The sequence below is a fragment of the Paenibacillus terrigena DSM 21567 genome (assembly GCF_000374845.1).
In the GTDB taxonomy this organism is placed as follows: Bacteria; Bacillota; Bacilli; order Paenibacillales; family Paenibacillaceae; genus Paenibacillus_K; species Paenibacillus_K terrigena.
Map to the genome: position 1 here is coordinate 288358 of NZ_KB895414.1, position 57671 is coordinate 346028.

Consider the following 57671-nt stretch of genomic DNA (forward strand, 5'->3'; position numbering starts at 1 on the left):
ACAACAAGTAAGCTGCTCCTGCGTATTTCACCACGGCAAATGCAATAGCGGATTGGTAAATGATCGCCGTGATGCCAACGGTTGACGCCGTAATATGAACGATAAGACCTGTGCAAAGTCCAAGTGACGTGGATATCCCTGCTTTTTTGCCCTTCGATACTTTGAGCCAAAATAAACAAAATGTCGGGTTCCGGGAAAAGTCCCCTGAAAATTTCTTCTAAAACGGCGCTAATCGGTTTCATGGGTGGATTCATGGCCATCGGCATGTTGGCTTTCTTAACGAACCAGACATCTGCGACATGGCTTATGGCGCCATTCGGAGCGAGTTGTGTCTTAGCCTTCGGCGTGTGGGACGCTCCGCTATCACAACCTCGAAATATTATTGGAGGACATATGGTATCCACTGCGGTTGGTTTGCTGCTCTTTCATCTCTTCGGCAACGCATTTTGGGTGATAGCACTCGGCGTAGGGCTAGCCATTGCTTTGATGCACTTCACACGAACAACCCACCCGCCCGCAGGGGCCAATCCTATTGTTGTCATTATGGCAGGCAATCCATGGACGTTCTTGATCAATCCCGTTCTCATCGGGTCTGTAGTCATTGTTCTTATCGCACTGGTGGTTAATAATCTTGACGATCAACGTCGGTATCCGAAATTTTGGGTATAGATGGATCAAAGATACAGGGACTGCCCCCGATCGAATTTCGGGAAGCAGTCCCTGCTTAGTCTTGTATCACACTGACGCATTTCATGAACCAACAGCGCCTACTTTTTGGCCATAAAGGCATCAATTTGCCGCTGCAATTCCTGCTGAATTCGCTTCAGTGAAGGTCCCGCTTCCGCTTCGAATTTCTTCAGTGTCTCCTCTGGATCCAGGACACCATTGAACAGTGCAGGATAATACTTCGCCTCGACCGTGTTGTATTGGCTAAAATCATTCTGTACAGCAGACGAATCAAATTCAAATCCGGTCAGAACATCCTTCGTGAAATTATCCGCATCACGCAGCACAGCGTCAAATTCATCATATTTCTTGTCGCGATTAGCATCTGAGCGTTCATCAATTGGATTCCATACCCACACATAGCCAAATGCCGAATATCCCTTCGTATCAAGCTGTTTATATTCCATGTCGCCAACCGGCTCCCAATGCTTCCCTGGTATGCCGTAGGACAACAGGTCGTAGTTCTCCTTCACATTAGCCCAGTCCATGAACATCACTGCACGTTCCTTATTTTTACTTACCTTCGGAACCGCAAGGAAATTCCACTGCTTGAAGTTCGATATGTTAGCCCCTTTCGTTCCATCGAAGAATGTAACGGTTTCCAGATCGCCGCCTGGCACATTGCTCTTGAACTGTTGATCGAAGGAGAGTCCTGTACCGAACGATCCTTTCGTAACGACGGCTACTTTGCCGCTTAAGAAAGGCTGGAAGAAGTCCTTCGCTGTTAAGATATCCTTATAGACAAGCCCATCCTTATACATCTGTCTAGCATCCTTCAACCACGACATCACCGGCTCTCTATCCTCAAGCAGATTGTATACCTTGCCATCGTTATTTTTGTAGTACAGCATCAGACTGCTTCCAAGCGCATGCGTAAAACGCACATGCGTATCATAATCAAACTGGCTGCGCTGACCCACAATGGAATACGTCTGCTGCCCGGAAGTCCCCGCTGCCATGAACGGAGCAATGCCCGGTACTTGTTCTTTAACCTTGTAGGCAAAATCAATTAATTCCTTATTGGTCTTGATCGGTGGAATACCTAGCTTCTCCCGAAGGTCTTTGCGCACAACATAGGAGTTGCCCGTCCCATAGACGAGCCCGAGCGGCACCGCCATAATTTTACCGTTATACTTATTCGCATCCCACATTTGCTGCGGGCGCTTCTCCAGAACATTTTTGCCGTATTGTGCAAGCAAGTCGTCCAAAGGCTCATAGAAGCCGTCTGCAATCATTTGATTAATATGAAGCCACGGCGCATCGAAGATCAGATCGATATTTTCCCCCGAAGCAAGCGTCACTTGTGTCTTCTGACTCAAGTCTGCCCATGGCACGAACACGATGTCTAATTTGACATTGATCGTGTCCTTCATCCGCCGCTCCGCTTCTGCGATGACTAGATCCATATCTGGCGGACGATCCCCCGGAATCATTATTTTTAGTGTAACCGGTTCCAATTTGGTGCCTGCTGCCTGGTCTCCTTTTGGCGATTCTGATGCTGTTGCTGGCGCTGTCTTCTCATCCGATGTTTTCGAGCAGCCTACCGCTATAGATAGGATCAACAACAATACAAGCGAAAATGAAATCCAACGTTTCATTCGCATTTTTCGTTCCTCCTCATATTTAATCTAACGTTATCCCTTAACTGAACCGAGCGTCATGCCCTTAATAAAATACTTCTGCACGAAAGGATACACGAATACAATCGGCCCAATCGTAATACACACAATGGCAAGCTGCATGCCATAGGTCGGAATCATAATGTTATAGTCCGTTTGGCTTCCACCCACGTATGACATGGCATTCAAGTTGGACATCAGCTGCCTGATCATCATTTGCAAGGGGTGCAGCTTGTAATTATCGATAAACAGCAGCGATAAGTACCAATCATTCCAATATTGCAGCGCATAGAACAGGGCAACCGTAGCAATAGCAGGCAACGATATCGGCCATATGACACGGAAGAAGATATGAATGTCATTCGCCCCATCCACGGTAGCTGCTTCGTTCAATTCATAGGGCAAGGAGCGGTAATAGGATACAAGGATGAACGCGTAGAAAGGATTCAGCAAGTACGGGAGGATAAGCGCCCATAAGGAGTCCTTGAGCCCGAGCCAGTTCGCAATCAGCATATAAAATCCAACAAGCCCTGCACCGAACAGCATCGTAAAGAAGGTCAAGAAGGAAAGAACATGTCGATACTTCACTTTCGGATGGCTGAGAACATAGGCGAAGGACGCCGTAAGAAGAACACCTAGCACCGTTCCTGTCGTCGTAACGAACAACGTGACGCCATAGCTTCGGAATACTTGATTTCCCGACAAGAGCATGGCGTATGCATCCAAGCTGAATGACGTCGGAAACAACTGATATCCAGAGGTTTGAATAACTGTTTCATTGGCAAACGAGTTAATCAGTACAATCCAAAATGGGATGAAGCAAATTAGTGCAAAGAAGGTCAAAAGCACGTACACAAAACCAAGGAAAAAACGTTCTCTCATTTCGATCACACCTTAGAACAATCTAGAATCTGGATCTATCTTGCGTGCAAGCCAATTGAAGAAAATTACAGCGATAAGCCCCATAAAGGACTGGTAGAGAATGATGGCGGAGGACATGCTGAAGTTGCCCATCTGCCGAAGCGCGCGATACGCGTACGTATCGATAACATCTGTCGTCGGAAACAATACTCCAACATCCCCGATAATCGCGTAAATCATGCCGAAGTCTCCATAGAATATCCGACCGATGCCAAGCAGAGTCATAATAATGATGATTGGACGCAATAGCGGAAGCGTAATGTAGATGATTTGCTGAAAGCGGCTAGCTCCTTCCATTTTGGCACTTTCATAATACTCCGAAGAAATGCCCGTGATCGAGGCCAGAAAGATGATCGAATTGTAGCCAGCGACTTTCCATACGTATACGAACGTCAAAATATAGGGCCATACACTCGGCGTCAGATACCAGTCCACCCCTTCCGATCCAAGGGCAGTTAATGCCTGATTCATCATGCCTTCTGTTGAGCTGAACATCGTCTGCACCATCATGCTGACGACCAGCCATGAAATGAAATACGGCAAGAATACAAAAGACTGTGCCGTCTTCTTGAACCACTTGCCCGTGACTTCATTGAGCAGCACAGCGAGCACGACTGCAGTTCCTAGACCGAACACCAGAAACAGCCCGTTCAAGAACACCGTGTTCCATGTCACACGCAGCCAATCTTTACTTCCAAAGAAAAACTCAAAATTTTTAAATCCTACCCATTCGCTGCCGAACAGCCCGTCAGAAAGCCGATAGTTCTGAAAGGCCAGCAGATGCCCGAGCATCGGCATATACGCGAATATGAGCAGGAACAGGATGCCTGGCAGTGCCAGCAAATACAAGTACCGGTTCTTCACGATCTCGTAGATGAAACCGCTTCGCACTCCTTTAATGCTCCTCAATGACTACCCTCCTTTATATCCATAAGATGATCGTCTGACGGAGTTATCGTAACAGCCGCCAAGCAGCCATGGATAGTTCTCAATGTCCGAATGAGGTACTCATGCGGCTGCTGCGCGGGTTATCAATAGACTGATCAGGTTCTGTATCCGTTCGTGAACGCTGCCTACACCTTTAGCCGCTCACCTCGTTGGCTTCCGGCTGCTGATATCGATACTGCGCCGGCGTCATGCCGGTTGCTTTTTTGAAAGCCGTAAAGAAATGACTCTTTGTCAAAAATCCTGCCTGCTGCGAAATTTCAGCAACACTCCTATCCGAATGTTGAAGCAATTCCTTCACCTTCTCAATCCGCATATTCAGAATGTAATTGGATAAAGACATACCATACTGATCAAGAAACAACTGGCGCACGTACTTGGCAGACAATGCAATATGATCGGCAATGTCATCCACAGACAGCCTTGGATCGTGAATGTGACACTGAATATATTCAATCACTTCCTCGACGTTTTTCCCTTTGCGATTCAAGCTTTTCTGGTCGCCTAGCTGGGAGATCATTCGAACAACTTCATCTTTCATCCATATATGTATCTCTTCGAGCTTCGTGAATTTCTTCAACGTATTTTCAATGCCTTCAATACTGTGCAGGGTAGTCCGTTTGCTAAAAGCTTTGATGAAGGAGAAGAACAGCAATCTGAGTTGGAATTGGCATTCGGCGAATTTCATCGTCTGCAGCCGGGCAAACAATTGTTCCAGCAAGTTAAGGGATTGCTCCTGCTTGCCGCTGCGTATGGACTGAATGAGGAGATCTAGTATGGTGTCATCCGGTTGAATCTGTAAATCTGCGTATCGCTCGTATTCTTGCTCGGTGTATATTTTGTCATCGCCACTCACGAATTTGAACAGCGTCCATTCGCATAATTCATCGTAAATCGAACGCAAATCATCTCGAACATGTCTTGATGTACTGCATGCTACAATGATATTAAGATGAACGTATTGCTTGACCCGACGGCGCAGCTCTTGTAGTTCCTCCATCATGTCATCTGCCTGATCGACAACACCAATAAGGATCAACAAATGATCGCTTCCGAAATCCACGACCTCGATGGAACGATCCTTACAGCTGAGCATCTCTTCCGCAATGTTGCCAATGGCGTATTTCAACAGTCTCCGGGAGGCGAAATCGTATCGTTCCGAGATCTCGTAGTAAGCATCGATTTTGACAACGGCCAGCCTTATCCATGTATGGTCGAGTATCTTGGATTCACGAGCCAGAGCCTCTCTTGCCTGGTCGCCCAGTCTGCCCTGCAATACCCATTGTCGCAAATATTCTGTCTTTATCAGTGTGTAGTGATCGCGTAATAACATGACGCTTTGCTGAATTGCATCATAGTCGCTTTTGGCGCGGATACGCAGCTTGCCATGGATTTGATTCGCCAGTATCCGGAGCGGCTTAAAGAAGCTGTGCGAGTTCCAGAATGCGGCCAGCAGCAGCAGGATGAGCAGCAGAATCGAAGACAGCATAATCGCCTGTCGGAAAGCCGTTGCCTGCTTACGGAACTGCTCCATACCAGACAGCGAATAGAGGGTCCAATCCTGGGAATCTAAATCGGCATAATTCACGTAAGCCTGTTCCCCGTCTACCTTCAACTGGAAGGAGCCTTGACTGGCCGCTGTCCTCGAATTCATGACGTTCTTCATCACCGCTTCATTCATCTTCCCTAGAATGACCTGTCCCGACCGATCCATCAGTGTCACTTGATTATCTGTGCCGCCTCCTCCCGAGATGAGGTACTGCTGCATTGCCTGTTTATTTAATCGTACAACCAAATATCCATATTGTTCTTTCTTGACATAAGAAGGCGGAAGCAGCAAGGTCAGATACGATTTACTTCCTGCTTCATGGTACGCATACTGCAGTAAGGACGGATCCTGCTGCTTCACCCGTTCCAACATGGTCTTATCCGAAAACTCTTCAAACGGAAGAAGACCCACATCGAAATCGATCATTTTCTCCCTGCGCATATTAAATAAGTAAGCGCCTTCAAAAAAGGATTCCTTGGATAAGTATTTGGACAACGTTTGAAGCGCTGCTGCATCCAGCAATGGATCATCCTTCTCTGAATACATCCAGTTCTGAATCGTCTGATCCTCATACATATTCAAGCTGTACCATTTCAGCTTAGCCAGGATGAATTCCGTACGATCCAATGTTTCTTCAATTCGATCTCGGTTGATCGATCCAATCTGAGAGGAGGCATAACCTTCGAATCGCTGGATCAGAAAGAATGAAAATGGGATGATAATGAGGATGATAAAGATACCGCTCCACACAAAAATGCGCAAATACGTGGATTTGAACATAAGCCGATCGCTCCCCCAACCTTTACAAGGATCATGGTACTGAGCAGTATTATAGCCCAGCCCCATTGTCTTGCCCAGTTCTCGTTCGCCTGTCAAGTTCTCAATTGGTACCTGCAAAAAAATAAACGACCGCTCCCCGATCAAGTGTCGGGAAACGGCCGCTTTATCGTACTATTTCACTTCCATCATTCATCCTATCTCACCGTGATGACGACATTCCCCTTCTTGTGCCCTTTCTCAACATAGCGATGGGCCTCAGAAATCTGCTCAAATGGATAGATTCGATCGATGACTGATTGGAGTTTCCCTTCCTCCGTAAGCACTTTGAGGTAAATTAAATCTTCCTTAAGCACCTTCGCCATGCCCTGCCCAACCACGGTAATGAATGTGCCGTTCGGCTTTAATGCCTTCTTACAGCTTGCTTTGGAGCTCTTCCCAACGGCATCGAAGATCACATCATAACGTTCTTCTCTCTGCGCAAAATCCTCTTTCGTATAATCGATAACATGATCAGCTCCCAGAGACTTCACAAATTCATAATTTGCCGAGCTGCATACCGCCGTAACGTCGGTTCCAATAATCTTCGCAATCTGCACCGCGGAGGTCCCTACCGATCCCGATGCGCCATAGATCAGAACTTTTTGACCCGTCTTTACTTTTGCTTTTCTGAAAAAATGCAATGCAGTAGTGCCCCCGAAAGGAATGGCTGCCGCTTCTTCGTAGGTCACATTCGTCGGTTTTAAGGCGATGCTGCTCTCCTCAGGCATACAAATATATTCCGCATGCGCACCAAATCGCATCCCATTTAAAGCATACACCTGATCGCCTTTCTTGAATCGTTTAACATGTTTCCCGACCGCTTCAACCTCCCCAGCAAACTCTACCCCTAGAATCAAATTTCTCGCTTTCTTAGCCCCTAAGATTAATCGCATCAGAAGCCGTAGGAACGGGTTTGTGAAGCCTCGTACCCGGCAGTCCCCTGACGTTACAGTTGTTGCATGAACTTTCACCAATACTTCATTGTCTTTCGGCGTTGGTTTCTCGACCTCTCTGAGCTCCAGAACATCTGGTGATCCGTATTTGGTACATACTATCGCTTTCATGGATTTCCTCCATACCTCAATTTGCAATAAGTATACCGAGCACAAGGTATTATCATATAGCTACTAAAGTATGGTTTTACAACAAACCCAACTTGCGCGCACGTGCTACCGCTTCGGTACGTCGCTTGACCTGCAATTTGTCAAAAATAATCCGGTTATGCCCCTTGACCGTCGTAAGTGCGATGAATAGCCGCTCGCTGATCTCGCGATTCGATAGCCCTTGAGCGATATGGCGCAATACTTCGAGTTCCCTTGCACTCAGCGGCTCGATGAGCTGTTGGGGCGGTATCGTTCGATGCTGCAACTTCACGATCTCAATCTGAGACTCCTCTGGCTCAAATGCAGCCAGCAGCTTACTGACATAGTCCAGCATCATCCCTCGCTCAGCCACTTCGCACAACAACGGATACATCGGCATGCCTTCGTCGACAAAGGCACGAATGAATCCACCGGGCTCGGCCATCGTCAGCGCGTCTACAAGTTGCTGCACAGCTGTTACTTTATCGCCAAGTGCATGCAGAGTAATGGCCCGCAAAATCATGACCTTGAGCCGTTCATCTGCAAGGCCTTTGGCTACCGCCTGCTCGTGCAATAGCTCTAGTATGCCCAGTGCTGCGCGGGGATCTCCTTGTGCTAGGGATACCCTAGCCTGACAGATGTGAAGCTCGAGCTGCTGCGCTTGATGAGCGGCTGCGGCCAAGTTGCCTTGTTGAAGCTGCGCGCGCACGTAGAGGTCAGCGATTTGAGGCAGCATATTCTCGAAATGTTGTTGGCGGGTGATATGTTCCGCCTTCGCTAACATAGCAGCTGCGCTGCCCACCTCTCCCTGTGCTAGCTTCACGCTTGCCAGAAACACTTCACCAGCGATGGCTCTGTCTGTCTGTTCGAACTGCTTCGCCAGTTGAACACTCAGCCTACCATGCTGCATCGCGGCTTGGAGGTCATTCCATGCATAACAAATCCGGGCAAAGCCAAGATGTGCTTCGCAAGCTACCGGCATTGGCGGATCACCAGCCAGCTTCAGCACACGTTGGTACGTCTCAGCCGCTGCAGCGAGTTGGTTCTCAGCCTCCTGAATCATCCCAAGTCCAAGTGTCGACATCATCGTGATCATGACATGCCCAATCATTTGGCTATTCGCTAACGCTTCGGCATAGGCGTTGCTCGCTGCACTACGGTCCCCCTGAAGCTGATAGGCATAACCCAGCGCCCAGGTCGTCGCTGTACGGACAGGCAGGTTAGTCGGGTGCAGATATTTAAGAGCTCGAAGCGACTCCGCCATAATCATGTCGGCCTCGTGCTTGCTGACAGCTAACGTGGCACGGATTGAGGCGATATGCCCGATCAGATCTAGGGTCTTCTCATCCTGTACAATCCCTTGCAGTGCTTGCTCCGCAGCTTGCAGCTTCTGTTCAACGCCTAATGTCTGACCCACTAAGAGTAAGGAAGCAGCATACATGACCCATAGGGATGGGATGGCATCCAATGTCGCACGCGGCAAACCGCTAAGCCAATGCAAGACAGGCGCCACCGCCCCACGGAAGATCAGAGGCATGCCTCCTCCCTCTAACAGATGAGCGGCAAGCCGCGTATCTCCAGCTGCCGTTGCATGGTGAAATGCTTCAATCGCAAACCCCTGATCTTCATACCACCTGCTAGCACGTCTATGATATACTGCCACGCCTCGATCAGGATCCCCTTCTTCCGAGGCACTGCTCTGCGCCACCAACCGTCTCCGCAACAAATCTGCAAAGAGATGATGGTAACGATACCACTTCCGTTCGTTGTCCAGCGGCACAATAAATAGATTGGCGCGCTCGAGATATGCTAAGGTTTCTTGTCCTGATTCTGCGATGATCTGTTGTTCCTGAACACCTCTATCCAGCACGGCATCACACAAGGTCCCGCACATTCGGTCAAGAATCGAAGTATGCAGCAAGAAATGCTGAATCCTTTCGGGCTGCTTCTGCAGCACTTCTTCAATCAAGTAGTCGAGTACGAAAGGATGGCCGCCGCTGAAGGAATGGATGATGCTGTCGGGATTTCCCTGCCCTTGCATGCACAATGCAGCTAATTGCAAGCCGGCAGCCCAGCCTTCTGTCCGGGAGAGGAGGAGGGCAACATGGTCCGATGAAAGGTGTAACTCCATCACCTGGCTTAGGAATTCAGCGGCTTCGGAGGACGTGAAACGCAAATCAGACGCACGTACTTCTATTAACTGGTTCCTGACACGCAGCCGTGACAAAGGTAAATGGGGATCCTCACGCGTGGTCAGGACCAAATGCAACTGTGGTGGCGTATGTTCCAGTAAGAAGGCGACCGAATCTTTAACTTGATCTGATGTGATTACGTGATAATCATCAAGAACGAGAACGAAAGAATCCGATATTACCATCATTTCATTGATCAAAGCCGTTATCATCGCTTCAGGTGGCGGCAGCTGAGGCGATTGCAGCCATCCTACTACGCCTTCTCCTATATTCGGCGCTACCTCTCGCAAGGCAACAATAAGATAATTCAGAAACCGCGCAAGGTCATTATCCCCCTCATCAAGCGAGAGCCATGCCGTTGGTTGTGGATATGCAGCCAGCCATTCGCTGACTAGCGTTGTTTTACCATAGCCGGCGGCAGCAGAGATCAGCGTCAGCTTGCGCTTAGCGCCTTCGTTCAATCGCTCAATCAGCCTTGGCCGAGTGACAAGGCTAGTGCGGAGCGGAGGGATATAGAGTTTGGTTGAAATGATAGGTATCGACATCAGAGCCTCCGTTCTACGCCCTCTAATCCAGCGGTGTGATCTATTTTATGATTATGTTCGACGGTATCACGGTATTTCCTTTTCGAATGGGATGAAGCATCGTATAGAAAAAAACCACCCAAAGGTGGCTTTCGTCGTCATTAGCGCATGGAATCTATTCCTCGAACTCCCATGCCGGATTCCAAACAATTTCCCATAGGTGACCATCTGGATCTTGGAAATGGCCTGAGTATCCTCCCCAGAAGGCAACATGTGCAGGGTCCGTGATGACCGCACCTGCCCGCCCGGCAAGTTCCATGATTCGATCCACTTCTTCTTTACTGCCAACATTATGACCGATTGTCAATTCGGTCGAGCTAGGCGTTGATAAGGGAACCTTCGTCTCGTGCGCGAGATCTCTGCGATCCCAGATCGCAAGCTTCAACCCCGCCTGCAAGTCGAAAAATGCGACCGCTCCATGTTCGAACTCTCTCCCGATAATCCCTTCTGTCGGGAACCCTAATCCGTCCCGGTAGAAAGTCAATGATCTTTCCAAATCATCTACGCCTAAGGTGAGTACGGTAATGCGTGGTTTCATCATTTGTTGTTACCTCCATGAACTATGATTATGGTGAATCACTGCACATCGCTGTTCCTCCGTGTTGGAATATGTATCCAGCATAACGTAATTGACAACGGGTTAACAATTGGAGGAGGGTGTGAGGTAGACAGCAGCCGTTAACTGGCTCGTCACGTACGAAATCGACGTAAATAAGTGCTATAAAGCAGTTATTTTGCTCTCCACGTACGAAAGCAGCGCAATTAACTGCTAAAAAGCATTTATTTCGCTCTACTCGCTCGAAATTTGCTCAAATAACTACCAAAAAGCAGTTATTCCGCTCTACTCGCTCGAAATCTGCTCAAATAACTACCAAAAAGCATTTATTTCGCTCTACTTGCTCGAAATCTGCTCAAATAACTGCCAAAAAGCATTTATTTCTCTCAACTCACTCAAAATCAGCGCAATTAACTACCAAAAGCAGTTATTTCGCCCAACTCACTCAAAATCTGCTCGATTAACTTCCAAAATGCAGTTATATACTCAAAAAAAACAGCCTTGGCGGCTGCTTTTTATTGCATTTATGTCCGGCGCATATAGGCACGTACCGTGATAGGCGCGAAGATCGCTACAATGACAGCAGCTCCGATGAGAGATATCACGAGATCCCAACCCACGGTACCCGCGTTAGTAAGGTCCCGGACTGCCGAGACAAGATGCGAAATCGGATTGATATTCACAAACCACTGGAGCCAGCCAGGCATGGTATTAACCGGAACAAACGCATTGGATAGAAACGTAAGCGGGAACAGCACAATCATCGATATCCCTTGCACGCTGGAGGCTGTACGGGCAATAACGCCGAAGAACGCGAAAATCCAGCTAATCGCCCAGGAGCAGAAAATCACAAGCAGCGCGGCGATGGCGACGTTGCCAAGCCCTCCAGCTGGATGATAACCCATAAGATATCCCATTGTAAAGGTGAGTACTGTCGCAATCGTATAGCGGATTGTATCTGCCAAGAGGGCTCCAGCTAGCGGTGCAATCCGTGCAATAGGCAGTGACTTAAATCGATCGAACACGCCTTTATCCATGTCCTCACGCAGCTGTACACCTGTAACGATAGAGGTCGTAATCACGGTCTGAACGAGAATGCCGGGAATGATGACTGGCAAATAGCTCACGACGTCACCGGAGATGGCTCCGCCAAAGATATAGGTAAACATCAGCGTAAAGATAATAGGTTGCAGCGTAACATCGAACAATTGCTCCGGCGTGCGCTTCAGCTTAAGCAGACCTCGATAGGCCATCGTTAACGAGTGGCGTACAGACTGACCAAAGCTCGTGTAGTTTTTAAGTTGCCGATTTACACCTGGCTTAATTGACGAGCTACTCATGCTCTTGCCACCTCCACTTTGTTCGATTCCTTAGATGCCTGTGGTGCCTCTTCCTTCGCACCATGACCCGTGATCGTTAGAAATACCTCGTCAAGGGTCGGTTTCTGTACACTCATCTCGGCCAAGTGAATCCCTTCCGAACGGAGTGCGATAAGCAGATCCGTAACCAGATCGGCGTTCGCCATCGGTGCCGTAATCTTGCCCGCTTCGGACGACACATTAGACTGGACTTTCAGCACCTGTTCAACGGTCCGACGGGCGTCATCGATATCCTGTGGATTCTGGACTCTCAAATGTAATGACGAGGTACCGACGGACGCTTTCAGTTCATCCGCTGTACCCTCGGCGACGACTCGGCCATAATCGATCACCGCGATTCGGTCAGCTAGTTGATCCGCCTCTTCAAGGTACTGCGTTGTGAGCAAGACGGTAGAACCCGTATTCACCAACCGGCGAATCGTATCCCACATCTGTGAACGCGTACGTGGGTCAAGCCCCGTAGTCGGTTCATCCAAGAAAATGAGTGGTGGCTGTGCAATGAGGCTCGCCGCCAGATCTAACCTCCTACGCATACCGCCGGAGAAATTTTTGAGCGGCCGCCTCGCAGCCTCCGTCAATCCGAACTCCTCCAGCAGCTTCGCTGCTTTACGCTTGGCCTCTGAGCGCCCGAGCCCGAGCAATCGAGAGAAGATGATCAGGTTCTCAGTCGCGCTAAGCGACTCGTCAACGGAGGCGTATTGCCCTGTGACGCCGATCAATTGACGGACGATCTGCGATTCCTTCTGCACATCGTATCCGAAGATGCGTGCCGATCCCGCATCCGGTCGAAGCAGCGTCGCCAGCATGCGAATGGTCGTCGTCTTCCCTGCTCCATTCGGCCCAAGTACGCCGTATATCGATCCGGCTCGTACATTCATGTTGACACCATCTACCGCGCGATTATCGCCGAACGTTTTGACGAGTCCACGTGCTTCAACGGCCCAATCGCCGTTATTTGGCTCTATTTTTCTATAATCCATTCTAATTCCTCCCATACAACTGATGATGTAGTGATGTTAACACCTCTTTTTAAACAGAATATAAACGGAGTTTAGAGCTGAAAAGCAAAATACCGCCAAGCTTGATCAGCCCCAGCGGTTTTCGCATCCGTATCTATTGAATTATGCTTCCTATCCCTTAATCGCACCATCGGCCATGCCCTTAATCCACAGTACAGATCCATCGTTTACCACAAGTTTATTGAGGGCTACGACTTCGCCAGTCTCGTTATCTAAATAATAATTCACGCTACCAACCATAACAACGAAACTCATCGAAAGCACGATCGCGATGAGGATGATTCGACAGATGCCCTTCAGTTGATCTCGATCGCGTTTCACCAAACGCTGTGCCCAAAATCCGACCGCAGCCCCCATGGAGTTAATCAGGATATCGTCGATATCGAAGGCTCCTAACTGTGTAAGCATTTGAATAATTTCAAGAATCGTAATAGACAGCACGAATAAAGTAATGAACCGAATAAAATGACAACGGTACAGAAGTGGGATGACAGCCCCAAAAGGGATAAATGCTACAAAGTTCCCCAATTCAAAAAACCAACCATCAAAGCTTCTCCCCATTGGAAAGTGCAGCGGAATTCCTTTAGGGACTAGATCATACCGCAAGCCAGGAACATGATCAAAAGCAATTCTGTTAAAACCTATATACAAGAAATAGAGCGTCAACAGGGTATATAAGACTAACAGGACAATGGTGATTTTACGTAACTTTCCTTGATACATGATTACATCCTTTCTTCCTGCAGAGCGCGGCACTAATGTCTTTGAACCCATTTTAGAGACGAAAGCTTAAGGGTTTGATACGCATCTCTAAATTTTTTATTAAGATCATGCCGAATCTCACTGGCCGAACACACAAAACAGGAAGTACAGAGAAGAGAACAACAAAAAAACGGCATTCCTGCCGTTTGTGTACGCATGTATTTTAGCTAACTAGCTTTAAACCAACGACAGCAAAGATAATTCCAAGAATGCTGCCGATCCGAAGCCAGCTTTTGGATTCTTTGAAAAAAATCATCCCCACAATCGCAGCCCCAACCGCTCCAATCCCTGTCCACACTGCATAAGCCGTTGCGAGCGGGATGGTCTCCATGGCACGAACAAGCAGCTGAAAGCTAATGATGAATCCTCCGATGAGGATGAGGTTATTGGTCCAGTTGTTATTTTTCGCAACCCGTTTAATCCCGATAACCCCGACAATCTCCATCAAACCCGCCGAAATGAGCAACAACCAATCCATCAAGCTTCACTCCCTTTGCTCGACAATTTCAAGGAAACAATGCATGCCAATAACAATAAGACGAATAAGATCCGCAGTAGACTGACACCGCCAGATAGTATAATTTCTACAATCGTCGTTCCTAGCGTTCCAATTCCAGTGAATACAGCATAGACCGTGCCGACAGGCAATATTTTAGTGGCGCGAATGATTAAATCGAAGCTTGCAAGCAGGGATACAAGCACGACAACACTTGGAATGGCCTCGTATTTGAACCCGCTTGCCCACAAAATCTCCAATAGTCCTCCTATGAAAACATACGTCCATGCTCTGCCATTTTGCTTAGCTGTTGTGGCTGTCATTTGTCTCCCTCCTCCAAGTGCTCTAGATAATAATTAACAATTCGATCGATATGATCCATGACTTCAGTATCCATGCCGTACACCTTTGTTTCCATACCTTCTTCAGGACGGATAAGGGACCAATACTTCGCAATGAGCTGTTCATCCTGTTGGAACCATTCCATAGAAACTTCTATGATTTGTTCCGAAAGCTTCTGAGATATGATAGAGGAAGGAGGCTCGTGCAGATGCTCCTTCACATTCCGAATCAGCTTCGCCCACGCCATGCTTCGTGGATCATTTAAGCTGAGGTCTGGCAAATTTTTAATAATCTTCATTTCATGTTCTGAGAAATACCGGGCAAGAAATGTATCTCTAATCTCTGAGGGAGACTGAAGCGCCTTGATGAATAGAAAGATATCTTCTGCTTCAATCTCCCCTTTCATTTCAATGGCAAACCTTGCCGTCTGCAACAGCTTCTCCATCTCATCCAGACGTTTCTTCTCTTCCTGAACCGTTGCCAATTCAAAATCCAGGTATTCTCTCCAACGTTGCTCATGCGAATTCTTATCCGTAATCAACATTTCTTTGATGGATGCCAGCGTAAATCCCAGCTCTTTCAAGGCTGTAATATGCTGGAGCACATTAATCTCCTCGTCGGAATAGTACCGGTAGCCCGAATCGGCTACCTTCGCAGGCTTCAATAACCCGATCTCGTCATAGTATCTTAGCGTTCTTATAGATATATTTGTATTTTTGGACAGCTGTCCAATGCTGTACATCATTTCATCACCTCTTCCTACTCGAGTATACACTCTCCAGTTAACGTGAGAGTCAAGCTTTTTTTACGCAAAAAAATACCACGTCAATTGACGTGGTTGGTGTTGACTGCTTCTTATGGACCCAGAAGCGATAATCAGTCCTGCGGCTCCGACGAGTTGGCTCATTCTTGACAATCGGTAAACATTATGACTCTTGCGCAGTAAGTGCATGATCCGGCGCTTTTTGGTTCATGATCGGCACCATGGATAGTGCGCCAATAAGGAATAATAACCCAGCTCCGCTATAGATCGTACCCAGCGAAAAGGCGTCCTTCAAAGCGCCTGCGAAAGACATGGATATGACCATCATGCCAACGAACATTGGATTCAGAACCCCATTTACTCGGCCAACAATGGATGAATCTGACCATTTCAGAATCATTGTGCTGATCCCGATATGAATACAAGGGAAAACAAGCCCATTCAGAAATTGAACGGTCAGCGTGATCGGAATGCTCGTCGAATACCCCACAATGACGGTGCAGACCGCGCCTGCCAGCATGCCTATGGCAAGAAGCAACTGCGGCGGAACCCGTTTCGCAAAGGTGGCTACAATCCCGCCACCGATCAGCATGGCTACGCCATTCACCATCAGTAAGTATTGCAAGAACTCCTTACTCTTGCCTAGCCGTTCCGTTACGATAAACAGGTTGAGCGCTTGCGCTACGCCAACAGCGAGTCCTGCGAGTATAAACGCGAGTCCGAGCATTCGCAGCACTTGGCTTTGCCAAACATACCGGAAGCCTTCAATAAAATCTTTACGGAACTGCCCTTTGACAGCGACCGTTTGAGATTCCATATTATCCTCAGGCAAGCGAATAAGGACGAGAGCGGAAAGAAGGAAGACTACTCCCATGATCGCGATCGATGTTTCAAGGCCAAATGTGCTGTAAACAAAGGTGCCAAGCATAGGGCCAAGCACCATGAAGATAGCCATCAGAGATTGGAATAGTGCCATCCCTTGCTGAAGCTGTTCTTCAGGCACATGATACTTAAACAATCGCATGCTTGAAGGCTGCGAGAACTGCGAAAGAATAGCTGAGATGAATGCGACAAGGTAGACGGAGTGCCACGAACCGAAATGTATGGTCAGTAGTACTGCGAATACCGATACCGCAGATAATAAATCGCACCAGATCATCGTTCGCTTTGGCCGCCAGCGGTCGGCAAATGTACCTCCGATGAACGAAAAAACAAATATTGGTGCGAATTCTGCCACGCTGATGAGCGAAATGGCGTATGGATCATTGTTAGTTCTTTCGGCAACGTACAGAAGGATAGCGAAATTACGTACCCAAATGCCGATCTGCAGGAGCACGTTGGATAATAATATCGTCTGCAGAAACCGATTGCTAAGAAGGCTTGGTGCTTTCGTGCTTTTTTCGTGCCTATTCAATCTTTTCAACCTCCATTTTGTCTATAAAGATGCCCAACTTGAGTAATGTATGGCTCTCCTTTAAATTCCTAATTAATCGGATCTCATCATCGTTCACCTCCTACTAAAGACTGAAATTACGGAGTCCCAAAACTAATTGTTTCCTGTAGCTTCTTCGGGGCTCTGGCCTCGATCCATTATCTTTCATAGAATTCCTTGCGAATTCCTTGCACCCAATTCAGTTCGTTCTGATAGAAGGATATCAGGTTCTCAGAAATCTTATCCCACAAAAATGCTTCACGCTCGTTTCTATGGGGTGAAAGAACTCCACGCTTGATTTTTTCCTGCTGGAACACAAGCTGCATGTTGATCCTGCTCTCATATTGGAGCAATAGTTCATTTAATTCCTCATCGCTTAGCTGGTCTGCCCACGCTAATTGAACGAGAAAAGTATTCTTGAACTCCGGAAATTCCGGTTCAGAAAGAACCCATTCCCTCAATCTGGCAAGTCCTGCATCCGTAATATGATATATCTTCTTGGATGGAGAACTCTCCTGATGTTGAATTTCGTTGGTCACATAACCTTCGTCCAAGAGCTGTACGAGAGATTTATAGATTTGATTATTGTTACCGGACCAATACATCGTTGAAGATTCTTCAATAATCTTTTTTAATTCATATCCTGTAGCAGGTCTCCAGCTAAGAAGACCAAGGATTGCAAATTGAATGGACATTTTCTCACCTCGATATGTTACTTGTAACATAGGTTAATAATATCTTATGTTATTTGTAATGTAAATATGTAGCAGCAAAAAAAGATGACTTTGACGAATCAGAAGTCATCTTTGAACGGTTTAATCACGGCGTTTTTCAATGATACTCACCTTACCTAGACCTGGCAAGGCGAAAGCCGAGATCATCAATTCGAAACGTTGGGTGACTGCGCCGGCGACACGTCGCCCCACATCCCCGCTCCTCTTCCGCCCAGCTGCCACCGCGGAAAATTCTATAGGAATCGTATACCTTCGCATCGTATATATCAAAGCACCACTCCCACACATTTCCTAACATATCATAGAGGCCCCACGCATTCGGCAGCTTTTTACCTACTTCATGGACCTTGCCCTCAGCGTTTTGATGATACCAAGCAATTTCAGCAACCTCGCCGTACCTATATCCCCCCGTACCTGCTTTACACGCATACTGCCATTCCGCTTCTGTTGGAAGACGATAACCATCGGCCTCCCAATTGCAAACAACATGCGCTCCATCCTCACTTATCGAATAACATTCTTGTAGACCCGAGTGCTGAGAAAGCAAATTACAAAATGAAATTGCATCATGCCATGACACATCTACCACAGGAAGCTCAGTTTCGTCGTAAGATTCAACTGTTCTTTGCATGATCGAGAAATATAACCCCTTCGTAACAGGAACCGGAGCAAGTAAAAAAGAATTCACCTGAACTGTCCATGTCCTCTTTATTCGATCGTCCCTTAAATCAATTTCACCTGCAGGGATTTCCACCATGGGATAATCAACCTGACTGCGCCGTTCGTGTGACACCCTATCTTCCTCCCGTTTCATCTAGCTCTCCTGGTTCGCTAATCCTCGTCATCCATTGGTAAACTTTCTCACGTAATCCTCGCAAATGTAGCGATTATCTTCGCCATGATGGGGCGAAATGTTCGCAACTCTAAAGAAGCTTAGACCCACTACCATCGCTAGCAGCCCATATGCGGCGCTTTGGGAATCTTCTACTGACATCTGCCCCGTCCGATTCCCATAATCAAAAATCTTTGCTATCCCTTGGAGATCAGCCATATAGCTCTCGGATACGACTTCCTGCAACTTGCGATCCAATACGGCTTTGGAGAAAAACTGTAGAAAGAGCTTTGCTTGAGCTTCATGCGGGATAAACATCTTTTCAATCCCGTCCAGCCGCGAAACATTGATTCTCTTCTCCGTGTCATCACGATAAGGCGGTAGTATATGTTGCAACGTAACGTCAATCATTTCCCCGGCTGTCATTGTATTTTCAATTTCTGACTCGATCTTTAGACCATAATAGGCCAAGAAAGACTTAAAGGCTTCAATCGTCAGGTTATCCTTATTTTTAAAATAATAACTGACAACTCCCTTCGAACAGTCAGCATACTCAGCAACCTTATCCAGTGTCATGCCATCAATCCCGTGAATGCTAATGCAGGTTAACGTGGCGTTTATGACATCTGCTCGGCGCTTTGGTTCCATTCCTAATTTGGGCATCATTTCACCTGATCCATTTATTTATTCTGAACAGTCAGAATAAATAAAGTCTACACAATGATTGAGCATGTTGTCAATTGGTCTGGCTCCACTAGCAAGAGTGAATAGCTTGGTCAAGCAGTTGTTGCCATATTGGGCGTTTGTCATCACGGTTAATTTTGAGCATCCATTTCACCTCTAGCTGTATTGGTTTTAAAAAACAAAACACCGGGAAAACCCGGTGCAGTAAGGTATTTTTTTGGTCGAGCCAGGGGGCTATCTGCTCGTTCAACTCGCTATCCCCTTCAAAGGGATGTCCCATTCCTGATTTAACCTTAATTAATTATACATTTTCACTTGACGTACTCTTCCAATTAGAGCCAGCACGAACAGAATAATTGTAGCTAGCAGATAATACCTATAAAATCCACGGTCCAGAGATTGCTGTGAGACTCCCATAAAATCCATAACATCTAGTTTGTTTAAGGGGCCCACATACCACATTAACATATATACCACTTGAAAAAGCTTGCCATTTCCCGACCATATGCCTAATGCTACAGCTAGCGTTGGAATAAATAAGCCGCCTATTGCCATGGCCTTTAAGCTTTCCCATTCACCTGCGGCAAGTAAATGAATCATAGCCCCACTGCCTGTCAAATAGGCAACAATGATACCAGCCAGCCACATTACAATAAATTGATTCCGAACCGGATGTAGAGCAATAAACATCAATTGATGGGTACGGTAATACTTTTCATTGGTACCCATTGCCGACCAAATTAGAACAGGCCAGACCCAGGTAAAGGGTAATACAAACTCTTGTACGGACTCTACTGGCAAAAATAAACCAAGCACGATCATGACCAAAGCTACCAAGTACCACCAAAGACGCAACCCTTTGAGCATGAGACGAAGTTCCAGGGCTAATGTTTTCACGTAGTTGGATTGCTCTTGTACATGCGTATAAGGAGTTAATTTGATTTCAATGTCATTCTTATGTTCAGGCTTATTGTCCGCCTCCGCTGTTCCTGATTCGTTCGATTTACTTTTTTTATTACTTTTGGTTGAACGTGTTAGATCAAACCGATGAAAGAAAATGGAAGCTACTGCTGCAATCACTATTGCCACAGCTAACCAAATATAACGTTCTAAAAACATAGGTATAGTCCACTGTACACCTGTCCAAACGTAGGTTACTATTTCCCCCTTAAATGGACTGATATCCGTGACATGGCCCACATCGTTGTGAGGGACCCTAGCATTCGCCTCGATCGATAACCTGGTTAAGATCGGTGAAGTCCCGAACATATCCTGGCTAGAACTCATGGCAGACGTAGAAAGTTTAAGTGAAAAGATCCACAAAACAAAATAAATGACATTCCCCAATCCCTTACGCAACAAAGGCACGGATTCAAAAAAGATTGCAATTGAAGCCACCATCGCCATCGTTGGCAATGTAGAATAAATAAATGGAAGTAAAAGTCTTACCACATCAACTGTATAATCTTCCCCTCTAATAAGTTGCATAGCAAGAGCAGTTACAACTAATACAACAACAATAGACATCAAGAGAACGAAATTACTCCACATTTTCCCCATAGTGTATAGCCACCGGGTAATCGGGGTCGTTGCTATAATTTGTCCCACCCCGGTCTGCACATCTCGCTCAATTGCATTTTTTACGAGAAAGAACGCTGGAAGACTTAGTAACATGGATGCTATTATGGCAATTGTGCTGCCTACCCATGCGGAGTTATAAATACCGCGTACGCCGTTTAGGGATAAAGTTAAATAATTATCGTGACTTGAAGGTATGTACTTAAACACGATAAAAATCGATACTAACACTGTAATCAAAAAACTGTATCTTCGGATTCTTTCTAAATAATCAGCTTTCATCATGTGGAATAGAATACGAAGCGATGTCATGAAGTTGTCTCCTGCTTATTTGCCGACATGTAATACAAATACGCATCCTCCAAAGTCGGAGTCACCAAATGGCTTTCTGCTGAAGGCTGAATATCGGCAATAACTCTCACACGCACCCCTTCACTACTTTGAATTGTGCTGCTGACTACCAATTGTTTACGTACTTCCATCCATGTATCGCTCGGCAGCAACCACTCCCACACTTTTCCTACAGACGCAGCCAGTATTTTGCTCTGATCTGCCTGCACCACGAGTCGCCCATTATTGACAATCGCGATGTCTGTTGCGGAAGCTTCGATATCGGATACGATATGGGTTGATAATATAACAATACGATCGCCTGACAATTCGGATAGAAGATTACGAAAACGAATACGTTCTTCGGGGTCAAGACCAACCGTTGGCTCGTCAACGATTAATAGCTTGGGATCGTTCAATAACGCCTGTGCGATACCTACACGTTGTTTCATCCCGCCTGAAAGACTATTCAATGGTTTTTTGCGAACCTCATGAAGATTAAGCAAATATAGTAACTCGTCAATTCTTTTTCTTGCGATTCTATGATCCAACCCTCTGATCGCCGCTAAATATTCCAAAAACTCAACCGCATTTAAATGAGGGTATACGCCAAAATCTTGTGGCAAATAACCTAATATGCCCCGCACAGCATTAGGATTTTCAGTGATATCGATTCCATTCCAACTCACCTTACCAGCTGTAGGTTGGATAATTGTCGATAAGATTCGCATCAATGTTGATTTTCCGGCACCATTCGGCCCTAACAATCCCAATACGCCTGTTTGAATAGTTAGAGATAAGTCACGAAGCCCGTAAAAATCACCTTTATATTTCTTGCTTACACTATCAACAATTAATTCCATATATTCCCCCTATATTACTTTGTTTTCTCATTACATTATGTTACATTATCCCATAAATTTCCTCAATGTGTTTTTATTGCTATAACTTGACAGATACATTGAAGCCTTTCACGATGAGCCATACCGCTAGAATCATTTCATAAGAGGCTACTGGAATCGCCAACACGACTCCCCATGTTGAAAGTTGAAGAATGATACCGAACATTTCTAGCACGGCTGCAAGAAGAATGAGTGTTGCTCCAGCAAGACCCATGACTGCGATAGGCCGGGGAACAAGTTTGGATTGATAGAGTAGATAACTGCATATCAGCGTATTTATGCCTAGCATGAAATTGGGGCCAAGCAAAAAGGTCCAGTCATGTACGGCTTTTAATAATGTGCCTGCAGTTTGAAAAGAGGTTGCATGCGGAGCTACTGCTTCTACAAATTCTTGACTTAGGGTCAATAGAGACAAGACGCTGACTATACCAACAGTAATGATAACGGCTTCAAGAAGCCTGAAACAAACATACCCAAGAGCTAAGCTTTCACTGTGCTTTTTGAAGAATGGGAACAGCATAATCGAGGTACCGACAGCGGAACAGACCAGAACTAACTCACACAGCGCGCCTAGTATCACCTGATTTTTATGTTCAAAACCTGTAATCAGGTAATTGGGATCTTTTAGAATCGGATCGTATAAAAGAACACCAATGATCGACGAAACCGTCGCAAGTATAAATAGGACTCCCACAATTTTTGTTGCCTTCTTGCTATGATTCATTGGTTTCTCACCCTAATCACGACGTTCCCTTTCTTATGTCCGTTTTCGACATACGTATGAGCCTCAGCGATCTGTTCCAACGAATAACAGCGATCGATGACCGATTTTACCTTTCCTTCCTCAATTAAACGTGTGAGCGAATACAGATCTTCCATCTTAAGCTTAATCGCGGATTTAACGGAAAGATACCTCCCCTTGTTCTTAAGGGCGCTTTTACTGCGTGAAGACGAAATTTTCCCTACCGCATCGAAAATAAGGTCATACGTCTGGCCGCTTTGAGTAAAATCCCCCTTTGTATAATCCAGGACTTTATCGGCTCCCAGCGCTTTCACCATTTCCACGTTCGCGGTGCTGCAAACAGCAGTGACCTCCGCCCCAAATGATTTGGCAAGCTGAACCGCAAAAGTGCCGACGCTTCCGGATGCCCCGTAAATAAGCACTTTCTGTCCGCGCTCAATCCCTCCTTTTCTAAGAAAACACAGCGCTGTAAGTCCCCCGACAGGAACGGCGGCTGCTTCCTCGAAGGTCATATGGGCAGGTTTCATGGCCACAAACCCTTCATTGGCCTTCGCCCCTTCTTCTGGCAGGCAAATGTACTCAGCATAAGCGCCAAATCCAAGGCCGGTGTATGCGAAAACAGGGTCGCCCTTCTTAAAACGTGTCACGTCCTTGCCGACGGCTTCAACCTCTCCTGCTAGCTCAAACCCCAAAATGGTTGCCTTCTTCGGCCTAAAAAGTCCGTTGAAAAGTCTTGCCGCAACGGGATCGGCCTTTCTCATGCGCCAATCCGCTGCCGATACGGTCGTCATATGGATCTTGATTAATAGTTCATGATCCTTGGGCGTCGGCTTTTGCACCTCTTTCATTTCAAGCACATGCGGTGGTCCATATTGTTCGTAGACGATGGCTCTCATGTCGCTCCTCCTCATAAATTAATTATTGAACTGGATCTTCCTCGTAAGCGAAGACGTCCTCCAGAGGCATCTGGAACACGCGTGCGATGCGAAAAGCTAATTCCAACGAAGGCGAATATTTTCCCTTCTCAATCGCTACGATCGTCTGCCGTGTCACCCCTACTTGGTCAGCGAGCTGCTGCTGGGTCATTTCGTTATGGTTGAATCGCAAGCTGCGAATGTGATTGCTAATGTGACTTTGGCCCATCTTATACTCCTTTCCGATAGTGATAAAGCCGCGTAACGCTGCTGGCAACATCGGATATGAATCCTGAGAAAATCAAAATGACGAACATAACGGAAGGCGTCATTCGCAGGACTAATGAAACCATCGCGAGCAGAAATCCGAGAACGAAGACGAAATAAGACATTCTCATGGCCTTCAATTCGATTAGCTTGTCGAGCTCGTCAGCGAAGGAAGGTTCCACTTCTTTCGTCGCAATCCGGTTAATGATGATGAATATGATCTCAATGATGACTTTGGCCACGATCGTTACCGGAATGAGAATTAGGATAACGGCACCCCAGAAACGGAAAAGCTCCGCCCCCGCTAGATTCGCATCATTGTACCTGACGTACACAGCCCCACAGTAGGATCCAAAAATCAAAATCGTGCTGATTAGCGATACAATATTTTTCTTCTCTTGATAGGACATGGAATATCTCCTCTGCTAACCCGTCTGTTTATTGGTAAAGTTTTCCGTATACAATGTAACATTAAGGATACACCATGTCAAATATTTTTTACATTCAAATCTCCAATTTTCTGCGAGATCTGCTTTTCTAGGAAGCAGAATTAACCTTCATTAGCACGAAGGTTATTCCCTACTGTGAATTACAAGAGGAATCCGCTGAAAATCATAAGGACATTAATCCATGTATGCCAGATCACGACTGGAATGATACTTTTGGATTTGATCGTAATGCCTCCGAAATACAACCCTCCCAGCGCATAGGCGATGCACACGCCCCAAGAGAATCCAAGGGAATAATGCTGTAAACCAAACCCTGCGCTGGTCACAATTACTGCCCACTTATCACCCAATTGTTCTGAGAACCGACTAAGAAGCATCCCTCGCCAGATGATCTCCTCCAACACATTTATGATGGAAAAAGCGATCGCGAATAACCAAATCTCTTGCACGTTACTCCATCCGTTTCGAATAACAAATGGCATAAAAGTAAAAGAAATCGCTCCAATTGCGATGAGTAAGAAATAGTTAACTTTTGATTGACGGAAGCCTGACCAAATAAATGGTATACCTATCTTCTCGTTCCAATGCGGTTTTTTCGCATACAGCATGAAGGGTAATTTTTGAATAAACGCTAAGATAAACAAGGGAATGATTATACAAATCAGTGACAATCTGTTTAGAAGGATATGCCATTCATTTGGCTTCAAATCGAGAACCCAACTTGAGTTTATGAATAGATATAGAGCAAATCCGACACCCAAACCTATCGTTGTCAGTAGAAATGATCGCATTGGCTTGTAAATGAAGAGCAATCCGGTACAACTTCCCCACAAACACATCAATAAGTAGTTTTGCGTTTGAAGAGAGGTAAAAAGTAACCCAACTAAGAACAGACAAGCTAAATTCCTAAGTAATGTGAAATTCATTTTATCCTCCTTATGGATTTAGACAATCGTGGAATTACGCTGGAGGGTACTCATTTGTCCATATTATCGAGGTACTCCATACATATACTGCATTATTGTGAGAGGATGTGAGAATTGACTTGGATATGAAGAAAATGGGCTTTGCAGATCGCGTAATCTTTATTCTCGGACTAACCTTAGCCGGTGTACTGACATTTGTCCTTGTGATCGGAGTCATTGTTGCAGTATTAAAATTTTACATGGACAGCAAGGAACGAACAATACAAGTTCAGCCAGATCCACTGCTAAAGGATGATCCGAGGTCACCTTCGGGCAGCGTCTCGACGAGTAAGCATTTATCTGAAGACGAAGATTGGCAAGTCAATGATGCGCAAGAAAGGCCACCGAATTAGGTGATTTTAGAAAGGAGATGACGCAATTGGCAACGAAAAATCAAGGGATGTCGAAGTTCTTTAGTGATGCGAAGAAAGGATTTCTAAATTTCGCCAATAACTATTCCATAGCGGTGAACAGTGGCGCGAAAGAGGCAGGGAAGCAAATTTTTGAAGGTATGGAGGGATTGAATCAACCATCCGATATTCCTGCTGGAAAGCTGTTCACAGCCGTTAAAATTGGCGTACAACATGCCAGTGAACATATGGTGAATTCAAGTATGGAATTCGTTGAACAAATGAAAAATAATCAAAAAAGCAAATAGGAAGTTTGACTCTCAGTTCCGTGTTTTCTCCTCTTGGTTGATGAACTTACGTTATTGACCAGAGGTTTTTTTGAGTTGAAATCCGAATACATACATAGACTAAACGGTTTGGATTATAGAAAAAACGTAGGACCACTTCCTTTAACGAAAATAAGGAAGCAGTCCCTATTTCATTTTCATGTATTTATTACTCTTTATTTTCCTTATCTTTTTCTTTTTTTTCTTTTTCTTTTTCCTTTTTTTCTTTTTCTTGCTGCTGTTTCTCAATCTTTTTTTGTTCTTTTTCTTTCTTTTTCGCTTTCTTTTTTTCTTTTTTCTTCGCTTTTTTCTCAAGCTTCTTCTCTTCTTTTAGTCTCTCTTTTTCTTTCTCTTCTTCTTTTTTCTTTGCTTTTTTCTCAAGCTTAGCTTGCTCTTTCGCTTTTTCATTTTCCTCTTTGTTCGTCGATTTTTGTTCTTTCATTTCTTCCTCACTCATGTTTTATCCCTCCATTTTGGAATTGATAACCTTGTTCAAACGGTATCTGACAACTTCTGGATTAAAATATTCAAGCATATGAATCCCTGGCACTAACTGAAAATAAATGTCATATATCTTGTAAGGAATTTTAGCGTGCAGTTCAGGAATACGAAGATTGATCGGCTTTTGGAACAGATCGACAGCCTCTTCTTCGGTCTTGAGCCCAGAGTCAACCACTTTTCTGTAGGATTGTAAACCAATCGAGCTGATTGATTTGCCAATCCCCTCTTGTCTGTGAGCAATTTTCTCAAATAAAGAAGCTGGTACGTACCTCGAATTCACAATTGCTATATTGTGAGAAACGATAAAATCACTTTTGTCGCTGATCAAAATCGATTCTCTCAGATATAAAGGAGCGCCGGAGAACCCATCTTGATGATCAGCATGTTCTTCATTCAATTGCTCTTGTCGAATGACCGTTACGCGCAGCTTTTCGTTCAACAAGGTTTCTAGCAAATCTGTGGTCCTTCCGTCTGTCACTAATAGCAAATCGAAAATCAGTTTCTGCAAAAAATCCAATGCTTCCCCCGCATGCTGCGAGTCCTTGCCATCAGTATTCCTATCTGTCATACAGTTTCCTCCAATAGCTGTTAACGATACAGACCGGAATCGCGGAGCCCCTGCAAAAATATGTTAAATTCGTCAAGATTCAACTGCTGCTTCGCATCAGAAAGTGCAACCTGCGGATTCGGATGCACCTCGACCATGATACCGTCTGCTCCAACCGCAAGCGCAGCTTTCGCGCATGGAAGCATAATATCCTTTCGACCCGTGGAATGGGTGACATCTACGAGAACCGGGAGATGGGTCTCTTGTTTCAATATCGGAACAGCAGAAATATCGAGTGTATTACGCGTCCATTTTTCATAGGTGCGAATTCCGCGCTCGATTAACATGACTTGGTTATTCCCGCTGGATAGCAGATATTCAGCCGCAAACACGAACTCCTCGAGTGTGGCGGAGAGGCCTCGTTTCAGCAGGACAGGCTTTTGGGTTTGGCCAACGGCTTTCAACAGATCGAAGTTATGCATGTTGCGGGCACCAATCTGAAAGATGTCAATGTAACGAGCAGCCGTGTCGATTTGCAAAGGGCTCATGATTTCACTGATCGTCACCATACCCGTTTCATCAGCCACTTCCTTCATGATTTTCAACCCTTCTTCGCCAAGGCCTTGAAAATCATACGGTGATGTTCTCGGTTTGAACGCGCCTCCTCGTAAGACGGTAATGCCGGCATTCCTCATTGCGGTAGCAACCGTTAATAGCTGATCTCTGCTTTCAATTGAGCAGGGCCCAGCGACGGTGACGTGCGAAGAACCGCCGATTTCGGCATGCTTTACTTGAATAATCGTATCCTCACTCTTATGCTGGCGGCTAACAAGAAGCTTGCGCTCGGCTGGAGCCTCCTTTTTTACTTTGGGATTCGCAAAAGTATGGGTAGCAAGCTCATTCAGTAGTTGTTGGTTGCCAACTGGCTCCGCTTGTGAAATGCCCTGCTTATTCTTTTCTTGAACGATTTCCATTGCCATTCGTGCACGCTCGTTCATCAGATCGAGCAATTGTTGGTTAATTCCATCCCATTGCGTTATTAATTGTTGCCATTTGTCGCTCATGACGAGCACACCTCTCTTTTTCACAATTGACTGTAGCCTGACCCTCACCAGCTTAAACTTTATTTCGCTTCTGGATATATACCGGTTTGGTCGATGGCACGTTATTCACGAGCCCAACCCGATCGAGAAGCGTTGCGTCGGTAATGATTTGAAGGGTGACAGGCACATGAAGCTTTTCAGATAATCCAGTTTGGATGTCCTCCATACTCCATCGTCCAGCATCGTGCGAATCAAGTAGAATGTACAAACCCTCCTCTTGCTCCAATACCTTCCATGCATCTGGGGCAGGTGTCAACGAATAGACAGCTTCTTGGATGTCATAAGCATCTAGAATGGTATCACCGATCACGATTCGATCCTTACTTCTGCCGTAATGCACCAACTTGCCCATTGCTCGTCCACAAGCACACATGGAAGGTTCAACGGAGATAATATCTTCATTAAAGTATCGCAACAGAGGAGAAGCTTGATGAGAGAGCGTTGTTATCGCCGCAAACCCTCTCTCCCCTTGAGTAACAGGACCTGAACCATCTTCATGCAGCACTTCTACGCAAAAATCTTGTTCCATGATATGCATCGAGCCAAACTCACACATGGCTGCAATATTCGCGGTTTCAGTCGAACCATACATATTGTATACAGGTACACCCCACAGCTTTTCTATATGCTCTTTGCGTTTATCGCTCATTAACTCACCGGCAACGCAAATGGCCCGTAGCGCTGGTAAATCTTTGAACACATCCAAACCGATGAGACGCGCTGTCTCAGCCAGAAGCTCCATCTCGCGCGGAAGCCCTGCTAATACGGTGACTTGTAGGCGCTTCATTAGACTTAATACTCTCGGGTATGGCGTAACTACCGTACGTCCGCTTGCAGGTACAACCCCTGCTCCTGTGTGCCAGGCAGCTTGCTGCATTAAGAAGGCGGGTAGCGCCAAGGCATACGGGAATCGAATCAGCACAAGATCATCCGCTGTCAATCGAACTCCACATTCCTGCAGCTGTCTTCCGCCTACTCGCATATCTTCTTGCGTGAACCAAGAAGCGGAAGGTTCTCCGGTTGTACCCGTGGATTCGTGGTATTGGGCAATCTTACTTATTTCGACAGCTAGGTGTCCGAAAGTACCGGCATTCCGAAGATCTTCTTTCGTTGTCAATGGCAGTGTTTGGATGTGTTCCATTCCGATATTATCGATGTCATATTTCGCTAATCGATCCTTATATAGAGGGGATTTCGTTAGGCGTACTAATAAATTCTTGAACTTTTCCTCCCGCTCCCTCTGAATATCGGTCATAAGGGCACCTCCTCTCGGCGTTACACGGCGCTTTGGGATGGCTAATGCGAATCCTTGGCCCCATGCTCCTGGCCGCCTTAATTGAATATTCGCGTTGCTTTGCCAAAAGTACGAGGAATATCATGTCTGATTTCCACTTCGCAATCAATCCCGATTCGGTCTGCCATATGCTTCCGGATTTTCGTTGCCAATTGCTCATCTGTTAATTCCGTCCGAAACGGTTCGGCTTCAATCTTTAATGATCCCTGATTCAATTTGAAGTGATACCACATACCCACATCCGGAATTTCCATCAAGAATTGTTCTAACATGAACGGTGAATAGTCTTCATCCCCCAATCGAAGCATGTTCTCCATTCTTCCTCTCAGATGCAGGACGTCCATCGTGATACCACAATCACATTTGGATTTCTGCAAATACCCGATATCCCCACTACGGTAACGCACCATTGGCATGGCTTCGCGAAGCAACGTCGTTACAATGATTTCTCCCGTCTTGCCGTAAGGGAGCTTTTCCATCGTAATTGGATTAATGATTTCGACTTTTACATGTCCTTCCATCACGTGATAACCTTTGTGCTCACTGCATTCAACCGCAACGACGCCGCATTCGGTCGATCCGTAGAAGAAGGATACTTCGCATCCCCACCATTTTTCCAAACGCTCACGGAATTTATTGGAGCAGCCTTCACCTGTAAGCAATATTTTTTTCAATCGTATATCTTCTCCGATTTTTATGCCGAACCGCTCGCTTTCTTCAGCCAAAAGTGCCGCATAGGAGGGGGTCGTAGTCAGAACTGTAGCTTGGAACTCCTTCATCAATTCTAATGACTTATCGACGGGAGCCATGTAACCGCCTTTGCCAAGTGACAGTACTGCCGTTCCAAAAGCAAATTGAAACAACCGCTGAAATCCAAGTCCAGGCAGAGCAAATTCATAAGGTAAGGCGATGGCCGCCACATCAACATCCGTTTCCTTAAACAATTCCAAATATTTCGGCAGCAAATCATAGACATACTGATCAGCTAACGAGTACGAGGTATAAATAGGTTTTCCCGAAGTACCGCTCGTGAGGTGAACCTGACCGATTTCTTTTGGATCTAAGCATAAGATTTTCTGCTTATCGCCTCGAATGACGTCTTTATTCAATAGAGGTACATTTGTTAATTGCTCCAGACTTTCAATTTGTGGCACTGTAAAGCCTGCTTCTTCCAGCTTTGAGCGATAATATTCATTTCGGTCCCAAATATGAGTAAGTGTTGCGTTAATCGCTTTTAACTGATAATCTTCAATTCTTTGCCGAGGCAGCTTCTCAATGGTGCTTCCATCCTCATCCAATTGCTTGAAAAAAGCTTTGAATTGTTCTAAATGGGATGTATGGTCGTCCACGGATACCTTCATTTTATGGGTTTGTGCTTTCATAAAAATCCTCCTAACCATTTCAATCCAAACCTGCGGCATGGTAATTCGTCTAGCAATCTCTTATTGATTACTTGTGGTGTAGTAGATACGCTCCCTCCTCCCTAGTCACCCTAATATGAAATGCAAGCAATGTCAGGCTTGACTCGGACAGCCGTATATCTTCTAAAAAGTGATTATTTCATCCAATCATAGTAATAGGGCCTCACATATCGTAACAAGTATATAGTCTTCGAAATCATGAGAAGTTAGCATAGAGAAACTCGGCTTTCAAAGAATGACGAAGCAAATTGGAGGTTAGGTAAAAATGTCATATGACAGCAATCCTGATAAACAATTTAAGGAAGCAATAAAGCTCCATCAAGATGGGGTTGAAGGAGACAAAAAGGCAGCGAAAAGAGCGAATGAGAAGCTTTTAAAGCTCCGTGAGACCCAGCCTCATAATGCGCTTATTGAAGCCTATTACGGTAGTTCATTAGCCCTCTTATCACGTGATGCCGTTAAGCTTGTTGAGAAAGAAGAAAAAGCACTAGAGAGTTTGGAGGTATTGAATCATGCAGTAACAATGGATCCGAACGAAAAAGAAATTCGCTTCGTGCGCGGAAGCGTCTGCCTGCAACTGCCCGAGTCTTATTTCTATTCTTCGAAAACAGCGATCGAGGACTTCACATTCCTCCTTGACCGTTATCATCAACAAGGTTCAAATTACCTAACCCAAAAACAAGTCAGAGAAGTACTTCGAAACCTGAGTAAAGCCTATCAAAATATCGGAAATCAGGACAAGGCGAATGAAGTCTTACAGCGTCTTGCCTCCATGCATCCGAAAAAATGATGATTAGAACCATGCAAGCGAGCGATGTGATCATGCATGAGTACAGAGAGGATGAAATCTAGTGACAAACCTTAACACCAGCGATATGGAAGGATCAGACTTGAATGAGACCGAAAATAACCTAAGTTCCGTGTCAATTCTGGAGTCTACTCCGTCTGACCCGTTCAATGAGAGACTCACCCTAGCTATCCAACTTTATATGGATGGCGTAGCTGGGAATGTAACTGCTGTTCAAGAAGCACATCGGATTTTAGAACAGCTACGCGTCGATTATCCAGATAAGCCTCTTGTTGATGCTTACTATGGCAGCACAATGATACTGATTGCAAGAGATAAAACAGAGGCTTTTGATAAATTGAAATGGTCAAAACAAGGATTGAAAATGCTCGACAATGCGGTAGCCGCTGCCCCACACGACAGTATGATCCGGCTGCTTCGCGGCAAGTCCTCTTACAATCTCCCAGAGCAACATTTCTATCGGACGAAGACGGTGATTGAAGATTTCACCCTCGTCCTCAATACACAATCTGACACGCTAGACACTGAAAAACAATTAGAACTCATCTATGAACTCGGTGAGGCTTACAATAGGATAGGTCAGAACCAAGAGGCGGCTACGCACTTTAGAAGATTGGAGAGTCAAACACAAAGTTCGGCATGGAAACAGCTATCCAAGCAAAAACTGCAAGCGCTTGAAGGAAAACCAGCAATTGAAAATCTACCAAACTTCAGTCCCACTTCCATTTTGATTGAAGCTACTCGGTCTGTAGGCAGCGCCCTCCTTACCTGGGCTGATGATGAAAAGAAGAAAGAAAAGAAGAAAGAGAAGAAGAAAGAAATAGACCAACAAAAAGCAGAAGAACGGGCTAAAGAACGGGCTAAAGAAAAAACTAAAGAAGAAGCGAAAGAAAAGGCTAAAGAACGTGTGAAAGAAAAAGCCAAAGAACCGGCGAAGGAAATGACCAAGGAACTAGCGAGAGAAAAAGCCAAAGAACTAGCAAGAGAAATGGCCAAAAAACTTGCGAAGGAAAAAGCCAAAGAACTAGCGAAAGAAATGGCCTTAAAGAAGAAAAAGAAATGACCTTTAAGAAAGACAACTGGCGAATTCACATCAGACTTTACCTCAGGGGTTCCGTATTTTCGGAAGGAGGTGAGATACATGTCTACTAAACACAGCAAATTCCTCAAGAGTTTCCTTGAATCTGCATTAAAAAGCGGCGCGAACAACATCGGCAGACAACTTCTAGATGCAGTGAATGATGAAAACCAACCAGCTGATGTTGTTTTAGGGAGAGTCGTAACTGCCCTTAAGAGCGGTGCCGTTGCAACTGGCCAAGAAGTGTTGCGGACTGGACTTAGTCAGCTTAAGTAGTCAACTTGCTGATAGGAGTTTCACGCAAATATCCCCAAATCTAGAAGGGGTTCTTGACAAAATGGGTTGAGGATCTTGTCCTCAGCCCATTTTGCTGTATTTATATAGTTTTCGTTGAATGGAAGGGCACCAAAATCTCCCGTTAGGAGAGTATCACTTTCTGAATCGGTGATTGATGAATTAAAGGAAGGAATATTATCTACATGCTCGGAAAGAATGGTTGAAAGTAGAAGACAACTCGAACATCTCTGTTACTGTGGCTGTTGACCACCGAACTGTTTTTTCTTCATTCTTGTGCCCAGTATGATGATGGCGACATAGATTACGATGGCAATCGAATCTATGAACGTATCCGTAAGCCCCGAAGCGTCTAGCAATGCCGTTACGCTAAGAATGACCAACAGTCGGACGATCAGGATCACCACGATCATCCATGCGGCAAATCGGATCTTTAACGACTCACTTTGGAATGACATGAAAATGAATGCGATGCCGATGACCAGATTTTCCGCCGTGATAATGTGCCAAACATACGTGAATACCGTCTGGGTATCCATGGATATCGCCTTAATGTCAAGCGTCGGTAGCACCGCGGATTGCCCGTTCCATGCGTGCGTGACGGCAAACAGCATCGCAAGAACACCTGCAATTAGATAATAAAAATTACTAACCTTGATGTTCATCACAACCCTTCTTGGAAATTCCCGGTTCATTCTTTCGGATATCCATGTAAATCTCGCGGACGAATTCTGTCAACCGTTGGTCGCTTTCATTATTAAAGTCTCTTATCGTTTCGGCTGCCATGTTGAGTAACTGACTGACCATTTCCAGATGGGCAATCTTCTTGCGCGTTTCTACGTTCTTGGCATCGAGGAACGTAGCAACCTCTTCGCAGTAAGCGGGGTCGATATTTTCCATCTTACGGAGACTTAATTTCCCTCTGATTTCGTCAAGTGAAAAGTCCGCATACTGCATGATCTGAATATTCATCAAGTCTATGAGGTCGTCCTTCGAATACCTGCGGTACCGATTGTCTTTCCGGGACGGCGAGACGATCCCAATCCGGTCATAATACCGAAGCGTATCCTTCGATATCCCAAGTATCTGCGAAGCCTCTTGGATAGAGTAAAGTTTTTCCATGAATTAAGAATATCATTGGAGTTGACTTCAATGTCAAGTCGTTTTATTTTTTCTCGATGCGTATTGAAGCGAGGAATGAAAGATTGAATCTGATTCATAACGATACGGGTTGTTTGGTTTTCAAGTAACTACGAATAAATAGTATTGTTTTTATCCCCCCAATAAGAAGCAATATTATAGGATAAATAATCAAAAAATGACCTAATCCTGTTGAAAACCCTATAATAACAGACCAAGACGCTGAGATAAGTCGAGGAATAAATATAAGTGCCCCAACGGGCAACAGCACATTAAAGATGAATAGAACTGGTATAAACCTGAGCATAAACTTAGACTTCAACGAGAATCTTTTTTCCCATTTCAAGAGGTTCATGACAGAAAAGATGAGTAAGGTAAGCAGGATCACTACGACTATACCGACTGTTAAATAGAACGATGTAAAGCTAGGTAAATTCTGAACTGAAGCGTTCTCTCCCTTTAGAATTTTGTAAACGCCTTGGAAAACGTCGTCATAACTCACAAAAGGATCTGCAGCGTTAAACAACGTCACGATACCGTATTCTCCATCAAACATCATATCTGAACTGAAATTCTCTGTTCCTCCATTGTGCCAGACGATCTCATTATCAACGACAATCCATCCCATTCCATAAGAAACTCCCTTAACAAGGGATACAGCAGGCTGATGCATGAGATCGGTTAATTTCTCTGGAAGGATAGCAATATTGCCAAGCTGACCCTGATTCATTTGTGCTATCAAATAATTAGACATGTCTTTTGCTGATGAAATCAGGCCGCCTGATGCAATGCGTGCCTCGGGATTACGCAGATTGGTTGGCATCATCGCTCCAAACAATGACTGATATCCCTGTGCCAAACCGTTTGATTCTCCCTCCTTTAAAGACGTGAAACTATGCTTCATATCTAAAGGCTTGAAGATATGCTCCTTGATATAGTCTCCAAAGCTTTGGCTGGAAACAACCTCTACAATCCTTCCCAATACATCGTAGTTAAGATTGGAATACTGGAATAGGGTACCGATTGGCTCAGCCAAGGCAATGTCACCCATCTCCTCAATGTGTTGTTTCAATGATATATCCTCTTTTTCCAAGGCTCTGCGGCCATCATATGTGGAAAAACCGCTATTTTGCACAAGCAAGTTACGAACTGAGATTCGGGCGGAATCTTTTTCACTGCTAATCTTGAACTGGGGCAAATATTTTCGTACCGGTGCATCCAAATTGATCTTCCCTTCATCAACCAACTGCATGATCGCAAGCGCGGTAAAAGACTTGGAAGTGGAACCGATCAGAAACGGGGTATCCGGAGTAACAAGGCGATCATTCGGGCCTGCATTTCCGTACCCTTGTAAATAAATAATCTCCTTATTTTTGATAATTCCTATGGCAGCGCCGGGAATATGAAGTCGTCTCATGGCCTCCTTCATATATCCATCAATCTTTTCATGATCCAGACCCGAGGCCGCATGAGCAGGCTGTCCACTAAGTTGAAGAATCAGCATAATCGTTGCAACCAGGCAGAATATCGCTCTATGATAATATCTACAATTTGATCTTATTTTCATCTGACGATGCTCCTCATTCAAGATTAGTATTACCTTTATCTACTAAGAAGAAAGATAAGGGGATTATCCTATACTTTTTAATGATTCAATCATATCAACACCAGCAAGAGCCTTGATCGTCACTCCTCCTATTTTGTATTCTTTCGTTACGTTTTTGAATTCGATTAACGTTTTCATTTTCACGTCTCCTTCGTTTCCTGAGATGGAAATAGTCAAACTGCCAACCGGAATTCGACCAGCTGCAGCGGAAACTTGATTTACCATCCCTATTGCTCCAGACCTGAATTAAATTACCATATTATTCAAATTGATTATACGAAGGCAAGAGAAGGGAAACACCCATCTACAGTCTCCACTTCAGCTAGACCAAAGTCGGGTTCAAACACAAAAAAAACACGCCAGTATTTGGCGTGTTTACCTGACTTCATGAATAGTCAGGGTTTTTTCGTTATGTCAGAGCGCTACTGCCTATAGCGGATACTTGTCCATATAATCCAGCAACTCGTCCACGGTTGTGAAAGCGACTCCTGTTACGGTGTCCGCGCAACCGTAGTAAATAGCGATTCGGCCTGTCTCTGCATCTGTCAAGGCTGCGCATGGGAAGGTTACATTCGGTACATCTCCTACGCACTCATACAATGTCTCAGGTCCTAAGATATAGTTGCGCGAGCGGGCCAATACCTTCCAAGGCTCATGAATATCCAGCAGCGCTACGCCCATCCGATACACAAACCCGTTACATGTGTTAATTACACCATGATAGATCAGCAGCCAGCCGCGATCCGTTTCAATCGGCACAGGTCCCGGACCAATCTTCTTCGATTGCCATGCTGAAGCATCGGAATTAATCGTTCCCATCACGTAGCGATGCTTACCCCAATACGTAAGATCTGGACTCTCGCTAAAGAAAATATCTCCGAAAGGTGTATGACCCGTATCGCTTGGACGGCTCACCATCGCGTATTTGCCATTGATTTTACGCGGGAACAGCACACCATTCCGGTTATACGGCAAGAACGTATTTTCCAGCTGGTGGAAGGTTTTGAAATCATACGTATACGCAAGTCCAATGGTTGGACCATGATATCCATTGCACCAAGTGATATAGTATTTGTCTTCAATCTTGCAAACGCGCGGATCGTAACGATACTCACGCTTCGTAATATATTCGTCACCTTCAAATTGAATGGCATGATCTTGAATCTCCCAATCAATCCCGTTCTTACTAAAGCCTACGAAGATATCCATACTGACGGATCTGGAATCGCAACGGAAAACACCTGCGTACCCATCTTCGAAAGGAACAACTGCTGAATTAAAAATACTGTTTGAGTTCAACTGTCCGTCTCGCTGAATAATCGGATTCTGAGTATACCGCCATACTGGCGCCTTACAATCATTCGGCTTATCCTGCCACGGCATATTTGCTAACGCTTCACCAATAATTTTACTCATCCTGTAATCCCCTTCCTTATCGCTTCAATATTAATACAATACCATACCACCATCTGCAAAGATTGTAACTCCGGTCACATAGCTGGCCTCTTCCGATAATAACCATGCCACCGGTGCAGCAACTTGTTCAGATGTCCCCACTTTGACGGCATGCACGAGCATGAACGTGGGTAGATTAGCTTGGAGAACAAGCAAATAAGCATTTTCATGGTAGACTTGAGGGAATTGTAAACTCCGAAAAATCAAGAAGCACCGGAAATATCCGGTGCTTCAATGTTTCACTGCCTAATTGATTCATAGTGTTATCTAGCCATTTACAGCATAATAAGGTCCCGAGACAACTTATTCAGCCTCTCGCACCCGTTGTCGGTCACAAGAACCATATCCTCAATCATGATCGAGCCTACGCCGTGGCCATAATAGGGTGTCTCCAAGCAAATCACCATGCCCGAGCGAAAAATGGCTTCTTCCGATGGACCGATAAAAGGAGCTTCCTCTGCCGCTAGGCTTAGTCCTGCGCTATGTCCTAAATGGCCTCGGTTATAGTGTGGAAGTCCCGATCTGCGGATGAGCGCCATCACTTCATGAAAAGCGCTGCTCATCGGTCGCCCAGGTTCAATCATCTGTAGGAGACGGTCGTGCCCCGCCCGCAATGCATCGTATACGCGCTTCACTACATCGGATGGAGATCCAAGTACGAATGTACGGGCGATATCCGAACCGTATCCTGCCACGTCGACACCTACATCAAATTTAATCACATCTCCCGGCTCGCACGGACGAGTATCAAAGCGATGCGTTGGTGCGAAATCAGCTCCGACAGATATCATATGAAAGCGGGCATTCGAGCCATCCTCATACTTCATTAATGCTGTCCTAAAGTCATTCACGATTTCCAAGGCAGAACTGCCCGCGCGGATCCGGCGGACCGCTTCCGTCATGCCTGATTCTGCATACGTGCAGGCCTTACGCAGTTGCTCAATTTCCCACGTCGTTTTGATAGCACGCAACACTGTAAATATCCGATTCGCTTCCACGAGCTCAGCCTTGTGGATCGCGTTCTGCAGAGCCAAGACGGCGGAATGACGCATGTCGCCTAATTCAACAGCGATCTTGCCGCGGGATACGCCATGTTCATCGAGCACCCGTTGGAGCAATCCGAACATTTCATCCGCCTGGGGAGAGACGGGACGTTTGCCTTCGAACGCTCCCCCCGTCAATCCGTATGGATCGTCGATATCAACCCATGTAGGGTATGTTCTGATCTCGCAGGGAGGCAAATCATCTGTCGCTACGCCCGCCGCCTCAAAATCATTTACGATCAATATGGTCTTATGGTCTGGATTCCGAAACATGACAGCAAGTGCAACTTCATTCATGCGCAGCGTATACATGAACGTGCTTGGATGCCCGGACAGATAGTAGAAGTTCTCGCAGGTCGATGCAACGATCGCATCGATCTGTTCCTTTTCCATGATCAATCTTGCCCGTTCTGCTATATTGTTAAGATGTTCTGGGTCGATACGAACCACGACTTCAACTCCCTCTATGTTGAACCAAGACTTGCCTTGCGGTTAGTCCGGTTGATGCGCCATCTGTCGCAAAAATTTACGCGCTCGCTCGGTTTTGGGATGGTCAAAAAATTGCTCTGGCGTCCCTTCCTCCTGAATGACGCCATCGCTCATGAAAATAATTCGGTTCGCGATTTCACGCGCAAATTTCATCTCGTGCGTCACCACTAGCATCGTCATCCCTTCCGCAGCCAGCTGCTTCATCACAGACAAGACCTCGCCAGTCAATTCCGGATCCAGTGCGGACGTCGGCTCGTCAAACAACATAATCTGCGGATTCATGGCAAGCGAGCGTGCAATGGCTACCCGCTGCTGCTGGCCTCCGGAAAGCCGGGACGGATATTCGTCTTTCTTGTCCGCCAATCCCACTTTGGCAAGCAGGGCTTCACCCACAGCATTTGCCTCATGCTTGGGCATATTTTTGACGGTGATCGGAGCCATCGCGACATTTTCCAATACAGTCATATGCGGGAACAGATTAAAGGATTGAAACACCATGCCGGTTAATGCGCGAATATCCTTCAACGCTTGTTTTTTCTGTTTTATGTTCATCGTGGCATCCCATTGCACACCGCCAACCTGGATCGTTCCTGCGGTAGGTTCCTCCAATCCATTGATGCAGCGCAGCAATGTGCTCTTGCCAGATCCGCTCGGTCCAAGCAAGACGACGATCTCTTGCGAACGGACATGAAGGTCAATCTGTTGTAATACAGTCAAATGGTCGAATTGTTTGCTGAGACTTGTTGCTTCAATCATGCTTACACACGTCCTTAATAAGCTTTGGATAATTTGACTTCGATGCGGTTAAGGATATTGGAGAACAGTAGACTCATCAGCCAATACATTAGGGCAATCGCAACATAAAACGGCATAGCCGTATAATATTGGGCGATAAGCAATTGGGCGGATCGCAGCAGTTCCGTTACCGTAACAATCGACACGAGCGAAGTCTCTTTTAACATGCCAATAAACGTGTTGCCCATCGGGGGAATGGCCACCCGGGCTGCCTGTGGAAGAACAACCTTAACCATGGTCTGCCATGGCGTTAACCCGAGTGAGGCCGCCGCTTCCGTCTGTCCTTTATGCACAGAGAGTATCGCGCCGCGGAAAGTCTCCGACAAATAAGCGCCAATATTGATGCTGAGCGAAATGTAAGCCGCTGTGAGCGGTCCGAGCGTAATACCGAAATCAGGTAAACCATAGTATACGATAAAAATCTGTACAAGAATCGGCGTTCCGCGAATGATGGATACATAACCCTTAGCCAGCGTGCTAATCAGCCAATTTCCTTTTAGACGAGCGATCGCCGTAATCAGTCCAATGATTAATCCAAAGAACATAGAGACGACCGTAATCAGCATCGTATAGTAAGCACCAGTTAACAAGAAATTGATGTTCTTAAAGACGAGTTCCATGCATAAAGCCTCCTGTTACGCTCCTCGTTAAATGTTCGGTTCAACATCAAACCACTTCTTGAAAATGGTCTTGAACGTTCCGTCTGATTTCATCTCATCCAATGCTTTATTGACCGCTTCCACAAGCTCCGGATTGCCTTTGCGAACCGCGATACCAGCAACATCTTCCTTAATCGGCTCACCTACAGCCTTCACTTTAAGCTTGTTTTTTTGCAAGATCGGTTGGATCGCAAATGTATTGTTAATGGTGGCATCGATTCTTCCCGTGTTCAAATCCATTAATGAAGTGATGACATCGTTGTACGTTGCAATTTCGAATTGTCCGACCTTGGGAATCGCGACATCACGCAAATATTTCTCGTCGTTGGTTCCAAGTCCGACGCCAATTTTTTTACCCTTGAAATCTTCCAACGAATGAATGTCACTATTGTCACTCTTGACGATCACGTTAACGGCATTTTTAATATAGGGTTCGGAAAAATCCATTGTTTTTTTGCGGTCCTCTGTGATCGTGACTTGGCTAACTAGGGCGTCGTACTTATCCTTTTGCAGCCCTTCAATCAAGCCAGAGAATTCGCCTGTAATAAATTCCACTTGCACGCCTAAGCGTTTTCCAACTTCTTTAGCCACATCGGCATCAAATCCATCCACTTCATTTTTATCATTCATAAAGTTGTATGGCGCATAGGTGCCCATTAATCCTACTCGAATTTTACCGGATGACTTGATTTTTTCCAGCAGGCTGGCTGGGGCGGCAGTTTCTGTTTTTTCCGTTGACTTGGCCCCGCATCCGACTAATGCCAATGCCAAAATAAGTAATAGAGATATTGCTTTGAATGCAGGTTTTCCTTTTAACAACATGGTTGATACATCTCCTTTATTCCTCAATGTTTAAATGATCCTAGTAATCCGCCGAATTCGAACTTTGCGGTTTCCGCAGCGATTTCCGAAGGAGGATATGCTGATTGAAAATCGACATCATGCATAGGGCCGAACAGCCATTTGGCAAGTACACCCGTGATTAAAGAGACAAGGATATTGACACGAAGAGACAAGTCCCCCGTGTCTGGAAGCATCCCTAACTCAAGTGCCCGCTTGACATTTTTATTAAAAGCTTCCTCGAACGCAATCCAGGTTTGCGATACGGCTTCCCGCACCGATGGATCTGCGCCTTGGCCTTTGATCAGCAAGAATGCCATCAGGTAGCGGTTCTGGTCTGCGAATTCGAACAAATCCGTTAACAATCGCGTGGACGATTCCAACATGTCATTTACAGTCCCTGCATGATTACGATAACCTTGTTCGATCACTTTGATTAAACTTTGTTTACCGTCTTCAATTAGTTGTAAGGCAAGCTTCTCTTTGCTCTCGAAATACCAATAGAACGTACCTTGTGATACCCCGGACGATTTAACCACATCGGATACCTTCGTATTGTGGTACCCTTGACGTGCAAATAACGCAAGGGCCGCCTGACTCAATTGCTGCTGACGATCCGGATCGCGATTCGAACTCGTAGACAATGACACAACCTCTTTTCTATTAACTGACTCGTCAGTTAGTAAATTCCGATGGGATTACTATACTTTAATGCAATTCTGATTGTCAAGCTCTAATTACCTTAGATACCCTATCCTACACCTACGACAAAATACAAAAAGCGATGCAGATTAGATCTGCACCGCTTCCTCCTCCACCCTCATCCTAATCGTGGAAGTTCATTCCATTCGTTACCGCTGTGACATACCCTGTGCGAATGACAAAATCTCCAAAGTGCTCTCCCTGATTCCGATCAACCGCATAGTGCTGAATCATCGGTCTTAACGTATCGATAATGTCATCTTCGCCAATGTTCTCGCGATATAGCTTGCTCAGACGATCCCCAGAGAACCCCGCGCCTAAATACATATTGTACTTGCCAGGTGACTTGCCAATGAACGCAATCTCGCCTAGCGCTGGACGCGCGCACCCGTTAGGGCAGCCTGTCATGCGGATATTAATTTCTTCATCCAAAATACCGGCTTCCTCAAGGATCGGCTCCAGCTTATCGATGAGTGTCGGCAGATATCGTTCCGCCTCGGCCATCGCAAGCCCGCAGGTTGGTAGTGCTACGCAAGACAACGCACTCCGGCGCAATGCCGAGTACTTCGAACCTTCGGCAACGCCGTACTGCTGCAGCAAGGCTTCTACGGCTTTCTTCTTCCTGGTGTCTACACGCGCGATCATTAAGTTCTGATTCGCCGTCAGGCGGAAATCCCCCGTGTGTATCTTCGCAATTTCACGCAAAGCTGTTCTCAGCTTGTAGCCTTCTCCATCCGCGATACGACCGCTTTGAACATAGAGCGTCAAGTTCCATTTGCCATCCTTGCCTTTAACCCAGCCGTAACGATCTCCCGTATGTTCGAATGTAAACGGACGCGCAGCTTCCAACTTCCACCCTAACCGGTCATGCAATTCATCCACGAACCAGTCTAAGCCATGTCGATCGATCGTATATTTGAACCGGGCATTCTTCCGAACGGAGCGATTCCCGTAATCACGCTGGATCGTAACTGTCTTCTCCGCAACGTCCAGAATCCGGTCTGGCGTTACAAAACCGATGCTCCGAGCAAGCTGAGGATACGTACTTGTATCGCCATGTGTCATGCCCATCCCACCACCGACGACGACATTGAATCCGACGAGCTTGTCGTTCTCCACGATCGCGATCAATCCAAGATCCTGCGAATAGACGTCAATATCGTTAGACGGCGGTACCGCAATCCCAATCTTAAATTTCCGAGGCAAATAGACTTTGCCATAAATCGGCTCGACTTCCACAACTGCTTCTTCTTGCTCTAGACTGTCGACCACCTTTTCCCCATCCAGCCAGATTTCATGATAGGCAGGTGTCTTCGGCGCCAAATGTGTCGTCAGCTGTTGCGCCCAGTAGTACACCTCGCCGTGTAAATCCGATTGGTAAGGATTTGGGTTGCACATGACATTCCGACTCACATCGCCGCAAGCTGCCAATGTCGTCAGCAGCGCTTCATTGATATCTTGGATGGTCTGCTTCAAATTCCACTTCAAGACGCCATGCAGCTGGAATGCTTGCCGTGTCGTTAGACGAAGGCTTCCCGTGCCGTATTTATCCGCTAGTTCATCCATCACAAGCCATTGTGCGGGAGTAGACACCCCGCCTGGCGTAACAACACGCAGCATAAATTGATAGTAAGGTTCTAATTTCTGCTTTTCCCGTTCATTACGATAATCACGATCATCCTGCATATAGCTACCATGGAACTTCAGAAGCCGATTATCCAGCTCAGGCAATCCGCCCGTTATTTGATTCGCCAGCGACTCCGTCAATGATCCTCGTAAATAGTTGCTTTCTAATTTCAATTGTTCCACGTCACTCGGCGGTCCACCAATAGGCTCCACCTTTTGCTTATTTACCATGGCTATCAGCTCCTCTACTTGCATGATGCGGTCATGTTATTGCACCGATTGAACCTTGTGCCGAAGCACAAGCGCTTAGTATACATCACGTTGGTAACGCCCCTGTTCTTGCAGCTCGGATAGATACGCAGCTGCCACCTCGGGCGATTTGCCGCCATATTGCCCAATAATTTCAATCAATGCGGCTTGAACGTCATGTGCCATATACTTCTCATCTCCACAGACATACACATGTGCACCGTCCTGCAGCCAGTTGTATACCTCTTCGCCATGTTCCAGCATGCGCTGCTGTACATATACCTTTTCTTCCGTGTCACGGGAGAATGCTACGTCCAGCTTCGACAACACACCTACCTTCAACATGCGCTGCCAATCCGTCTGATACAGGAAGTCTGTGACAAAATGTCTGTCGCCGTAGAACAGCCATGATTTCCCTGTCGCACCCAGCTCTTCGCGATCCTCAAGAAACGCACGAAATGGGGCAACGCCCGTACCAGGTCCAATCATAATGACTGGCGAATCTGGATTAACAGGAGGTTTGAAATTCGGATTCTGTTGAATAAAAATCGGAAGTTTATCGCCCGGCACCAATCGTTCAGCGATATATCCTGAAGTTACGCCTTTGCGCTCGCGGTCATGCGCCTCGTATTTCACCTTACGAACGGTCAAATGCACTTCATCAGGGTGTGCGTTAAGGCTGCTCGCAATCGAATACAAACGAGGCGGCAGCTTACGAAGCAGTGTCGATAGATCTCCCGGGGCAATTGTCCACGGCTGGAAATCACGAAGCAGATCAAGCAAGTCGCGTGCTTTGACATATGCTCTCAACGCCTCTTGATTGCCTGGGTTCACCAGCACTGCCAATTTGTCGCTGTCGGAGAAGGCAACGGCTTTCTCCAATAAAGGCTTCGTTAACACGGTAATTTCATAATAGTGCAGAAGTGCATCACGTACAGAAGAGGTCTCTCCATTCTTACCAGTAACAACGACCTCCTCCGGATTCCACTTCAGAAGCGAGATCAGCTCATCCACGAGTGTCGGATCATTCTGCGGATATACGCCAACCGCATCGCCAGGAGAATACGTCAAGCCCGAATCTTCTAACGAAATCTCCACATGGCGCGTCTCACGATCGGATCCTCTTCCGTTCAAGTCTAGATTCTCCAGCACTTCTGCCATATACGGGTTATTTCGCGAATAAATTGGTTCAACAACATTGGGTTCAACTGACGCGCTAGCTGCATTCGTAGTCACATTCGAGGATGTAGATGTCGCAGCTGAACTCACCGCGCGGTTAACAGATGCAATCCAACCTGCAGCAGATTCTTCAAAATCCACATCGCAATCCACACGATCTGTGACTCGCTCTCCCCCTAGCTCCGCAAGCCTTGAATCGAAATCTTGACCTGTTTTGCAGAAAAACTCATACGATGTATCACCCAAGGCAAGTACCGAGAATTTTATGCCATCAAGCTTCTGAGCACGCTTACTATGCAGATATTCATGGAATGTCAGTGCATTATCCGGTGGATCACCCTCACCATGTGTACTGACAAGTACGAATAGATAATCAACCTTCTTTAACTGATTTGTCTTATACTGATTCATTGCCGACAGTGTCACTGTGATACCTTGCGCTTTCAAACTCTCTGCCAACCGACCTGCTAGTCTCTGCGCATTCCCAGTCTGTGAGCCGAACAAGATCGTCGCTTCACGCGGGACTTGCGTCACGACGGATACTGGTGCTACTGTAGGTATCGCCGATATGTCGTTTACCGTCAATGGTACTGTCACCGTATTCGCACTCACCATACGATAAGCAGATAAATAACCACCTAGCCAGCTTATTTGGACATCCGTTAAAGTTGGGAGCAACTTATTAATTAGCTCTGTTTGCTCACTTGTAAATGGACTATTCGTAACTTGAAGTTGCAACACGAACCACCTCACAAAAATATATAAAATCCGATAAAAGCACTAGGTATTATTTAATATTTATACTAAAACAGATTTGCAAAAGGTTCAACCTAAATATCGACAATTATTTATTAGATATTTTTAGGTTTTTCATATTTTTACTTATAAAGCTGTAAATGCTATGAACCAGGCTAGATTTACCTATTAAAAAATGCACCCCCTGTGAATTCATTGATCTACCCGAGGGGGTAATACCCATGATTTTAGGAGTGCATTTTGTTGATTTCCGTTATTCTATACTTTTCAAAGATTCAATTATGTTGATTTTGGTGACTTTTCTTCACCGGGGTTCTCACCCCCTAAGGTTTCCACCAATTAAAAAACGCAACCCTCATTAAACTGTACCCCTTGTAAAGGACATTCTAAAAAAGTCTAGGCAGATTGAAGAAGATGATCTCTGTATTGAACAGGGGTCATCTTTTTTAAATTCCATTGGTATCTGTAGTGATTGTAATAAGTCATGTAGTCTTTAATCTCCCGTTTTAACTCGTCCAAAGTCAAACAGGGTTTAATGGAGGCCTGATCTTTAAAATGACCGAAAAATGATTCCTGAGGTGCGTTGTCCCAGCAGTTTCCCCGCCTGGACATAGACTGCTTTAAATGCATCTTCCTCACCATTTTTTGAAAATCTGGATGTGTATAATGTGATCCTTGGTCAGAATGAATAAAGGCCCCCTCTGCTTTCTTATACCTTCTGTTTTTCTTAAGCTTAACGAGGGTGGCTGTTGCTAGATCCATTGTGATTCGGTCTGATACATGATAGGCTACGATCTCATTAGTCGAACTGTCTTTGATGGTTGATAGGTAGGCTTTCTTGCCTGAACCGTACAATAAATAGGTGATGTCCGTCAGTAATACCTTACCAGGAATGTTCTGCTTAAACTCTCGGTTTAGCAGGTTGGGAACGACCCTGTGCTCTTGGGTAGCCTTCATCATCCTTTTATATGGATTAGCCTTTCTGAAAGGGCACACAATGCCGTACTTCTTCATAATCCTCCTAATGCGTTTCAGATTGTAGACAACCTTAAACTGCCCCTCTAGTGTCATCTTAATAGAACGGGCACCTTTCTTGCGTTTTTTGAAATGATAAGCTTTTAAGATGACCTCTTTTACCTGTTCATCTTGCTGCTCACGTTGGCTTCTCTTTTGTTTTGCCTCGGAAGACCAGTACCTGTAATAACCGCTCCTAGAAACCTCAGCTATCTTACATAAATAGTTGGCCATACGATGGAGTTGATACTTCTTGATAATGGTATGGATTAGAATATATTTTTGGTGAGGCGACAGCCTTATTTCTTGCTCTGCCCCCTTTCCGCAAAACGAATCTTTTTTAACAACTCGTTCTCCGCTTTTAACAAGTTGTTCTGAGCCTCCAACCTGGCATACTTCTCTTCCAACGTCAGTTCTCTCGTGAGAGGTCTTCCAGATCCTTGGCTTCTCGTATCCTGCAGGCCTAAGACACCGTTCTCCTGGTAACTCGCACGCCATCTCATCCCCGAGGATTTGACTCTTTGGATCCCAATAATTGTTACGTCAAAACCACATTCCTCAAATATTTCTCTCGGCAATTTGCCTTTGTTATTCTCTGAGATAAACAATTGCTTAAATGCATCCGTATACGTAATTGCCTTTGACGATACAGACTTCACATAAGGATTGTTAGATAACAGCTTGATTTCTTTATCCGTGAATATTTTCTTGCTCATTTCATTTTTCCATTCCCATCTTTTCTGATATAAACAAAAGTACCCTACCGAGAGACTTTTTTAAAGTGTCTTCTCGATAGGGTACAGTTTACATCAGGTTGCGTTGTGTTTACAATTTGGTGGAGCCTAGGGGGATACCCGCTCGTCTAACTCGCTATCCTTTTCAATGGGATGTCCCATTCCTGATTTAACTTGCTGCCGTAGATTACTCGACGAGGACTACCTTATAGGTAGAATAAGACGCCGTGCTCCTTCATTAGAAGTTTTATCTACGAAGCATGCTCTTTTCATTTCGTCCGCGCGGACTGAACCCGGGGGGTTCTCACCCCCTAAGGGCTTTCCACCAATTAAAAAACGCAACCCTCATCAGGTTGCGTTGTGTTTACAATTTGGTGGAGCCTAGGGGGATCGAACCCCTGACCTCATCGCTGCCAGCGATGCGCTCTCCCGCCATTGGGTATTTCACAACCACAAAAGATTCAGAACTAGTTTAGAATTCATTAAGACACGTATTGACGTCATCCATTCGATATTTCTTTTCATCCAATGTACCTATTGTTGAAGGCACATGTATTCTGTGAAAGGCAGCCAATAATACATTACATAATATTCCAGTCCCATTATTCAATTGTCAATAATATTTTACATACACAATATCTTATTTTCATTTATAATGAATAGAACTTTTATAGTGATATTCTGGAAGTAAGTTAGATTTCATGCGGATCACCTTTAGGAGTGAATATATTTCTTAGAGACTTGGTTGAATTTTTTATGATTAATATATTCAGCACTTTTATTTTCATAAAGTGGGAAAATAGAGGGTTTATTTTGATTTTCGACGTGAAATAATGCTTTCTCAAAAGAGACCGTTCAGAGTGTCGACAAAGTCGACACTCTGTTATTATTGTGTAAAGTAATTTTTGACTTTGGATTTAAAATATTCGACCTTGCTCAAGCCTCCTTGTATTTTAAATGATAAAGTTACTTGTCTCACAAAAGATCCCCCCACTCTTACTATAGAGAGTAACGTTTTGTAACGTTCAATAATACCTTCCCATAATTTAGGTAAATGTGGTAAACAACAAAAAAACGGCATTTCTGCCGTTTATTAAAAGTATGGATTGTCAGGGGCTCGAACCCCTGACCTCATCGCTGCCAGCGATGCGCTCTCCCTGCTGAGCTAAGCCCCCGTGATAAATCTTACTGCTGGTATTTAATTCTTTTGGGGTTGTTAAATACCCAACCACGTACTCCCAGTTGGGTGGTTCACTACCCCAAAATCCCTCATGCTTCTTCAATACGCAAAACATCTAACTGTTAATCCACATTGTAGCAAGGTTTCACCTAGATTGTTAGGTCTTGTTCGTATGTTCCCAGGTTATAATGACTTTTCCTTGGGTATGTCCTTCTTCTAAGTATCGGATAGCTTCCTTTACTTCACTCGATTTGTAATATCTGTCGATGACCGGTGTTACTTCTCCAGCTTCTAGAAGCTTTTGCATCGTCACAAGATCCCCTTTGCTCCATGTCGCCATAAACATCATCATTTCTTGGCTTACGAACCGTGACAGCAGAATCCCTCTGAGCGAACGAGCCAGTGGCCCAAGCCATCGGCCCTTGCTCTGCGATCCGACGATAACGAGGGTCCCCTTAGGGCTCAGTACACGTCTGCAATTTAAGAGCGAACGATTTCCTACCGTATCGAAGATTAGATCATAACGACTCTCACTTTGGGTGAAGTCCTCTTGGGTGTAATCGATGACATGATCAGCGCCGATTGATCGAACCATGTTTACATTCCTCGTGCTGCACACGCCGGTCACGTTCGCTCCTAAGGATTTGGCTATCTGCACGGCGAAGGTGCCCACACCACCCGAAGCACCGTTAATCAAGACCTTCTGCCCGGACTGAATCAGTCCTTGATTACGAAGACCTTGTAGAGCGGTGAATGACGCGATCGGAACAGCTGCTGCTTGCTCAAAGGTCATATTGGCTGGTTTCTTAACTAGCGATCCTTCGGCTGCACATGAATACTCGGCAAAGGCTCCTTTGCACACACCGAATACGTCATCTCCCGGTCGAAACTCCTTCACATTCTTGCCCACCGCTTCGATCCGACCTGCTACATCTGTTCCTATAGCATTGTTCTTTGGTCTGCGCAGCCCTGTCTGCATGCGCATGATATAGGGCTTGCCTCTCATGAAATGCCAGTCCAATGGGTTTACGGATACCGCATGAACTTTGACCAATACTTCATTGTCCTTGGGAATAGGTTTTTCTATCTCTTTGAGCTGAAGAACATCTGATGAGCCATACTTTGTGTATACAATCGCTTTCATATTATTCCCTCCTAGAATGAATGACCGGTCACGATCATCGGGCAAGTTATAACCCTTTAAGCCACTTATTCAATATGCTAGTAGTATATCTGCTACACGGTTTTGAATTATAGCTACTAAAGTATTGTTTTAGCATAGTGTTGTGGTTAGGAGGGTGGACATTCTATAGATTACAACAAACCTAGCTTACGAGCACGAACTATAGCTTCGGTGCGCCTTTGAACCTGTAGTTTGCCAAAGATACTCTGATTATGCCCTTTCACCGTACTCAAGGCGAGGAAGAGTCGCTCGCTAATCTCACGATTCGATAGTCCTTGCGCAATAAGGTGCAGTACTTCTAATTCACGCTCACTCAATGGATCGATAAGGTGATTGGCAGACTGGACTAGGCGCCGATTAGATTGGACTTCACTTTTCAGTTCCTCTGCTCTCATCTCAGCCAGCAACTTGCTTAAATAGTCTGGCATATCTCCATATGTAGCTGCTTCGCACAATAATCTATTCATTGCAATACCTTCGTCAACAAAAACTCTAATGAAACCGCCACACTCAGCCTCTGTCAGAACGTCTGCCAGTATTTGCATCGCCTTTAACTTTTCACCATGCGCATGCAGTGCAATTGCTTGTAGAATGAATACCTTGAGCCGTTCATCTTCCCATCCCTTTGCTTCAATCTGCTCCGTCATTGGACCCAGCACTGCAAGTGCTGCGGACGTTTCCCCTTGTGCAAGATATACCCGAGCCTCGCTGATGGGAAGATCATACTTTTGAGTCCTATCTGCGGCTTCAGTCAGATTGCCCTGACGAAGTAACAAAAGTACATGTATGGCAGCGATTTTGGGTACCAGCAACACAAAATTATGTTTTCGAGCTAAATGATCCGCTTGAGCCAATATAGCGGATGCCCCGCTCGTCTCTCCCCGAATCATCTTCAGTCTTGCTAGAAACAATTCTCCTTCAATTGCTCTATCCATATGTTCAAACCGTTTCGCTAGTTGGACACTCTGTTCTCCATGTAGCAAAGCAGCATCCAAGTCGTTCCATTCATAATAAATATGGGCTAAGCCCTGATGCGCTTCGCAAGCAACCAGCAAGGGAAGATCACCTGTCATATTTAGAACTCGCCAATAGGTCTCAAACGCAGTATAAAGCTGGTTTTCCGCTTCTTGTATGTTTCCTAAACCGAGTGTTGCCATAATGGTTATCATGACATGCCCGATCTTCTGACTGGCCGATAATGCCTCGGTATACGACTTACCGGCTTTAGTACGATCCCCCTGAAGCTGGTAAGCATAACCCATCGTCCAGAGGGTGGCTGTTCGAACGGGCAGGTTGTCTGGGTTCAAATATTCCAATGCACGACGTGACTCGGCAAAGATGACTTCTGCTTGATTATTGCTGACAGCCAGCGTGGCACGTATGGCGGCAATATGTCCGATAAGGTCCTTCGTCTTTTCTTCTTGCTTGACACCCATCAGGGCTGTCTCAGCTGCTTGTAGTTTCTGTTCAACACCGATCAATTTGCCTACCATCAGTAACGCGGAGGCAAAAATCACCCATAGCGATGGCCATGCATTAAGTTCCTCGTTTGATAAGGAATCCAGCCAATTCACTACCGGGAACACCTCTCCACGAAAATGTAAGGGCATCTCTTTTCCTTCTATTAGACGAGCGGCGCGCCCGATATCCTTCGCGACAGCGGCATGGTGAAAAGCTTCAATCCCCAGTCCATTGTCTTCATGCCAGATGCTGGCGCGTATATGTAAACCCCTTACTTTATCGTTTATATTTGAGCTCATGCTCTGGTACAGTCGATTTCGCAGCAATTCAGCAAACAGATGGTGATAGCGGTACCAACCCCGCTCCTTGTCCAGCGGGATTATAAATAGGTTGGCGCGTTCGAGATATTCCAAGATTTCTTGCCCAGAAGTAGAAGGGACAATAGGCTCCACGACTCCATTATGGAGAATGGCATCACAAAGGGGGCCACACAACCTATCGAGGATGGAGGTGCGCAGCAAGAAAGTCTGAATGCATTCAGATTGTTGTTGGATTACTTCATCAACCAAATAGTCTAGTACGTAATGGTGACTGCCAGTGAAAGATTTAATGAAGCTATTTGGATCTTTATGCCCCTGCATGGAAAGTGCCGCTAATTGCAGACCCGCAATCCAGCCTTCTGTGCGAGATTCAAGCAGAGTGATGTTTTCGGATGAAAGGTTTAGCCCCATTACCCTGCTTAGAAATTCGGCCGTTTCGTTGAAGGTAAAGCTCAAGTCGGCTGTACGCACTTCGGTTAGTTGGTCTCTGGCACGCAATCTAGCCAAGGGTAGACGGGGAACTTCTCGGGTGACAATGACCAGATGCATCTGTGGCGGCATATGTTCGAGCAATAAGGAGATGGCATTGTCAATCGGCAAAGCATCTATAGCATGATAATCGTCTAGGACGAGTATGAAATGATACGAAATGGAGGTTATTTCATTGAGCAAGGCAGTTATTATCGATTCAACCGGTAACGATTGAGCGGAGTGGATCAAACCTAACAACCCTTCTCCAATATTCGCCGCAATCGTCTGTAGAGCAGTAATGAAGTATCTCAGAAAGCGGACAGGATCATTATCTGCTTCCTCCAGTGACAGCCATGCGACCGGTTGTGAGCACACGGCGAGCCATTCCCTGACGAGCGAAGTTTTTCCATAGCCTGCGGAAGCCACGACGAGAGTTAACTTACGGTGCATCCAATCATTCAGATGCTCAATTAGGCGGGGGCGTAAGACGACATTTGAACGAGGCGCAGGGATATATAGTTTAGTGGATAAAATTGAATTAGACATCATAACCACCGTTCTGCGCTGTCAATCGCGCGGTTTGAATATTTATTATTAGGTTCGACGTTTTAATTGATTTTACCTTTTACATACTTAGTCAGCATTTCAGTGAATTATGGCTAACCCCCGCCTTTTAGGGTGCAAACCATGGTTGCGTTTCCGATAACTCTAGATCAACACTCGATTCAACACTTAATCAATTAATCCTTATAACCAGCCAAATAAAGACTGACGTGTTTTTTGTATCCCATTCATAGTTTTGGGAATAGAAGGACTTAATTAATAAGTTGACATAACAAAAAAACGGCATTTCTGCCGTTTATTAAAAGTATGGATTGTCAGGGGCTCGAACCCTGGACCACATGATTAAGAGTCAAGTGCTCTACCAACTGAGCTAACAATCCACAAATATAAAATTTTGGTGGAGCCTAGGGGGATACCCGCTCGTCTATCTCGCTATCCCTTTCAATGGGATGTCCCATTCCTGATTTAACTTGCTGTCGTAGATTACTCGACGATGACAACCTTAGCGGTAGACTGAGACGCCGTGCTCCTGCATTAGAAGTATTTCTTCGAAGCCTAATCATCCATTACGTCCGCGCGGACTGAACCCCAGGGTTCGCCCCCTAAGCAATCCACCACAACAAAAAAACCACGTCCGAAGACGTGGTTAATATTCATTGTGGTGGAGCCTAGGGGGATCGAACCCCTGACCTCATCGCTGCCAGCGATGCGCTCTCCCAGCTGAGCTAAGGCCCCATTTGCAGGACAAGCATAGCATAATTCGAAAAAAGTTGTCAATACAAAAGTTGGATAAACTCGGCGGACTATAGATCCGTTATACGTCGAATACTAACCCATCATAACGAATAGGCGGACACAGAAGCCTTTATATGACCTATGTGAAGCCCCTCAAGGCTCCAAACCAATACATAAGCGCGCTACAGTCCGTTAGATCCGAATTCCAAGCAATTTTGGCGCATATAACGTACTTGGTGTCCATTATCCATTACCACCTGCATTACTCTTACCCACAACCATGCGCGCCAAGTCCTACTTATTCATCAATCGTATGCTTCGATAACAACCCCGTTAGCTCTTTCATGAACATATTAATGTCCTTGAATTGACGATACACGGAAGCAAAACGCACATACGCGACTTCGTCCACCGGATAGAGCTGCTCCATCAGAAGCTCACCGATTGCACGGCTCTCTACCTCAGGATTTGCTGTGTTCCGCAATGCCTTCTCGACTTCAGAGACGATCATCTCCAGACGCTCCATCGGTACGGGTCTCTTCTCACATGCGCGAATGAGGCCACGCAATACTTTGTCACGACTGAATTCTTCGCGGTTACCTTCTTTTTTGATGACAATGAGTGGCGTCTCCTCGATCATTTCAAAAGTTGTAAACCGTCGACTGCAGCTCTCACATTCTCGACGACGTCTGATGGATCTATTCTCGTTAGCAGGCCGTGAATCCAGCACCTTTGTCCCCGAATAATCGCAATGCGGACATTTCATAAATAAATTTCCTCCGTCTCAAATCAATTACTTTAAATTTCCATTCGTCACCTGAATAACAATCATCGTTAAGCACATAATACAATTACCAACCGCAAGGAGGTGAATACAGAGATGAGCGGAAACCGTTCTAGCAACACACTTGTCGTTCCTCAAGCAACTGCTGCTCTTGATCAAATGAAATATGAAGTTGCTCAAGAGTTAGGCATCGCTATTCCACAAGATGGTTACTATGGCAACATGGTAACACGTGACACAGGTTCTATTGGTGGTTACATCACCAAACGCCTTGTAACGATCGCCGAGCAACAACTTGCCGGTCAACACAGATAATTAAACTTTTGGAGAGAAGCGTTGGTCAGGCTGTTCCTACAGCTTGTCCCACGCTTTTCTTGTTTATCCCATGAAAAACAAGCCATTACAGTTCATTCTGATAAAGATCCTTATATTTATTATAATAATAAACGACTCGCTGTACATAGTTTTTCGTCTCCCCGTAAGGGATCTTCTTGACGGTCTCGAATTTGCCGTCCCATGTCTCGTTCTGAAGCCACTTCGCAACGACACTCGGTCCTGCGTTGTAAGCGGCTAGCGCGACGTATGTATTATTGTTGAATTTCGTTAATAATGACTTGATATACCACGAACCAATCTGAATATTCGGTTCGGCTTCATGTTTCACCTCGTCCATCGTCACGGAATCGAACTTCCCCATCTCAATGACCCAGCTCGCCGTATTCGGCATCACCTGCATGAGCCCGAGCGCTCCCTTCCGCGATTCACTACTTAACTTATAATTACTTTCCACCCGAATAATTGCAGCGATCAGTAGAGGATCCACATCGAAGGTCTTCGCGTGCTTCACAATGGCTTCTTTATAGTGAATGGGATAAATCCATCTCCCCATCCAACTTGAATTGAAGAACAATACGGATACCAAAGCAATGAAAAGAACGAGCAATACCCTTTTTTTTCGTAATACCTTCATTCGATCCCCTTTCTGCGCAAGAATTGATCGATTTGTTCCATCGTCTGCTCAAGTCCAAAGCGGTTATCGATGACAATGTCGGCTTTTTCTTTTTTACGTTCAATATCTAGTTGCGCGTTCAGCCTTTTGACAGCTTGTTCTTCCGTAATCTCATCCCGCTTCATCAGACGTTCGATCTGTAGCTCCCGCGGGACATAGACGACCATAATCTCATCGAAAAACCCTTCATATGCTGCACCTGCCTCGTACAACAAGGGAATATCTGCCACGATCAGCTTCTCCGGATGTTCCTTCTCATACGATGTCATCCGCTCCCGAATGCTCGTCCGAATCGCAGGATGCGTAATGCTCTCCAGCACTTGACGTTCTGCCGGATTCGAGAATATGATCTCGCCGAGCCGTTTGCGATGAAGCGTTCCATCTTCTTGAAAAATATCTTGTCCAAAATGTGCTGCCACTTGCGCCAAAATGGGAGACCCTGGATCCATAATCTCTCGAGCAATTTGGTCTGCATCTATAAGTAAGGCACCCCGAGCAACAAGGAGCGACGAGACTGTACTCTTGCCCGTCGCAATGCCACCAGTTAACCCAATATTCATATTTGTCACCTCAGAATATAATACCTCAATGAAATCAACAACTAGAAAAACCTTAGGATTCCCATAATGATAAGCACGACACCTGGAATAAAGGACAGTTTGCGCAGCCATTGCAGTCCCGCGAACATCAGTCCTACCCGCGTCCCTAAATAGAGGAAGCTGCCGCTGGCAATCGTGATCGAAATACAAGTCCATAATGGCGAGAAGCCTAACAATGCAGCACCTAATCCGGCGCCAAAAGCATCCAGCGACAACGCAATACCTAGCAATGCCGCTTCCGATGCCGATATCACACCCGAACGGTCGACATCCGCCGCCGATGGGGACTTCAAAATTTGAATGACAAGACCAAATGCCCGAATCTCAAACGTGAATACCGTCTTCTTCGTTGCCGATGCATCTTGCTTAACCACGCTATCTTCTGTAGGTCGATTTAACTCAGTCCCCACATCCATATCGCGATCCTTGGAGCCAATGAGTTGAATCAGCGCCCAACCTCCGATGCCCATCAGAATTAGGGCACCAATCCATTTACTAATCTCAGGCGATACATAATTGGCAATCCATACCCCAATCAACATAGAGGTATAAATAATAATGCCTGAACAAGCGGAGATAATGATAACCGATAAGATTGGAATCCGTATTTTTCGCAAGCCATACGTAACCCCAACACCAAACCCATCCAGGCTCAGTGCGCATGCGAGCAATACTAAAGACAACAAATGCACTAGCATTCCATTCCCTCCCGCCTGCAGCTCTATAAGTCACCATCGTGTTGGTGCAACTGTGCCGCAATGTCTTCCACATCATATGGGCGGGGGGAGGAATAAGTGCCTACTATTTATTTGGAATCCGGTTGGCAGTGCGGACAATAATGTGTACCACGACCGCCAACGACTGTCTTCACAATGGCTGTACCACACGTTACACACGGCTCGTCTTTCCTGCCATAAATCTTCAAATATTGTTGGAACATGCCCATCTCACCTTGTCCATTGACATACGATTTGATCGACGACCCTCCTGCTTCCACGGCTTCTTGCAAAGTTGCGATCACAGCATGATAGATGGCTTCAAGCTGTTCATCCGAGAGCGTATTCGCTTTCACTTCCGGATGGATACCTGCTCGGAATAGGGCCTCATCGACATAAATATTCCCAATCCCGACGACATATGCCTGATTAAGCAAGGTTGGCTTAATAAGCGTAGCACGTTTACCAATGACAGCACGGAACTTCTCGAATGTAAATTGCTCATCTAGCGGTTCTAACCCGAGCTTGTTCAGCGGTGCCATCGCGAACTCTTGACCCGGCTCGAAAAGGTGCATCGTGCCGAACTGTCTTACATCCTTATAACGAAGCTCCGTCTGATCGGTAAAGTGGAAAATAACGTGCGTATGCTTCTCCACCGGCTCGTCCGAACGATACATCCCGTACCGTCCTTCCATCCGCAAATGCGATACGAGCACTAGCCCGTCCAATACGAGGCGCAGAAACTTCCCCCTGCGCTCGACCTTCTGGAATGTATGACCTTCCAGAAGATATGCGAACTGCAGCATATCATCTGGACGTTGTATGATTCGAGGGAGCGATACAGTGACTCGTTCGATCGTCTTCCCTACAATTAATTGATTTAATGTTCTTGTTACGGTCTCGACTTCCGGCAATTCCGGCATATGACTTCACCTCATCCTCCATTATACCGAATTCAAAGGATCTTTTCTCTTGGATTATTTTGCTTCATACCAGTTCGCACCGAAGCTCACGTCGGCTTGAAGCGGAACATCTAGCTTAAGGGCTCCCGCCATCA

57 protein-coding genes, 3 tRNA genes and 3 pseudogenes (2 of these 63 only partly in view) are annotated in these 57671 nt (G+C 45.6%); 7 read left to right on the forward strand and 56 right to left on the reverse strand.

All coding sequences use genetic code 11. From position 1 onward, the window contains the following. A pseudogene (locus C558_RS30795) lies at positions 1–242 on the reverse strand (LysE family translocator) (it extends 372 nt beyond the left edge of the window). On the opposite strand from C558_RS30795, the gene C558_RS0109265 reads away from it, so the two are divergent. After that, positions 172–669, forward strand: coding sequence for an HPP family protein (locus tag C558_RS0109265; protein WP_425413924.1), 498 nt, complete (start codon positions 172–174; stop codon positions 667–669). The pseudogene C558_RS30795 and the gene C558_RS0109265 sit on opposite strands and share 71 nt — an antisense overlap. A gap of 98 nt (positions 670–767) precedes the next feature. On the opposite strand, the gene C558_RS0109270 is transcribed toward C558_RS0109265, so the two are convergent. The 25 genes from C558_RS0109270 to C558_RS34635 form a co-directional block, all read right to left on the reverse strand. Beyond that, a complete protein-coding gene (locus tag C558_RS0109270) occupies positions 768–2330 on the reverse strand; it encodes an extracellular solute-binding protein (protein WP_018755982.1) in 1563 nt (520 codons plus the stop codon). Positions 2331–2360: 30 nt separating this feature from the next. Then, on the reverse strand, positions 2361–3227 hold the full coding sequence (locus C558_RS0109275; protein ID WP_018755983.1) for a carbohydrate ABC transporter permease: 867 nt from the start codon (positions 3225–3227) through the stop codon (positions 2361–2363). A gap of 12 nt (positions 3228–3239) precedes the next feature. Beyond that, complete coding sequence (locus C558_RS0109280) at positions 3240–4175, reverse strand: ABC transporter permease (protein WP_018755984.1); 936 nt, start codon at positions 4173–4175, stop codon at positions 3240–3242. 172 nt (positions 4176–4347) lie between these two features. Next, positions 4348–6657 carry an AraC family transcriptional regulator gene (locus tag C558_RS0109285; RefSeq protein WP_245583770.1) on the reverse strand — a complete coding sequence of 770 codons (2310 nt, stop codon included), beginning with the start codon at positions 6655–6657 and terminating at the stop codon, positions 4348–4350. A gap of 77 nt (positions 6658–6734) precedes the next feature. Then, entirely contained in the window at positions 6735–7643 is a 909-nt protein-coding gene (locus C558_RS0109290) for an NAD(P)-dependent alcohol dehydrogenase (RefSeq protein ID WP_018755986.1), read from the reverse strand. A gap of 76 nt (positions 7644–7719) precedes the next feature. Then, a complete protein-coding gene (locus C558_RS0109295) occupies positions 7720–10398 on the reverse strand; it encodes a winged helix-turn-helix domain-containing protein (RefSeq protein WP_018755987.1) in 2679 nt (892 codons plus the stop codon). A 154-nt stretch (positions 10399–10552) separates the two neighbouring features. Further along, the gene (locus C558_RS0109300; protein WP_026263818.1) at positions 10553–10975 is read right to left on the reverse strand and encodes a VOC family protein; all 423 of its coding nucleotides are present in this window, start codon (positions 10973–10975) and stop codon (positions 10553–10555) included. A 542-nt stretch (positions 10976–11517) separates the two neighbouring features. Then, complete coding sequence (locus C558_RS0109305) at positions 11518–12333, reverse strand: ABC transporter permease (RefSeq protein WP_018755989.1); 816 nt, start codon at positions 12331–12333, stop codon at positions 11518–11520. Beyond that, complete coding sequence (locus C558_RS0109310; RefSeq protein WP_018755990.1) at positions 12330–13352, reverse strand: daunorubicin resistance protein DrrA family ABC transporter ATP-binding protein; 1023 nt, start codon at positions 13350–13352, stop codon at positions 12330–12332. Before C558_RS0109310 ends, C558_RS0109305 begins: the two co-directional genes overlap by 4 nt. Positions 13353–13502: 150 nt before the next feature. Beyond that, positions 13503–14165 carry a VanZ family protein gene (locus tag C558_RS30800; protein WP_245583771.1) on the reverse strand — a complete coding sequence of 221 codons (663 nt, stop codon included), beginning with the start codon at positions 14163–14165 and terminating at the stop codon, positions 13503–13505. Between the two features lie 151 nt (positions 14166–14316). Continuing rightward, positions 14317–14631 carry a DMT family transporter gene (locus C558_RS0109320; RefSeq protein ID WP_018755992.1) on the reverse strand — a complete coding sequence of 105 codons (315 nt, stop codon included), beginning with the start codon at positions 14629–14631 and terminating at the stop codon, positions 14317–14319. Next, positions 14631–14972 carry a DMT family transporter gene (locus C558_RS0109325; protein WP_018755993.1) on the reverse strand — a complete coding sequence of 114 codons (342 nt, stop codon included), beginning with the start codon at positions 14970–14972 and terminating at the stop codon, positions 14631–14633. The genes C558_RS0109320 and C558_RS0109325 overlap by 1 nt, the downstream gene beginning before the upstream one ends. Then, positions 14969–15736: a MerR family transcriptional regulator gene (locus C558_RS0109330; RefSeq protein ID WP_018755994.1), complete on the reverse strand. Its 768-nt coding sequence runs from the start codon at positions 15734–15736 to the stop codon at positions 14969–14971. Before C558_RS0109330 ends, C558_RS0109325 begins: the two co-directional genes overlap by 4 nt. A 181-nt stretch (positions 15737–15917) precedes the next feature. Beyond that, positions 15918–17168: an MFS transporter gene (locus tag C558_RS0109335; protein WP_018755995.1), complete on the reverse strand. Its 1251-nt coding sequence runs from the start codon at positions 17166–17168 to the stop codon at positions 15918–15920. A gap of 176 nt (positions 17169–17344) precedes the next feature. Next, positions 17345–17881 (reverse strand): PadR family transcriptional regulator, encoded by a 537-nt coding sequence (locus C558_RS0109340; protein ID WP_018755996.1) that lies wholly within the window; start codon positions 17879–17881, stop codon positions 17345–17347. 151 nt (positions 17882–18032) lie between these two features. Next, a complete protein-coding gene (locus C558_RS0109345; RefSeq protein WP_018755997.1) occupies positions 18033–18734 on the reverse strand; it encodes a formylglycine-generating enzyme family protein in 702 nt (233 codons plus the stop codon). 27 nt (positions 18735–18761) lie between these two features. Then, on the reverse strand, positions 18762–19415 hold the full coding sequence (locus C558_RS0109350) for a TetR/AcrR family transcriptional regulator (protein ID WP_018755998.1): 654 nt from the start codon (positions 19413–19415) through the stop codon (positions 18762–18764). Positions 19416–19506: 91 nt separating this feature from the next. After that, entirely contained in the window at positions 19507–19686 is a 180-nt protein-coding gene (locus tag C558_RS0109355) for a hypothetical protein (RefSeq protein WP_018755999.1), read from the reverse strand. Positions 19687–19733: 47 nt separating this feature from the next. Continuing rightward, positions 19734–21326: an ABC-2 transporter permease gene (locus tag C558_RS0109360; RefSeq protein WP_018756000.1), complete on the reverse strand. Its 1593-nt coding sequence runs from the start codon at positions 21324–21326 to the stop codon at positions 19734–19736. After that, complete coding sequence (locus C558_RS0109365) at positions 21323–22207, reverse strand: ABC transporter ATP-binding protein (RefSeq protein ID WP_018756001.1); 885 nt, start codon at positions 22205–22207, stop codon at positions 21323–21325. Before C558_RS0109365 ends, C558_RS0109360 begins: the two co-directional genes overlap by 4 nt. 79 nt (positions 22208–22286) lie before the next feature. Continuing rightward, positions 22287–22970 (reverse strand): DUF4386 domain-containing protein, encoded by a 684-nt coding sequence (locus C558_RS0109370; protein WP_018756002.1) that lies wholly within the window; start codon positions 22968–22970, stop codon positions 22287–22289. Next, positions 22967–23884 (reverse strand): NAD(P)-dependent alcohol dehydrogenase, encoded by a 918-nt coding sequence (locus C558_RS0109375; protein ID WP_018756003.1) that lies wholly within the window; start codon positions 23882–23884, stop codon positions 22967–22969. The genes C558_RS0109370 and C558_RS0109375 overlap by 4 nt, the downstream gene beginning before the upstream one ends. A 22-nt stretch (positions 23885–23906) precedes the next feature. Further along, positions 23907–24131: a helix-turn-helix transcriptional regulator gene (locus C558_RS0109380; RefSeq protein ID WP_018756004.1), complete on the reverse strand. Its 225-nt coding sequence runs from the start codon at positions 24129–24131 to the stop codon at positions 23907–23909. Between the two features lies 1 nt (position 24132). Further along, positions 24133–24579 (reverse strand): hypothetical protein, encoded by a 447-nt coding sequence (locus C558_RS0109385; RefSeq protein ID WP_018756005.1) that lies wholly within the window; start codon positions 24577–24579, stop codon positions 24133–24135. Between the two features lie 179 nt (positions 24580–24758). Further along, positions 24759–25226: a CPBP family intramembrane glutamic endopeptidase gene (locus tag C558_RS34635; RefSeq protein WP_245583772.1), complete on the reverse strand. Its 468-nt coding sequence runs from the start codon at positions 25224–25226 to the stop codon at positions 24759–24761. Positions 25227–25669: 443 nt separating this feature from the next. Here C558_RS34635 and C558_RS0109395 point away from each other — a divergent pair, with 443 nt between their 5' ends. After that, positions 25670–25936 carry a hypothetical protein gene (locus tag C558_RS0109395; protein WP_245583785.1) on the forward strand — a complete coding sequence of 89 codons (267 nt, stop codon included), beginning with the start codon at positions 25670–25672 and terminating at the stop codon, positions 25934–25936. 17 nt (positions 25937–25953) lie between these two features. Further along, a complete protein-coding gene (locus C558_RS0109400; protein WP_245583773.1) occupies positions 25954–26241 on the forward strand; it encodes a hypothetical protein in 288 nt (95 codons plus the stop codon). 187 nt (positions 26242–26428) lie between these two features. On the opposite strand, the gene C558_RS0109405 is transcribed toward C558_RS0109400, so the two are convergent. From C558_RS0109405 to C558_RS0109425, 5 genes are all read right to left on the reverse strand, one after another. Then, positions 26429–26716, reverse strand: a complete 288-nt coding sequence (locus C558_RS0109405; RefSeq protein ID WP_018756009.1) for a hypothetical protein — start codon at positions 26714–26716, stop codon at positions 26429–26431. Between the two features lie 3 nt (positions 26717–26719). Next, positions 26720–27328, reverse strand: coding sequence for a chorismate pyruvate-lyase family protein (locus tag C558_RS0109410; RefSeq protein ID WP_018756010.1), 609 nt, complete (start codon positions 27326–27328; stop codon positions 26720–26722). A 20-nt stretch (positions 27329–27348) separates the two neighbouring features. After that, complete coding sequence (locus tag C558_RS0109415) at positions 27349–28371, reverse strand: bifunctional 3-deoxy-7-phosphoheptulonate synthase/chorismate mutase (protein WP_018756011.1); 1023 nt, start codon at positions 28369–28371, stop codon at positions 27349–27351. Between the two features lie 52 nt (positions 28372–28423). Beyond that, positions 28424–29665: a phenylacetate--CoA ligase family protein gene (locus tag C558_RS0109420; RefSeq protein ID WP_018756012.1), complete on the reverse strand. Its 1242-nt coding sequence runs from the start codon at positions 29663–29665 to the stop codon at positions 28424–28426. Positions 29666–29742: 77 nt separating this feature from the next. Then, entirely contained in the window at positions 29743–31086 is a 1344-nt protein-coding gene (locus C558_RS0109425; protein WP_018756013.1) for a phenylacetate--CoA ligase family protein, read from the reverse strand. Positions 31087–31390: 304 nt separating this feature from the next. Here C558_RS0109425 and C558_RS0109430 point away from each other — a divergent pair, with 304 nt between their 5' ends. The 3 genes from C558_RS0109430 to C558_RS0109440 all read left to right on the forward strand — a co-directional run bounded on the left by C558_RS0109430 (position 31391) and on the right by C558_RS0109440 (position 33287). Next, a complete protein-coding gene (locus tag C558_RS0109430) occupies positions 31391–31915 on the forward strand; it encodes a tetratricopeptide repeat protein (protein ID WP_018756014.1) in 525 nt (174 codons plus the stop codon). Positions 31916–31976: 61 nt separating this feature from the next. Then, positions 31977–32996, forward strand: a complete 1020-nt coding sequence (locus C558_RS0109435; RefSeq protein ID WP_018756015.1) for a hypothetical protein — start codon at positions 31977–31979, stop codon at positions 32994–32996. Positions 32997–33074: 78 nt separating this feature from the next. After that, the gene (locus C558_RS0109440) at positions 33075–33287 is read left to right on the forward strand and encodes a hypothetical protein (RefSeq protein WP_018756016.1); all 213 of its coding nucleotides are present in this window, start codon (positions 33075–33077) and stop codon (positions 33285–33287) included. A gap of 251 nt (positions 33288–33538) precedes the next feature. Here the strand turns inward: C558_RS0109440 and C558_RS0109445 are convergent, their stop codons facing one another. The 20 genes and pseudogenes from C558_RS0109445 to nrdR form a co-directional block, all read right to left on the reverse strand. Then, the gene (locus tag C558_RS0109445) at positions 33539–33970 is read right to left on the reverse strand and encodes a hypothetical protein (RefSeq protein ID WP_018756017.1); all 432 of its coding nucleotides are present in this window, start codon (positions 33968–33970) and stop codon (positions 33539–33541) included. Then, positions 33954–34427, reverse strand: coding sequence for a MerR family transcriptional regulator (locus tag C558_RS0109450; protein WP_018756018.1), 474 nt, complete (start codon positions 34425–34427; stop codon positions 33954–33956). The genes C558_RS0109445 and C558_RS0109450 overlap by 17 nt, the downstream gene beginning before the upstream one ends. Positions 34428–34521: 94 nt before the next feature. Continuing rightward, positions 34522–36012 (reverse strand): serine hydrolase domain-containing protein, encoded by a 1491-nt coding sequence (locus C558_RS0109455; RefSeq protein WP_018756019.1) that lies wholly within the window; start codon positions 36010–36012, stop codon positions 34522–34524. Between the two features lie 87 nt (positions 36013–36099). Then, positions 36100–36189: pseudogene (locus tag C558_RS33710) on the reverse strand (ABC transporter ATP-binding protein); the annotation flags it as partial. 291 nt (positions 36190–36480) lie between these two features. Further along, positions 36481–37467: a glycoside hydrolase family 130 protein gene (locus C558_RS0109465; protein WP_018756021.1), complete on the reverse strand. Its 987-nt coding sequence runs from the start codon at positions 37465–37467 to the stop codon at positions 36481–36483. Positions 37468–37497: 30 nt separating this feature from the next. Continuing rightward, positions 37498–37605 (reverse strand): annotated as a pseudogene (locus C558_RS33080) (SDR family oxidoreductase); the annotation flags it as partial. Positions 37606–37781: 176 nt separating this feature from the next. Further along, positions 37782–38999, reverse strand: coding sequence for a M24 family metallopeptidase (locus C558_RS0109475; protein WP_018756023.1), 1218 nt, complete (start codon positions 38997–38999; stop codon positions 37782–37784). A gap of 42 nt (positions 39000–39041) precedes the next feature. Beyond that, positions 39042–39794, reverse strand: a complete 753-nt coding sequence (locus tag C558_RS0109480; RefSeq protein ID WP_018756024.1) for an amino acid ABC transporter ATP-binding protein — start codon at positions 39792–39794, stop codon at positions 39042–39044. Positions 39795–39808: 14 nt separating this feature from the next. Continuing rightward, a complete protein-coding gene (locus C558_RS0109485) occupies positions 39809–40453 on the reverse strand; it encodes an amino acid ABC transporter permease (protein WP_018756025.1) in 645 nt (214 codons plus the stop codon). 27 nt (positions 40454–40480) lie between these two features. After that, on the reverse strand, positions 40481–41314 hold the full coding sequence (locus C558_RS0109490) for a transporter substrate-binding domain-containing protein (RefSeq protein WP_018756026.1): 834 nt from the start codon (positions 41312–41314) through the stop codon (positions 40481–40483). 23 nt (positions 41315–41337) lie between these two features. After that, positions 41338–41976, reverse strand: a complete 639-nt coding sequence (locus tag C558_RS0109495; RefSeq protein ID WP_018756027.1) for a TetR/AcrR family transcriptional regulator — start codon at positions 41974–41976, stop codon at positions 41338–41340. 181 nt (positions 41977–42157) lie between these two features. Beyond that, entirely contained in the window at positions 42158–43891 is a 1734-nt protein-coding gene (cysI, locus tag C558_RS0109500) for an assimilatory sulfite reductase (NADPH) hemoprotein subunit (protein WP_018756028.1), read from the reverse strand. 75 nt (positions 43892–43966) lie between these two features. Beyond that, positions 43967–45826: an assimilatory sulfite reductase (NADPH) flavoprotein subunit gene (locus tag C558_RS0109505; RefSeq protein ID WP_018756029.1), complete on the reverse strand. Its 1860-nt coding sequence runs from the start codon at positions 45824–45826 to the stop codon at positions 43967–43969. Between the two features lie 414 nt (positions 45827–46240). Continuing rightward, positions 46241–47574, reverse strand: a protein-coding gene (locus C558_RS33085) for an IS3 family transposase (RefSeq protein ID WP_156826052.1) whose coding sequence is annotated in 2 segments (ribosomal slippage) — positions 46241–47187 and positions 47187–47574 — 1335 coding nt in all. Because the reading frame shifts where the segments join, the coding sequence is not laid out codon by codon here. Between the two features lie 1120 nt (positions 47575–48694). After that, positions 48695–48761, reverse strand: a tRNA-Ala gene (locus C558_RS33715). A gap of 168 nt (positions 48762–48929) precedes the next feature. Then, positions 48930–49916 carry an NAD(P)-dependent alcohol dehydrogenase gene (locus C558_RS0109520; RefSeq protein ID WP_018756032.1) on the reverse strand — a complete coding sequence of 329 codons (987 nt, stop codon included), beginning with the start codon at positions 49914–49916 and terminating at the stop codon, positions 48930–48932. 170 nt (positions 49917–50086) lie between these two features. Next, complete coding sequence (locus C558_RS0109525; protein ID WP_018756033.1) at positions 50087–52753, reverse strand: winged helix-turn-helix domain-containing protein; 2667 nt, start codon at positions 52751–52753, stop codon at positions 50087–50089. 325 nt (positions 52754–53078) lie between these two features. Beyond that, positions 53079–53151 (reverse strand) — tRNA-Lys (locus C558_RS0109530). Between the two features lie 279 nt (positions 53152–53430). Then, positions 53431–53506, reverse strand: a tRNA-Ala gene (locus C558_RS0109535). A gap of 298 nt (positions 53507–53804) precedes the next feature. Further along, positions 53805–54272: a transcriptional regulator NrdR gene (gene nrdR / locus C558_RS0109540; RefSeq protein ID WP_018756034.1), complete on the reverse strand. Its 468-nt coding sequence runs from the start codon at positions 54270–54272 to the stop codon at positions 53805–53807. Between the two features lie 114 nt (positions 54273–54386). On the opposite strand from nrdR, the gene C558_RS0109545 reads away from it, so the two are divergent. Next, a complete protein-coding gene (locus C558_RS0109545) occupies positions 54387–54605 on the forward strand; it encodes an alpha/beta-type small acid-soluble spore protein (RefSeq protein ID WP_018756035.1) in 219 nt (72 codons plus the stop codon). Between the two features lie 85 nt (positions 54606–54690). Here the strand turns inward: C558_RS0109545 and C558_RS0109550 are convergent, their stop codons facing one another. The 5 genes from C558_RS0109550 to polA all read right to left on the reverse strand — a co-directional run. After that, a complete protein-coding gene (locus C558_RS0109550; protein ID WP_018756036.1) occupies positions 54691–55260 on the reverse strand; it encodes a lytic transglycosylase domain-containing protein in 570 nt (189 codons plus the stop codon). Continuing rightward, a complete protein-coding gene (gene coaE / locus C558_RS0109555; protein ID WP_018756037.1) occupies positions 55257–55859 on the reverse strand; it encodes a dephospho-CoA kinase in 603 nt (200 codons plus the stop codon). The genes C558_RS0109550 and coaE overlap by 4 nt, the downstream gene beginning before the upstream one ends. Before the next feature lie 41 nt (positions 55860–55900). After that, positions 55901–56596, reverse strand: coding sequence for a sporulation membrane protein YtaF (ytaF, locus tag C558_RS0109560; RefSeq protein ID WP_018756038.1), 696 nt, complete (start codon positions 56594–56596; stop codon positions 55901–55903). A gap of 107 nt (positions 56597–56703) precedes the next feature. After that, positions 56704–57537: a DNA-formamidopyrimidine glycosylase gene (gene mutM, locus C558_RS0109565; protein ID WP_018756039.1), complete on the reverse strand. Its 834-nt coding sequence runs from the start codon at positions 57535–57537 to the stop codon at positions 56704–56706. Between the two features lie 54 nt (positions 57538–57591). Continuing rightward, positions 57592–57671, reverse strand: partial view of a DNA polymerase I gene (gene polA, locus C558_RS0109570; protein ID WP_018756040.1) — the final stretch only. It continues 2584 nt past the right edge of the window; 80 of the gene's 2664 nt are visible here — the last part of the coding sequence; its start codon lies off the right edge, out of view; the stop codon is at positions 57592–57594.

Coding starts and splice junctions, on each gene's coding strand:
- C558_RS0109270 (WP_018755982.1), bottom strand. CDS start 2,330: ATGCGAATGAAACGTTGGATTTCATTTTCGCTTGTATTGTTGTTGATC.
- C558_RS0109275 (WP_018755983.1), bottom strand. CDS start 3,227: ATGAGAGAACGTTTTTTCCTTGGTTTTGTGTACGTGCTTTTGACCTTC.
- C558_RS0109290 (WP_018755986.1), bottom strand. CDS start 7,643: ATGAAAGCGATAGTATGTACCAAATACGGATCACCAGATGTTCTGGAG.
- C558_RS0109295 (WP_018755987.1), bottom strand. CDS start 10,398: ATGTCGATACCTATCATTTCAACCAAACTCTATATCCCTCCGCTCCGC.
- C558_RS0109300 (WP_026263818.1), bottom strand. CDS start 10,975: ATGAAACCACGCATTACCGTACTCACCTTAGGCGTAGATGATTTGGAA.
- C558_RS0109305 (WP_018755989.1), bottom strand. CDS start 12,333: ATGAGTAGCTCGTCAATTAAGCCAGGTGTAAATCGGCAACTTAAAAAC.
- C558_RS0109310 (WP_018755990.1), bottom strand. CDS start 13,352: ATGGATTATAGAAAAATAGAGCCAAATAACGGCGATTGGGCCGTTGAA.
- C558_RS30800 (WP_245583771.1), bottom strand. CDS start 14,165: ATGGGTTCAAAGACATTAGTGCCGCGCTCTGCAGGAAGAAAGGATGTA.
- C558_RS0109320 (WP_018755992.1), bottom strand. CDS start 14,631: ATGGATTGGTTGTTGCTCATTTCGGCGGGTTTGATGGAGATTGTCGGG.
- C558_RS0109325 (WP_018755993.1), bottom strand. CDS start 14,972: ATGACAGCCACAACAGCTAAGCAAAATGGCAGAGCATGGACGTATGTT.
- C558_RS0109330 (WP_018755994.1), bottom strand. CDS start 15,736: ATGATGTACAGCATTGGACAGCTGTCCAAAAATACAAATATATCTATA.
- C558_RS0109340 (WP_018755996.1), bottom strand. CDS start 17,881: ATGTCCATTCAATTTGCAATCCTTGGTCTTCTTAGCTGGAGACCTGCT.
- C558_RS0109345 (WP_018755997.1), bottom strand. CDS start 18,734: ATGAAACGGGAGGAAGATAGGGTGTCACACGAACGGCGCAGTCAGGTT.
- C558_RS0109350 (WP_018755998.1), bottom strand. CDS start 19,415: ATGCCCAAATTAGGAATGGAACCAAAGCGCCGAGCAGATGTCATAAAC.
- C558_RS0109360 (WP_018756000.1), bottom strand. CDS start 21,326: ATGACATCGCTTCGTATTCTATTCCACATGATGAAAGCTGATTATTTA.
- C558_RS0109365 (WP_018756001.1), bottom strand. CDS start 22,207: ATGGAATTAATTGTTGATAGTGTAAGCAAGAAATATAAAGGTGATTTT.
- C558_RS0109370 (WP_018756002.1), bottom strand. CDS start 22,970: ATGAATCATAGCAAGAAGGCAACAAAAATTGTGGGAGTCCTATTTATA.
- C558_RS0109375 (WP_018756003.1), bottom strand. CDS start 23,884: ATGAGAGCCATCGTCTACGAACAATATGGACCACCGCATGTGCTTGAA.
- C558_RS0109380 (WP_018756004.1), bottom strand. CDS start 24,131: ATGGGCCAAAGTCACATTAGCAATCACATTCGCAGCTTGCGATTCAAC.
- C558_RS0109385 (WP_018756005.1), bottom strand. CDS start 24,579: ATGTCCTATCAAGAGAAGAAAAATATTGTATCGCTAATCAGCACGATT.
- C558_RS34635 (WP_245583772.1), bottom strand. CDS start 25,226: ATGCTGTATGCGAAAAAACCGCATTGGAACGAGAAGATAGGTATACCA.
- C558_RS0109395 (WP_245583785.1), top strand. CDS start 25,670: ATGAAGAAAATGGGCTTTGCAGATCGCGTAATCTTTATTCTCGGACTA.
- C558_RS0109400 (WP_245583773.1), top strand. CDS start 25,954: ATGACGCAATTGGCAACGAAAAATCAAGGGATGTCGAAGTTCTTTAGT.
- C558_RS0109405 (WP_018756009.1), bottom strand. CDS start 26,716: ATGAGTGAGGAAGAAATGAAAGAACAAAAATCGACGAACAAAGAGGAA.
- C558_RS0109410 (WP_018756010.1), bottom strand. CDS start 27,328: ATGACAGATAGGAATACTGATGGCAAGGACTCGCAGCATGCGGGGGAA.
- C558_RS0109415 (WP_018756011.1), bottom strand. CDS start 28,371: ATGAGCGACAAATGGCAACAATTAATAACGCAATGGGATGGAATTAAC.
- C558_RS0109420 (WP_018756012.1), bottom strand. CDS start 29,665: ATGACCGATATTCAGAGGGAGCGGGAGGAAAAGTTCAAGAATTTATTA.
- C558_RS0109425 (WP_018756013.1), bottom strand. CDS start 31,086: ATGAAAGCACAAACCCATAAAATGAAGGTATCCGTGGACGACCATACA.
- C558_RS0109430 (WP_018756014.1), top strand. CDS start 31,391: ATGTCATATGACAGCAATCCTGATAAACAATTTAAGGAAGCAATAAAG.
- C558_RS0109440 (WP_018756016.1), top strand. CDS start 33,075: ATGTCTACTAAACACAGCAAATTCCTCAAGAGTTTCCTTGAATCTGCA.
- C558_RS0109445 (WP_018756017.1), bottom strand. CDS start 33,970: ATGAACATCAAGGTTAGTAATTTTTATTATCTAATTGCAGGTGTTCTT.
- C558_RS0109450 (WP_018756018.1), bottom strand. CDS start 34,427: ATGGAAAAACTTTACTCTATCCAAGAGGCTTCGCAGATACTTGGGATA.
- C558_RS0109455 (WP_018756019.1), bottom strand. CDS start 36,012: ATGAAAATAAGATCAAATTGTAGATATTATCATAGAGCGATATTCTGC.
- C558_RS0109465 (WP_018756021.1), bottom strand. CDS start 37,467: ATGAGTAAAATTATTGGTGAAGCGTTAGCAAATATGCCGTGGCAGGAT.
- C558_RS0109480 (WP_018756024.1), bottom strand. CDS start 39,794: ATGATTGAAGCAACAAGTCTCAGCAAACAATTCGACCATTTGACTGTA.
- C558_RS0109485 (WP_018756025.1), bottom strand. CDS start 40,453: ATGGAACTCGTCTTTAAGAACATCAATTTCTTGTTAACTGGTGCTTAC.
- C558_RS0109490 (WP_018756026.1), bottom strand. CDS start 41,314: ATGTTGTTAAAAGGAAAACCTGCATTCAAAGCAATATCTCTATTACTT.
- cysI (WP_018756028.1), bottom strand. CDS start 43,891: ATGGTAAATAAGCAAAAGGTGGAGCCTATTGGTGGACCGCCGAGTGAC.
- C558_RS0109520 (WP_018756032.1), bottom strand. CDS start 49,916: ATGAAAGCGATTGTATACACAAAGTATGGCTCATCAGATGTTCTTCAG.
- C558_RS0109525 (WP_018756033.1), bottom strand. CDS start 52,753: ATGTCTAATTCAATTTTATCCACTAAACTATATATCCCTGCGCCTCGT.
- nrdR (WP_018756034.1), bottom strand. CDS start 54,272: ATGAAATGTCCGCATTGCGATTATTCGGGGACAAAGGTGCTGGATTCA.
- C558_RS0109545 (WP_018756035.1), top strand. CDS start 54,387: ATGAGCGGAAACCGTTCTAGCAACACACTTGTCGTTCCTCAAGCAACT.
- C558_RS0109550 (WP_018756036.1), bottom strand. CDS start 55,260: ATGAAGGTATTACGAAAAAAAAGGGTATTGCTCGTTCTTTTCATTGCT.
- coaE (WP_018756037.1), bottom strand. CDS start 55,859: ATGAATATTGGGTTAACTGGTGGCATTGCGACGGGCAAGAGTACAGTC.
- ytaF (WP_018756038.1), bottom strand. CDS start 56,596: ATGCTAGTGCATTTGTTGTCTTTAGTATTGCTCGCATGCGCACTGAGC.
- mutM (WP_018756039.1), bottom strand. CDS start 57,537: ATGCCGGAATTGCCGGAAGTCGAGACCGTAACAAGAACATTAAATCAA.